We start from the raw sequence: 54,590 nt of genomic DNA, 5'->3' as shown, positions 1-54,590 counted from the left end.
CACTGTTGGTCGATCTGAGCTGCCACGCCTTGGAGCACGCGGATCAGTCACTCGGCCACGTCATCACCTTCATCGACATTGGCGAACGCGTGCAGGCGCGGGCCGAGCGGGACCGGACCACGCAGCAGATGCGCGACACCTTCGAACTGGCGCCGGTCGGCATGGCACGCATGGCGCTGGATGGTCGATTCCTGGAGGTCAACAGCGCGCTCGCTGAGATGTTGGGCGTCACACGCGAGCACCTCCTCGGGATGCACTGGTCGAAGGCGACCCGGTCCGAAGACGTTGCGGTCGAAGCGGCGAGCCTACAGCGCCTGCTGCGCGGCGAGGTGCCTCGCTACTCGGTCGAGAAGCGGATGCTGAGAGGCGACGGCACCGCCATCTGGGTGCTCCAGGCGGTCGCGCTGGCGCGCGACGCGGCCAACCGACCGGACTACCTGATCGCAGTGGCCAAGGACATCAGTGCCCGCATGCAGGCCGAGGCTGCGATCAGGGCAGCCGACGTGGCGCTCAGGGCCAATGCGGCTAAGACGCACTTTCTGTCCCGCATGAGCCACGAGGTTCGGACCCCGTTGAATGCCGTGATGGGCTTTGCCCAGTTGCTGCGAATGGACGAGCGCAATCCTCTGCCAGCGGAAGCTGCTCAACGCGTCCAGCGGATCGAACAGGCCGGGGCCCATCTGCTTGCGCTGATCGGTGACGTGCTCGACCTGTCGCGCATCGAAGCTGGCCAGTTGCCGGTATCGCCGGAGGTTGTCGACCTGGCGGAGGTCGCTGGCGAGTGCTGCACCATGCTGCGTGCGCAGTCGGACGCCAAGGGCGTTGAACTTCAGCTGTCGCCCCGACATGCTACGGATGGCACCCAGGCGCTCGTTCGAGCCGACCGTGTACGCCTGCGCCAGGTTCTGCTGAATCTGCTGTCAAACGCGGTGAAGTACAACCGCCCGGGCGGAACAGCCAAGGTCGAGTGGGATCGGCTGGCGACGCATTGGGAGGTTCGCGTCATCGACAACGGCATGGGCATGACCGACGCTCAACAGGTGCACTTGTTCGAGCCGTTCAATCGACTGGGTGCCGAGCGCTCTGGCGTCGAAGGCACCGGCATCGGTCTCGTTCTGGCTCGCCATCTGGCCCAGTTGATGGGCGGTGATCTCCATCTGACCAGCCGCAGCGGCCAGGGGACCACAGCCATCCTGACGCTCGAGGCCGCCAGGACGCCGGCCATCGACAAGGACAACGAAGGCCAGGCGACGCTGCCGGCCTCGCTGGCGCCCTTGCGCGTTCTGTATGCGGAAGACAACGAGGTCAATGTCGAGGTCGTCCGCGGCGCGTTGCATGCACGCCCGGCGTTCGAACTGCGAATCGCCACGTCGGGGGCGCAGGCGCTCGCGTCGGCGCGATCGAACCCGCCGGATCTCATGCTCGTCGACATGCATTTGGGCGACTCGACGGGGCTCGAACTGGTCAGCGTGCTGCTCGCCGACCCGCGCACCAAGGGCATCCGGTTCGTGGCGCTGTCCGCCGACGCGCTGCCAGCCCAGATCGATGCTGCCTTGCGACTGGGATTCGAAGCGTACCTGACGAAGCCGGTCGACATACCGAAACTGCTGCGCCTCCTCGACGAGGCAGCGGCACGGTGACGGGTCGAGGCCTGTCTCGCGGACACTTCGATCCATGGACATTGCTTCGCTTGTGCAGGACCACGTCTACCTGGCCATCGTGGCCGGCAGCCTGCTCGAGGGCGAGACAACGGTTGTGCTGGCAGGCTATGCGGCGCACCAGGGATATGCCCCATGGTGGGCAGTCACGCTCGTCGCGGCATCGATCAACTTCGTATGGGACCAGTCCTACTTCGTGCTCGGCCGATGGCGCGGCAACTGGCTGCTGTCGCGAATTCCTCGCCTGCGGCCCGGGGTCGAGCGTGTGATGCCGATGCTGCAACGCCATCGGCGTTGGTTGATCTTCGGTGTGCGCTTCCTGTATGGCCTGCGCACCGCGGGGCCGCTGGCGCTCGGGATGGCAGGCGTGTCATGGCGAGAGTTCGCCCTCTTCAATGCGCTCGGCGCCACGGCCTGGGCGGTCACCTTTGCATCCTTGGGCCATCTCTTCGGCCGGTCCGTCGCCGCGATCGTGGAGGAAGCAAGTCGCCATGAACCTCAGGCCGCCGCACTGATCATTGTCCTCGGCGCCGTGTGGTTCGCCGTGCGGCGCACCTGCAGCGGACGCGCATCGCGGCCATGAGTCCAGTACGCGAGCGCATCCCACGCGCCGTCTGGGTGCTGGGCGGGGTCAGCCTGTTCATGGACATGTCTTCGGAACTCGTCCACGCCATTCTGCCCGTGTACCTCACCACCGTGCTCGGCCTATCGGTGCTTGCGGTGGGCATCATCGAAGGCATTGCCGAGGCCACGGCGTCGATGCTGAAGGTGGTGTCGGGCGTGATCTCCGATCGGTTTCAGCGGCGCAAGTCGCTTGCCTTGTTGGGGTACGGGCTGGCGGCGATCACCAAGCCCGTGTTCCCGTTGGCCGACACGGCCTTCGGCGTTGTCGCAGCGCGCTTTGTCGACCGTGTGGGCAAAGGCATCCGAGGCGCCCCGCGCGATGCGATCGTTGCAGACGTCACACCGCCAGCGTTGCGTGATGCGGCGTTCGGGCTGCGTCAGTCGCTCGACACCGTGGGCGCCTTCGCCGGTCCGTTGTTGGCGATGTTGTTCCTTTGGCTTTGGGCCGACAATATGCGGGCAGTGCTGTGGATCGCCGTGATTCCCGCGGTGCTGGCCGTGCTGCTGCTCGCGGTGGGCATCGACGAGCCGGATCGGCACAGCGCGAACGGTACCGGCGCAGTTCCACGTCTTCGCTTCCTTGCGGCGCTTCCGCCGGCGTTCTGGCTCCTGATGCTGGTGACTTCCCTGTTCTCGCTGGCCCGGCTGTCCGAGGCCTTCCTGGTCCTGCGAGCCCAGGAAGTGCACCTGGGCCTGATGTGGATTCCGCTCGTGATGATCGTGATGAGCGCGACCTATTCGCTGTCGTCCTACCCTGCCGGCGTCTGGGCTTCACGCATCGGCAGACAAGCCTTGCTCATCGCGTCGCTCGTGGCGCTGGTCGCTGCCGAGGCGGCGCTGGCCTGGCTCGGGGACGGTGCGGGCCTGTGGATCGGTGTCGCACTCTGGGGACTGCACATGGGCCTCTCTCAGGGAGGCCTGTCGGCCTGGGTGGCCGACCTCGCCCCGGCGGACTTTCGCGCGACCGCGTTCGGCGTCTTCCACTTCGTCACCGGCATGTCTCAACTGGCAGGTGGGGCGTTGACCGGATGGCTGTGGGCACGACACGGCAGTTCGGCCGCGTTTGCGGCGGGGGCTGCATGGGCGCTGATCGCACTGATCGCGCTGATGAGCGCGCGGCATCGGGCACGCAGACCCGAACTGGTGTAAAGACACCTAAGACAACGAAGGGTTGGGGATCCTTCGGATGGACCACGCGCAGCTGGCTCTGCGCTTACCGGCAACCGGGATGTACGACCGCATTGACGTTGGCAACATGGCCCCCGCCTGTGATCCATGCCCAGCCGGTCCACTTCTTCCGCGAAGCCTGGGTCCTCGCCCACCTGCGTCATGGTGACACTGATCGCCGACGGTGATCGCAGCGAGCGCATGACGGAAATGGAACGGGCGGCCGAGCCGCCCGAGAAGATGGATCCGCAGCGCAGCGCCGCAGGATCGTCACTCGTCCTTGTCTTCGTGTTCGCCGCGATCCGCCTGGTCCTGCTTGCTCGACAGCACCTTGCCATCGGCAGCGTCGACCTTGACGTCGAAGACCTTGTTGTCGGCGCTCACCACCTCGACCTGATACACAACCGCGCCGCGCTCGCCTTCGAGCTCCGCCTTGGTGGCCTTGCCGCCCAACTGGGCCTCGGCCGCCCCGATGGCCTGCGTCAAGGTGATCTTCACCTTGGCCAGGTCGGTGACGGCATCGTTCTCGCCGCCGCCGGACTTCGCGTACGCCAGGCCTCCAGCCGTGGCAATGCCCGCAGCCATGATCAGCGCGGGGATGGCAATCTTTCGGTTCATGATGATGTTCCTTGCTACCAGTCTGTCGAGGCGGAATTGCCTGTCGACGGGATCAACTATCGAGGCCCACACTTAGAGGGCACTTAGCGGCGGCAACTGAGTCGCTGCCCCATCACTTGCCGGCTTCGGCGCGCCTGTTGAGGCCTGCCGGTCGCATCCGCCTTAAGTCTCGATTAAGTCGGTGCTGCGGAGACTTGGCCGCATGCGATGTGATCGGGTTTCGAGCTGGCGCAGTCCTGTCGGGAACGCAGCGCGCCTGCTCGCCACAGTGCTGCTCTTGCCTGGCGCCGCCTGGGCGGAGTCGACTGAGCAGGCCCTGCCCAAGTTGGCAGAACTGGAGGCGGCCGGAGCTCGTATCGGCCAGATCCGTGTGGTCACGGACGACATCTTTGATCTCGCCGATCCCAAGGAAGACAAACTCCTTTTCCGGTGGGCCAACGCGCTGCACATCAGGACGCGACCCGCGGTCATCGAACATGCTCTCGTGTTCAAGTCTGGCGAAACCTTGTCGGTCGCCCGCATCGACGAGACTGAACGGTTGCTGCGGCGCAATCGCTATCTCTACGACGTCCAGATACGCCCCCTGGCCTGGCACGACGGCGTGGTTGATCTCGAGGTCCGCACGCGGGACACGTGGTCGCTGGATCCCGGCTTCAGCGCCGGGCGTTCCGGCGGGGCGAACAGCAGCGGCATCAAGCTCAAGGAATACAACCTCCTTGGAACCGGAACGTCGCTCAGCTACGGCCGCTCGAACACGGTCGATCGCTCGAGCAACACCTTCCAGTTCTCTGCCGACCGAATCCTCGGGACGTGGACCTCGCTGGATCTCAGCACCTCGCGCAACAGCGACGGGCGGCGCGATGCCGTCTCGCTGGTGCGTCCGTTCTACGCCCTGGACAGCAACTGGGCGGCGGGCATCACTGCATCGCGGGATGATCGCATCGACCCCATCTACGACGCTGGCAACGTCGCCAGCGAATTTCGCCATCGCCAACGCCAGGCCGAGGCGTTTGCCGGCTGGTCGACCGGGCGGGTCGATGGCTGGGTTCAGCGCTATTCGGTCGGGACGAGCCTGATCGACGATCGATACAGCCTTGAACCGGGACGCGTGCCGCCGACTGCACTGCCGCCTGACGAAAGACTGGTGGGCCCGTTCGTGCGTTACGAGTTGATCGAAGACCGGTTCGAGAAGTTGCAGAACCGCAATCTCATGGCGCGCCCAGAGTTCTTTGCGCTCGGGCTCGCAGCCTCCGTGCAACTGGGCTGGGCAGGCAAGGACTGGGGATCAACCCGCGACACTCTTCTCTACATTGCGTCGATCAGTCGGGGATTCGAGCCCGCGCCCGAGCACGTTCTGACTGCCTCCGCCTCCATCACGGGACAATACTCGGACGGACAGGCGAAGCGCCAGCGCCTGGGCGTCCAGTCCCAGTACTACATTCCTCAAGGCCGCCGGTGGCTGTTCTACGCGTCGGCCTCAGCGGACACGTTGACGAAGCCGAACCCTGCGGAGACCTTGCTGCTGGGCGGGGACAACGGACTGCGGGGCTATCCACTTCGATATCAGAACGGCCAGCGGCGCGCGCTCTTCACGGTCGAGGAGCGCTTCTTCACGGATGCGTATGTCTGGCGTCTCTTTCGCGTCGGCGGTGCGGCCTTCTTCGACGTCGGTCGGGCCTGGGGCGGAAACGCGACCAACACCGTCAACCCCGGCTGGCTGAGCAACGTGGGCGCCGGGCTTCGCATCGTGAGCGTTCGCGCAGCGTTCAGCAATGTGCTCCACGTGGATGTGGCGTTCCCGCTCAACGCCACGCCCGACATCAAGAAGGTGCAGTTCCTCGTCAAGACGAAGGCCAGCTTTTGACATGAAACTTGGCGAGGCAACAAGCGCCTGGGCACGGCGGATCAAGCGCGACGCCTTGACCCTCTGGTTCGCGCGCTCGCATCCCGCGACGCCGTGGTACGCGAAGGCACTGGGCGCGTTCGTCGTGGCCTACGCCCTGAGTCCGATCGACCTCATCCCCGACTTCATCCCTGTGCTTGGATATGTCGACGACGTCATCTTGCTGCCGGGTCTGATTTGGCTCGCGGTGCGCCTGTTGCCTCAGGAGGTGCTGACCGCATCGCGCTTGAAGTCCGAGCAGTGGCTGGCCGAGCACGGTTCCAAGCCCCGCAGCCTGGCAGGTGCCGCGACGATCATCGTCATCTGGCTGGTGGCCGGTATCGCGCTGACGATCTGGATGTCGGGCGCGCTGGCCCACTGACGAGCCCGCGCTCTCGAGTGCGGGCTCATATTGGCCCGAGCTGTCGGGATCAATCGCGGGCCGCAACTTGCTGCGCCTCTGGGCACTTGTCCGCAGCGGCCCCGATCTCGTGCTGTCGCACAAGCACGGTCTCCGGTCCGAAAGCATGAACGCGTCGCCGCACTGCCGCGTCAACGTCCTCACGATGCTTCAGGTACGTCGCAAGGCACTGCGCCCTCGGCTCGCTCGATCCATATGCAATGTGCAGGATCGTTCGGCTGACATATGCCTGCACGAAGACGCCATCGACGTTCACCTGGAAATGCACTCCGTCGGTGTCTTGTGCGTAATACGGCTCGTAGCGTTCCATACCACTTCCTTGGCCGATCCTTCGGCCTCTCATCGAGAAGGATGGTCGCCAGGCGCGACTTAAACGGGACTTACTGGCCGAGCTCCCCGTAGCCCCCGGGGGGCCAGGCTAAGCACGGCTTAAGTCGCCGACACCGAGAGTGCCGCACCCGCGGCAATGGTGCCGCCGGGCTTGCCGGAAGCAAAGCGACATGCAGAACGGTTCGGATGGTGACTTAGTCCAGACATGGCCGGTCAGCCATGCCCTTATTGGCACTTCTACGATCGACACTCGCACCGCAAGCCGAGTGGCGGCGGTGCCCAACCTGGCGATGGCTGCCGGCGTTGGACTCTTTGTTCTCGTGTGGCTCCTGCATCTGAATTCCACGAGCCTCGTGCCGCCGGTCGACGACCTGGAGCAGCTCACCTGGGTGCGATCGCTCGAGTGGGGCTACTACAAGCACCCTCCGCTTCCGACCTGGCTGCTGTGGCTTCCGGTTCGGGCCTTCGGGTGGAGTGCCTGGACCGTGTACGTCGTGGGCGCGTCGGCCACCGTCGCGTCCTTGCTGTTGATGTGGCGGCTGGTGGCCCGCTTGCGCGGCGAGCGCCATGCTCTGGTCGCATTGCTGGCAGCAGCCTGCATCACCTACTACAACGGGCGACTCAACTATTTCAATCACAACATCGTGCTGATGCTGCTGAACGCCTGCAGCGCTGCGGTGACCTGGCAGTGCTTTCGAAGCGGAAGACTCAGATGGTGGATCGCGCTCGGGGTCTGCCTGGGACTCGGCGCGCTGGCCAAGTACCAGATCGTCGTCACCTATGTCTGCGTGATCGCGTTCGCGGTCCATTCACGCTTCTGGGGGGATGGCGCGCAGCGTCGCGGGCTGCTGCTGGCCACCTTGATCGGCCTGGTCATCTTCAGCCCGCACGTTCAGTGGTTGCGCGCCCACGATTTCGGACCGGTCTCCTACGCGATGAGCACCTCGTTGGGCGTCGGCCATCCCCTGCCGGCGAGAACGGCAGAGTCTGTTCACTGGCTTGCCGACCAGATGCTGAACCGGGCTCTGCCGGCGCTGCTGCTCCTGCTGTGGGTCGCCTGGCCGCTGCGAGGGCGGTCCGCAGTCCAACCTGAACCCACGGCTGGCGCCGAACGGCTCCCCAGTGCGAGGGCGCTGCTGCTGATCTTCGGGTTCGTTCCGCTGGGCTTCATGACCCTGCTGGGACTGACGTCGGGCGCTGATCTGCAGTTGCACTGGGGCACCCCCTTTCTTCTTTTCGTGATTCCCGCCCTGATGGAACTCGCGCGCGGCCTGTCATGGGCAAGGGCGACGTTGCGGAGACTGCTGGCGGGGTTCGTGGTCGTCAACGTATTGCTGTTGACGGTCAGCTACGTCACTTCGCCGCTCGGCCCGCGGTCGCTGAGGGACACACATTGGCGCACCTTCGACCCGAAGCCCGTGGCGCGCGCACTCGAGGCGATTCGCGGCACGCTGGGCGGCCCCATCCGGATCCTGTCCGGCCCTCCCGCCGTCGCGGCGGCCGTCGCTCTCGAATTGCCGGAGCATCCGCTTGTTCTGATCGATGGCCGGCGCGACGAAAGCCCGTGGGTCTCGAAGGCCATGGAGCGGGCCGGCGGCGTGGTCGAAATCGGCGCGACGGGTGAGTTGCCCGGAGGACACCCTCTTGGTTCGGCACTGCCCGGATGGAGCTATCGAGCACTGCCTTCGAGTCGTTCGCCGAAGAAGCCTTCCGCCCCATCGGATTGACCATGCAACGGGCTTCGCAAGGGCCACGCAGGTTCGAAGAACGCCTACAGGATCTTGTCGTTAAGTTCGAATTAAGTGGTGCTCTTTGAGACTGCCGCGAAGATCTCGATTCCCCTGGAAGCCCGATGAGCACGCCGTCGACAAGTCACCACACGCTCGCCTACCGCTTTGCGCCACACGCCGCCGGACGAACCGCTCCGGTGTCCGCTCTGCAACAGCCCGACAGCGAACGCGCACGCCAGTGCGCCAGGCCCACGCTGTCGTGTGTGGTCCCCTGCCACAACGAAGCGCGAAACCTGGACGCACTCTTGCGCCGCCTCCTGGATACTGTCAGCGCGTTGGTCGCCAGCTGGGAAGTGATCCTGGTCGACGATGGCAGCAGCGATGACACTTCGCAGGTCCTTGCGCGCTGGCTGACGTGCGATGGCGTTCGCACCATCGAGCTGTCACGCAACTTCGGCAAGGAAGCGGCGCTGACCGCCGGATTGCAGGCAGCACGCGGCGATGTGGTCGTCATGCTCGATGCCGATCTCCAGCACGAGCCCGAGCTGATCCCCGAACTGCTGCAGAAGTGGCGCGAGGGCGCGGACACGGTCTATGCCGTGCGGCGCGACCGGGCCGACGAGGGATCGCTCAAGCGGCTCGGGGCCCGCGGCTTCTATGCCCTCGTCAACGCGGCAGACCGATTCGAAGTGCCACCCGATGCGGGCGACTTCCGGCTGATGGACCGACGGGTCGTCGATGCGCTCCTCGCACTGCCCGAGCGCAACCGCTTCATGAAGGGGCTCTACGCCTGGGTGGGCTTCAGTACCGCTTCGGTGCCCTACACACCGGCGCCCCGGGCCCATGGCCACTCGCAGTTCAGCCCGTTACGCTTGGTGCGGCTGGCCCTGGACGGCCTGACGGGCTTCACGACCTGGCCGCTGCGCGCAGTCAGCATCGTGGGATTCGTGCTCGCCGGCCTGGCCTTCGCATACGGCGCCTATCTCACGGCCACCTACTTCCTGTATGGCCACGACGTCAGCGGCTGGACCACCATCGTCGTCGGGCTGATGCTGTTCTCGGGCATTCAGCTCGTTTCTCTGGGCATCGTCGGCGAGTACATCGGCCGCGTGTTCGAGGAGGTCAAGGCCCGACCGCTGTTCGTCGTCAAGCGCGAGCGTGGTCATGGCCTCGAGGAATCTCGCAAGTGAACCCGTCACTCAAGAGCTTCGCCGGCAGCCGGGCTGGCGCTGCCCTGTTGTCATTTGCCTGGCTGGCATTGCTGGCGTGGCCACGCCCCTTGATGCTGCCCGACGAAGGCCGCTACGTCGGCGTGGCCTGGGAAATGATGCGCAGTGGCGACTGGCTCGTGCCCACGCTCAACGGCCTGCCCTACTTCCACAAGCCGCCACTGTTCTACTGGATCACGGCCGCGTCGATGACCGCGTTCGGGCCGGGCGACTGGGCTGCCCGCGCGGCGCCACTGCTGGGTGCCTGGGCCGGGGCGATGGCCATCTTCTTCTTCGTGCGGCGCTGGTGGGGGGAACGCGCGGCGGGGCTGGCCCTCGTGGTGCTGCTGGCGCAGCCGCTCTTCTACATCGGCGGGCAGTTCGCCAACCTCGACATGCTGGTGGCGGGCTGCATCACCGTCACGATCACCCTGCTCGCGCACGCCGCCCTGCTGTCGCAGGAGGGCTCGGCCTACCGCGCGCCCCTTGTGGGCGCCTACGCGGCCGCCGCGCTCGGCGTGCTGGCCAAGGGGCTCATCGGGTTCGTGCTGCCCGCGCTCGTTGTCGCAGCCTGGCTTCTGCTGCGCCGCCGCTGGCAGACGCTTCTCGGCCTGGTGTCGATCCCCGGGACGATCCTGTTCCTTCTCATCGCGGCGCCCTGGTTCATCGCCATGCAGGCGCATTTCGCCGGCTTCCTCGACTACTTCTTCGTCGTCCAGCACTTCAAGCGCTTTGCTGCTGGCGGATTCAACAATGTCCAGCCCCTGTGGTTCTACCCGGCGGTGCTGCTGTTGTTCACCTTGCCTTGGCTGCCCTGGCTGCGGCCCCACTTCGAGCGCGGGCGCGTGGGTGATCCGGTGCGCGGTGATGTACGCACTCTGATGTGGCTGTGGCTCGCCCTGATCGTTGCCTTCTTCTCGCTTCCAGCCTCCAAGCTGCTGGGCTACGTGCTGCCCGCGGTCCCGCCACTGGCCGTGCTGCTGGCCGACGGTCTGGAAGCCTGGCAAGCGCGCTCGCCGCGTTCCGGGCGGCGCTGGGCCTTCAGCGCAGGCGTCACCGTCGCCCTGAGCCTCGCCGCCATCGGCGTGCTGGCCGCACGGACTCCCCATTCGACGAAGGACATCGCTGCGGCGCTGCGCACGCTGCGCCAGGCCGGCGAGCCGGTGTACATGCTGGACAACTACTACTTCGACCTGCCGCTGTACGCCCGTCTGCCGGAACCGGTCGCCACGGTGCTCGACTGGTCGGATCCAGAGATTCACCGCCGCGACACCTGGCGCAAGGAACTGGCCGACGCAGGCGACTTCGCACCGGCACGCGCTCAAAGGACGCTGCTGCGACCCGCGCTTCTCGGTCCGTCGATCTGCGCTCGGCCGCTGAGCTGGGTGGTCGGCCCGCCGGACGCCGCAACGCGATATCCGCTGCTGGCCCATGCTGAGGTCGCCGTGCAGGGCGCGAACGCCACCCTCTGGCGCGTCGACCGCGAACAAGCACGGGTCAAGGCTTCACTGAACTGCCCCGAAACACCCAATGCCGGCTCAACAGCCACGTCATGACCGCGACGAGCACCAGCACGATCCCCAGCAGCATCTGGTACCCCAGGCCACTCCAGCCCAGGCTCACGGCATACACCGCCTCGTTCACACCGAACCCGGCGGCCGAGACGAGTACGAAGCGCATGGCTGATCGCGCCGCGGGTGCGCCGTGCCCACGAAAGGTCAGGCGGTGATGGCCACCGAACGACACGCTCAGGGCCAGCAGCCAGCCCGCGACATTGGCCACCAGCGGATGCCACCCGGCTGCCTCGACCAGGCCGACGACCACCAGCCAGTGCACCGCGGCGGCGATGCAGCCTACGGCAACGAACCAAAGCGGACGGGCGGCGCGAGTCGGCACGGTCATCGCTCAGAGTCAACGCCACTCGCCACGACCCATGGCGTGATCATCTGCCTTTGCGCCGATGACTTCGGGCTGAACGAGGGCGTCAACTCCGCGGTTCAGCAACTTGTCGCCATGGAGCGCGTGCACGCGACCGGCGCCCTCGTAGGCGCGCCGGCCTGGGGCTCCGGCGTCGGCGTCCTGCGTCGCATGCACTCGGAGGGCCTGGACGTGGGCCTGCACCTGGACTTCACTCAACACCCCTTGATCACGAGTCGCAACAAGTTGCGGTCGCTGATCGTGCAGAGCTACATCGGGCGTTGCGACCGCGCAGCCGTCCGTGCGGAAATGCGCGCACAACTCGACGCGTTCGAGCAAGGTGTCGGGCATGCACCGACCTTCGTGGACGGGCATCAGCACGTACACCAGTTGCCGGTCATCCGCGACGAACTGCTGGAAGAACTCGATGCGCGATACGGTGCCTACCCTCCGTGGATCCGCCGCACCCGCACACGCCCGCGGGGGAGCGCAACGGCCGGGATCCGGGGATGGCTCAAGGCGACGACGATCGCCGCGCTCGGGGCCTCGGCCTTGGCGGAGTCGGCGCGCCGGCATGGCTTGCCTCAGAACCGGGCGCTGCTGGGTGTCTACGACTTCTCGGGTGGAGCGATGCGCTACATGCGACTGCTGCGCGGGTGGCTGAGCGCTGCGTGCGAGGGCGACCTGCTGATGTGCCATCCGGGTCGCGCCATCGCGCAGGGTGACTTGCTCGCCGCGGCACGCGAAGCTGAGTATCAGGCGCTGGCAAGCCGCCAGTTCGGGCAGTTGATCCGAGAACTGGGCGTGGTGCTTTGGCCAATGAGCCACATCCTCGCCGACGCCGATTGAGACCGGCGACTTCAAGCCTTCGATTCCGGGAAGATGACTTCGACCATCAGCCCCGAGGCGGCTTCGTGCGCATCACTCAGCTTGACCTCGGCCCTGTGCCTGTCGGCAATCGCCTTGACGATGGCCAGCCCCAGACCGCTGCCGCCGCCATCCCGGGCCTGCTCGGGTGCGAGTTCTCCGCGGTAGAAGCGGTCGAAGACACGCGAGCGCTCCGCCGGCAGGATGCCGGGGCCCGTGTCGCGGACACGCAGCACGGGCCTTCGATCGCCCTGCATGGCAGTCGACACGTCGATGACTCCGCCTGCCGGTGTGTAGCGCAGGGCGTTGTCAACCAGATTGCCGATCAGCGCGGACAGCTGGGCGGCACTACCCCTGACCTGCACCGGCACATCGGCCTGGGCACCGAGGTCCAGGCCGAGGTGCTCGGCGTGCGCACTTTGTGCCGCCACCATGTCACGCACCAGCGCCGACAGGTCGACGTCCTCGACGCGCTGCAGCTCGGCGTCGGGCTCTGCGCGGGCCACCTGCAGCAACTGCTCGACGAGGCGCTGCGACCGCTCGATGCCCTGCGACAGGTCCGCCATCGCCTCGCGTCGTTCGGGCTCGTTCCTGGAGCGCTCCAGCAGCTGCAGTTGCAGTCGCAGCGCCGTCAGTGGCGTGCGCAACTCATGTGCCGCGTCCGCCAGGAAGCGCCGCTGCGCCCCGAGGGCCTGGCCCAAGCGCCCCAGAAGATCGTTGATTGAACGCACCAACGGCGAGAGTTCCAGGGGCGTGTCTTCCATGCGGATGGGATCGAGCGAATGCACGCTGCGCTCGGCGACGTCCCGCGCCGCGACGTCCAGGGGGTGCAAGCCGCGTCGAAGCCCGAAAATTAGCAGCCCGCCGACCACCAGCGTCAAGCCGATCAGCGGCGGGAACACCTTGGCCGCCGACTCACCAGCCATCTCCTGGCGTGCGGACTGCCTTTGCGCGGCTTGCGCGACCCCGTCGTCGCGCACCACCGTGTAGACGATCCACTCTTCTGCGCCGACCCGGATCCTGCGCAGTCCTTCTTCCGTGATGAAGGGAACGCCGACTCGCGGGTCGGACGCGAACACCCGCGCGCCCGCCGGTGTCCAGGTCAACGTGACGACCTCGCTGTCGTCGGGGACGTCCTTTCGCTCGGGCAACGCCACGGGCGACGCCTCGTGCGGTCCATGCCCGGCATGGTGGTACGCGGCCACGGCCTGGGCGATGTTCTTCAGGTCTGCGTCAAAGACCTCGTTCATCTCGTCGAGCGTGACCAGATACGTGGCGAACGCCACGAGCAGAGATCCCAGCGCCAGGGCGCCGAAGATCCATCCCAACAAGGTGCGCTCGATCGACCGCATCAGTCCTCGCTAACCCGGTATCCGACACCGCGTACGTTGCGGATCGCACCAGAACCCAGCTTCTTGCGCAAGTGGTGCAAGTGAACCTCGATCGCGTTGCTGCCGACTTCCTCGCCCCAGCCGTAGACCGACTCCTCGAGCTGCTGTCGGGACAGCACGGCGCCAGGGCGCTGCATCAGCGCTTCGAGCACGGCGAACTCCTTGGCCGACAGTTCCACCGCCTCGCCGTCCCGGAGAACGACCTTGCGCACCGGATCCAGCGCCAGTGCACCGCACTTGAGGATCGGCGATCCGCTTCCCGCGTGCCGGCGCAGCAACGCCCTCACGCGGGCGACGAGTTCGTCCAGGTCGAAGGGCTTGAGCACGTAGTCGTCGGCACCCGCCTCCAGCCCAGCGATCCGGTCGCGCACCGTGTCGCGGGCCGATGCGATCAGCACCGGCATCGAATTGCCGAGGCCTCGCAGCGACGTCAGGATCGCCATGCCGTCCTTCTTGGGCAGTCCCAGGTCGAGGATCGCCAGGTCGTACACCCCGTTGGCCAGCGCCAGTTCCGCGCTGCGGCCATCCGTCACCCAGTCCACCGTGAAGCCCGCCTGGGCCAGACCGCGGTGCACGGCCTTGCCGATCATGGTGTCGTCTTCGATGAGGAGGATGCGCATCGCGAAGGCGGGAAGATTCAGGTCCGTCGGTTCAGGTGCAGGCGGGTGCGCAGGGTCGTCATCCAGCGGTCGTGTATGGCCATCAGAGGTAGCACGAGCGGCATTGTTGCCGGACGCAGGGCACGAGCGATGACCACGCCGATCCCGGCGACCGGCAGCGCGGCCAGGATGTCGTAGGGGAAGTGCACGCCGAGGAACACGCGGCTCCAGCCGACAGCCAGACCGCCGGCGAGCAGCGGAAAGCCCCAGACGGCGAAGCGTTCGGTGAACAGCGCCGAGAGCGCCAGGCTCCAGAACACCGTCACGTGGTCGCTCGGCAGGCCGGGATCATCGGCATGCGGGAGCAACTGCGTGCCCAGGTGCAGCGCGAACGGCCTCGGCTGCGGCCAGGCGTGCACGACGACCTGGGCCACTCCCAGTGCCAGCAGCGTGGACAGCAACATGCCGACGATATCGAGCCGCGCGACGCGGTCGCCTCGCAGCCACGCCCATGCCAACCCTGCCGGCAGGAGATAGATCAGCCACTGTGCCAAGGCGATGGCGAGATGCAACTGCCAGGCCTCCGGGTGAGGCGCGGCGTTGATCAACTCGAAAAGGTGAACGTTGCTCATGAAATGCTAGGCGCGTCCGGCCCTACCTTGCCGGCGAGCGGGACATGGTCCGGCTGGCTCACTTAATCGCAACTTAAGCCCCACGGAACGCGACGGGAAGGTGCGCCCTATGCCTGCGCTAAGTCTGGCCATGGACAGTACGGCCATCTTCAAGACGCCTCGCAGGATTCAACCGCATGAACACCGCCATCACCGTGCCACGGTCACTGCTGAACAAGGTTCCTGAGGTGACGCTGTCGTTCTGGATCATCAAGATCATGTCCACCACGGTGGGCGAGACCGGCGCCGACTTCCTGGCCGTCAACGCGGGCTGGGGCCAGACGGCCACGCGCAGCGTCATGGCCGCCTTGCTCACCTCGGCCCTGTTCGTCCAGTTACGCACGCGGCGCTACACGCCGTGGATCTACTGGCTGACCGTGGTGCTGGTCAGCATCGTCGGCACGCAGATCACGGACTTGCTCACCGACGCCTGGGGTGTGAGCCTGTACCTCAGCACGGCTGCCTTTGCCACTGCGCTGGCTGTCATCTTCGGCGTGTGGCATCGGCTGGAGCACACGCTGTCGATCACCGACATCGTCACCCGCCGGCGTGAAGCCTTCTACTGGGTTGCCATCCTGTGCACGTTTGCGCTGGGAACGGCCGCCGGCGACCTGGCCACCGAAGCCCTCGGCCTGGGCTTCGCATGGGGCGCCGTGGCCTTCGGCGCACTTATCGCGCTCACCTATGGTGCCTGGCGACTTGGCGGCCCCGCGGTCCTGACCTTCTGGCTGGCCTACATCCTGACCCGGCCCTTCGGCGCAGCGCTGGGCGATCTGCTGACCCAGGCCAGGGCCTACGGCGGCTTGGGAATGGGCGCCCTGTGGACCAGCGCCCTGTTCCTCTCGGTGATTGTGATGCTGGTCGCGGTCGCCCAGATCGGCATGAACAGTCGCCAGGCCACTCCCGAAACCAACTGACGAAACCACCCCTTCGCAAGCAGTCGAGTTCCACCATGATCAAGACTCATCCTCGCCTTCACCTCCCCGTGACAGCGCTCGCCGTGGCGCTGCTGACGCTCGCGGCTGGCTGCTCCAGGAGCGACAGCGCGAACAATCCGCCCGCGGCATCTGCGAAGAGCTCGGCGTCGGTCGCGCAGCCCGCAACACCGGCCGCCTCCAAGCTTGGTGATCTGACAACGTTCCGCGCCATCGCCGCCGACGTCTCCGTCATCGTCGACAAGGGCGACCTGGTTGCCGCCAAGACTCGCATCAAGGATCTCGAAGTGGCCTGGGATGCCGCCGAGGCCGGCCTCAAGCCACGAGCCGCGGCCGACTGGCACGTCCTCGACAAGGCCATCGACCAAGCCCTCGAGGCCTTGCGCGCCGACAAGCCGACACAGTCCGATTGCAGGGCGGCGCTGGCGGGCCTGATCAGGACCTTCGACAACCTGGCCGGCAAGGCCTGAACCGGAGCACCCCGCGATGAAGGCATTGGAGAAGATTGAACCGCAGCAGGGCCTGGCCAAGGTTCCCGAGGTGACGCTCGGCTTCTGGTTGATCAAGATTGCGGCCACGACGCTGGGCGAAACCGGTGGCGATGCGGTGTCGATGTCCATGCACCTGGGCTACCTGGTGGGCACGGCCATCTTTGCCGCAGTGTTCGTGGCTGCTGTCGTGGCACAGATCCGCGCCCAGCGATTTCATCCGACCCTGTACTGGACCACGATCATCGCCACCACCACGGTAGGCACGACGCTGGCCGACTTCGCGGACCGCTCCCTCGGCATCGGCTACGCGGGAGGCTCCGCGCTGCTGTTGACGCTGCTGCTCGGCTCGCTGTGGGTGTGGAAGCGCAGCCTGGGCACAGTCTCGGTGAGTTCCGTCAGCACACCCGGCGCAGAGGCCTTCTACTGGCTGACGATCATGTTCTCGCAGACCCTCGGGACGGCACTGGGCGACTGGACGGCCGACACGGCCGGCCTGGGCTACACCGGCGCAGCGGTGGTGTTCGGGCTGATGCTGGTGGTGGTGGCGCTCGCCTACTACAGGACTCGCGTGTCGCACACAGTGCTCTTCTGGGCCGCATTCATCCTGACCCGTCCGTTGGGCGCCGTCGTCGGCGACTTTCTCGACAAGCCGCTCAGCGCCGGCGGTCTGGCGCTCAGCCGGTACACGGCATCGGCCGTGCTGATGGGATTCATCCTGACGGGTCTGCTCGTGTTCCGGCAACGCGCGGCGCGTACAGTCCATTGAGACACCCAGCCTGACGACTGACCACTGACGACTGACGAATGCGAGTGCTGCTGGTCGAGGACGACACGATGATCGGCGAAGCGGTCCAGGCCGCGTTGAAGGACGCCGCCTACGCCGTGGACTGGGTGCGCGACGGACAGGCTGCGCCGGCCGCACTGCGCACGCAGGCGTACGACTTCGTGCTTCTCGATCTGGGCCTGCCCGGGCGCGACGGTCTGAATGTGCTGAGGGACATTCGCGCCGGCGGCAATCCTGTGCCCGTGCTCATCATCACCGCGCGCGATGGCCTCGACGACCGACTGCGCGGCTTGGACGGCGGTGCCGACGACTATGTGCTCAAGCCCTTCGAGATGGCCGAACTGCTGGCACGCATGCGCGTGGCACTGCGCCGCCGCGCGGGCAGCGCCGAGTCCATGCTGAGCAACGGCGAGGTGCGGCTGGACCTGTCGACCCGACAAGCCAGCATCGCCGGTCAGCCGGATGTGCAACTGTCGGCCCGCGAGTTCGCCCTGCTGCAGGCCCTCCTGGTGCGGCCAGGCGCGATCCTGTCGCGAGGCGAACTCGAGGACAGGATCTACGGCTGGGGCGAGGAAGTCGAGAGCAACGCGGTCGAGTTCATCATCCATTCGCTACGCCGCAAGCTGGGCAGCCAGGTGATCCGCAACGTTCGGGGACTGGGATGGCGGGTTTCCAAGAGCGAGTGAGGACCTCGCTCCAAGTCAGGCTGTCGCTGACCTTGTCGGTAGCGATCCTGGTGGTGGCCGTCGTCGCCGGGGCGTTCTCGTTCATGACCGCCTTCGACGAAGCCAACGAATTGCAGGACGACGTGCTGCGGCAGGTCGCCGCGCTGGTGGACCGGCAGGGCCTGCCCGCGTCAGGCGAGAGGCTCGACAGCCGTCCTGCGGATGGCGATGAGGAGTCGCGCGTCCTCGTGCAGCGACTAGGCACCGTGGCGCTTGACCGCCGGCCCGTCGATGCCGGTGGCCCACTCTTGTTGCCCGACTCGCTTGCCGACGGACTGCAGACGCAGACCGTCGATGGCGAGAAGTTCCGTGTGCTGGTGCGCACACGCCCGACGGGGGAGCGATTCGTCGTGGCTCAGGAGTCCGGCTTTCGGGACCAGATCGCGCGCGACGGGGCCCTGCGGACTGTGCTGCCCTTCCTGGTGCTCGTGCCCATCCTGCTGGTGATCACCGCCGACCTCGTGAGAAAGGTCTTCCGCCCGGTGACGGCCCTGGCCGCGGAGATCGATCGTCGGCAGCGGGCGGATCCTCACCCGGTCGACCTGACGCCCCTGCCGATTGAGGTCCGTCCCTTCGCGGTGGCGATCAACGGCCTGCTCGAACGGGTCAGGGACTCGATGGCGGCACAGCAGCGTTTCGTGGCCGACGCCGCGCACGAGTTGCGCTCACCGATGACCGCTCTGTCACTGCAAGCCGAGCGCTTGGCGCAGGCAGATCTGGAGGAGGTTGCTGCGTCACGACTGGCTGACCTGCGCCGAGGCATTGACCGATCGCGTGGCCTGCTGGAACAGATGCTGGCGCTGGCCAAGGCCCAGTCCGAGCCCCAGGCCACGCCTGCGACGGCCAGCTTGGTGCGAGTGGTGACGGACGTGCTGCAGGACCTGATGCCTTTGGTCGATGCCAAGGCCATCGACATCGGTGTGTCGGCGGTGGACGACGTGATCGTTCCGGTCAGCGAACTGGAGGCAACGCTGATCGTCCGCAACCTGGTCGATAACGCCATCCGCTACACACCCCCTGGAGGGCGCGTCGACATCGCGATCGAACAGCGCGAGGGCGAGGGCGAGGGCGAGGTCGTGTTCGTCGTTCGCGACAGCGGCGCCGGTCTCTCTCCCGACGAGATCCAGCGGGTCTTCGATCCCTTTTATCGCGTTCCCGGGTCCGGCCAGCCGGGATCCGGGCTTGGACTCACCATTGTCAAGGCAGTGGCGGACCGCCACGGATTTCGCCTGTCGGCTTCGAGTGGCGCGAGCGAGAACTTTCCTGGGCTGTCGGTGGAAGTCCACCTTGCAACGAGCGCCGCTGGCCGATATCCACAGAATCCATTTCCCGGAGAAAACTCATGAATTCACTGACAAAGCATCGCTACGACACCATCAGCATGAGCCTGCATTGGCTTGCGGCGATCGCAGTTGTGGCGGCATTCGCGTTGGGGCCTGGAGACTTTGGCCGCCTGGCCGACAGCGGCGTCGATCCTGGAACGCGGCTCGACATCGTGGCGCACGAGTCGATCGGCCTGTTCGTGTTCCTGCTCACGGCCGTCCGCCTGGTCTGGGTCGCCGTGCGGCCTGCGCCGCCGTCTGCGACGGGACCCGATTGGTCGAACGTGGCGGCGGTTGCGGTGCGGATCGTACTTTGGATCCTGCTCCTGGCCACGCCGGTGACGGCGCTACTCACACTTGCTGGAGATGGCCGGCCCTTGACGCTGCTCGCGGGTCTGCGCTTGGACGCCATCCCCTTGGTTGGCCGATGGGCTCTGACCCAATGGACCGACTGGGGCGAGGTCCACACCTTTCTGGGCGACGCGATTCTCTGGATTGCTGGCCTGCACGCGGCGGCGGCGCTCGTGCACCACTTCATCTGGCGCGACAACGTGCTGAAGTCGATGCTGCCGCGGCGTCGCGCCTGACTGTGACCTCGGGCAGGCGCGCGGCACGCAGGTGTATGGCCATGCGGCAATCAATCGGTCAAACTGAATCGACAGGCCGTCGTTTGCACTCCTTGCAACTCATTCACGCGACGTCCGCCGACCTCGGAAACCGCATAACCATCCGGACCATCCGGTCCCGTGACGTTGCCGCGATGTCGCCACCGTGCGCTTCAACGATGGCCTTGGTGATCGACAGGCCCAGTCCGGCGCCTTCGGACGCCGGATGCGCCCGCGAGGGGTCGCCACGGAAGAAGCGATCGAACAGGCGTGGGAGCGCCGTCGGATCGATGTCATTGGACGTGTTCGCCACGCTGATGGACACGCCGGCTTCACTGGCCACGATCACCACGGTCACGGGGCTGCCTGGATCACCGTGCCGCACCGCGTTGGACAGCAAGTTGCTGACCGCACGGCGGAACATGAGGCGGTCACCATCGATCTCGCCATCGCCAGTGACGCTGAGCCGGATGCCCTTTTCCTCCGCCACCGCGTCGTAGAAGTCCAGCAGGGCCTGTATTTCCTGTGCCGCAGAGAACCGCTCGCGGTTCGGCAAGGGCATGCCGCGTTCGGCCTTGGCGAGGAACAGCATGTCGGCCACCATGCGGGCCATGCGCTCCAGTTCCTCGGCGTTGGAGGCCAGGATGTTGAAGTAGGTGGGGGCATCGCGCTTGGTGGACAGCGCGACTTGCGTCTGCGTGAGCAGGTTGCTGATCGGGGTGCGCAGTTCGTGCGCCAGGTCCGAAGAGAACTCCGCCAAGCGGCGGTAGTCATCGCGCAGGCGGTCCAACATGCCGTTGAGTTCGGCCGCCAGGTCGGCCATCTCGATGGGCACGGCGGCCACGGGCATCCGCTCGTTGAACTGGTGGCCCGACACGGCCGCCGCCCTGGCACGCATCGCCCGCAATGGCGCCAGCCCCTGGTGCGCGGCCAGCCAGCCCAGCAGGCCACTGACCGCCACGGCCAGCAAGGCGTACAGCAGCAGCGTGCGGCGCAGTTCGGCCAGGAAGTGCTCGTGGTGCTCGGTGTCGATGGCGGCCAGCACGTCGAGGGCACCGCTCTTGTCGTAAGCCGGAGTCACCTGGAAGCCGATCGCCCGGTACTCCCTGCCTTCCGATGCCCAGTGCCGAAGTCGAAGTCCGGCCTCGCCGGCTGTCGAGGGGATCGCTGGCTGAAGAAGACCGGGAGATTGGAAACCTCGCGACTGGTACAGCACGTCGCTCCGCGCGTCCTTCACCACCACGTACAAGTCGTGATGGTGGCTCAACGCTTCGTTCAAGCGCCACTTGGTGTCCTCGATCGAGTTTGCGCTCCGTACGATGTCCTCGATCAGGTGCTGCTTGTCCTGCAGCGTGCCGCGGTCCAGGTCGACGAAGTGCCGCGCCGTCGCCTGGATGAAGACCCAACCCAGGCCGAACACCACCGCTGCGGCCAGCACCGTGAAGAAGATCGTCAGGCGCTGTGTCAGCGACAGGGCGCGCAGCATCAGCGGCGCCCGGCCGCCCGAAGGCGCCGATGCGCCCCCGTGGGGGGCAGTGAACGCAGTGAGCGTGGGGGTGCCATATCAGGGCTCCTCGGGCGCTTCGAGCACGTAGCCCATGCCGCGCACCGTGTGGATCAGCTTCACCTCGTGACCTTCATCGATCTTCACGCGCAGGCGGCGCACGGCCACCTCGATGACGTTGCTGTCGCTGTCGAAGTTCATGTCCCAGACCTGCGAGGCGATGAGCGAGCGCGGCAGCACCTCGCCATGACGACGCATCAGCAACTCCAGCAAGCCAAAGTCCTTGGCGGTCAGGTCGATGCGCCGGCCGGAACGGTGTACGCGACGCCGCAGCAGGTCCAGTTCCAGGTCGGCTACGTGCAGCGTGGTGCTTTCGGCGCCACCGCGGCCACGCCGCAGGATGGTCCGCACGCGAGCCAGCAGTTCGGCGAACGAGAACGGCTTGACCAGGTAGTCGTCGGCGCCCAGCTCCAGGCCTTTGACGCGGTCCGTCACCTCGTCACGCGCGGTGAGGAAAAGCACCGGCATCTGCAGCCCCCGGCCACGCAGCGACTGCAGCACCTGCCAGCCGTCGAGGCCGGGAAGCATCACGTCCAGGATCACCAGGTCGTAGAAGCTCTGCAACGCCAGGTTCAATCCCTCGGCGCCGTCCTGTGTCCAGTCGACCACGAAGCCTGCTTCGCTCAAGCCTTGGCGAAGGTACTCACCGGTCTTGGGTTCGTCTTCGACGAGCAGAATCTTCACGGGCGCGAGCCTCTTGCAGGACAGTGGACAGTTTCACAGAGTTCGAGCGACCTGATAGCCAGATAACAAAAATGTAAACACCAGCTCAGCTTGATGTCGGGTCCCGGTTCTGAGAATGCCTCCAGAGTCATCTGTGAACTCTGAAGAGGCCTCATGCCAAACCCCACCCAAGAATCTCTGCGGCAGTTGGTGCTCTCCGGCATCCTGCTGTTGCTGACCGGAACGGCCATGGCTCAGCCCGCCGCCGATGCGGCGCAGCCGTCACTGCCGAGCAAGCTGCAGTACGTGTCGCCGCTGCGGGCCTACAAACCCTATGCCGACCAGCCGGTCGAGTCGTGGCGCGAGGCCAACGACCGCGTCGGCCGCATTGGTGGCTGGCGTGCCTACGCCAAGGAAGCCCAGACCGGCGAACCCGCGAAGGAAGCGCCCCAGGACCCCGTCAAAGCGCCGGCACCCGCTGCTGATCCCCGCGCTGGGCACCACAAGGGAGCCAAGCCATGAGGCGGTTGCTCGGAAGCGCCCGGGTTCGACTTGTGCTGACCGGTGTGGCCATGGCCGCGCTGACTGGCTGCGCGAGCGTCACGGCCGACCAGACCATGGTCCGCGTGAACGACGAAGCGACCGGCTTCACGGAAGGCCGCCTGGCTTTGGCGCGCAGCGACGACGAGCGCCAGAAGCGCGCTGCCACTGCCAGCCAGTTGTTGGCTGCGCCGGTGGGTCAGCGCGAGGCCGTGCAACTGGCCTTGGTCAACAGCCCTGCGCTGCAGGCCTTGCTGGCCCAGGGTTGGGCGGACTCGGCCGATGCCGCACAGAGCGGACGCATCACGAACCCGCTCTTCAGTTTCGAGCGCCTGGTGGCTGGGGACTCGCTGGACATCGGGCGGTCGCTCGCCTTCGGCCTGCTCGACGTGTTGTCGTTGCCAGCTCGGCAAGGCGTGGCCAGCCGCCGCATCGAACAGTCGCAGTTGCGTCTTACCGGTGACGTGGTTGACCAAGTGACCCAGGTCCGCCAATCCTGGGTGCGTGCGGTCGCTGCAGCGCAAAGGCTCAAGTACGCCCAGCAAGTCTTTGAAAGCGCCGAGGCGAGTGCCGAACTGGCGCGCCGCATGCAGTCGGCGGGCAACTACAACCGCCTGACGCGGGCGCGCGAGCAGTCCTTCTACGCCGACGCTGCCACGCGGTTGGCCACCGCCACGCATCAGGCCACGGCCACGCGCGAAGACCTGGTGCGCCTGCTTGGGCTGGATGAAGCACAGGCTCAGGCGCTGTCGCTGCCCGAGCGCCTGCCCGACCTGCCCAAGCAGGCCATGGAGCCGCGGGCCGTGGCTGCGACGGCGACCCGGGGCCGTCTTGACATTCGCCTCGCTCAGGCGGCGTTAGAGGCCTCCGCCAAGGCCCAGGGGCTGAACAAGGTGGCGAGCTTCACCGACATCGAACTCACCGCGCGCCGGAACACGGCGTTCGACAACGCGGCAGGTACCCGCAGCACTGCGCGCGGCTACGAGGTCGGTGTGCGGTTGCCGGTCTTCGACTGGGGCGGCATGCAGCGCGACGCCTGGAGCGCCCGCACGCTGGCGGCGGCCAACCAGCTGGAAGCCACGGTTCGCACGGCAGGCTCGAACCTGCGCGAGAGCTACTCGGCCTACCGCACGGCCTACGACATCGCGCGCCACCACCGCGACGAGGTGCTGCCTCTGCGCAAGGTGATCGCCGACGAGAACCAACTTCGCTACAACGGCATGCTGATCGGCGTCTTCGAGCTGATGGCCGATGCCCGCGACCAGGTCAGCACGGTGATGGCCGCCATCGACGCCGACCAGCAGTTCTGGCTCGCAGATGCCGCGCTGCAGGCGTCTGTGATCGGGCGCCCCACCAACACCAGCCTCACGGCGACCGCCAGCGCGTCCAGCGGTGGCGGCGCTGCCGGCCACTGAGCCCGGCCCCAGGTCGACCTCCAAGGATTGTTCATGTCGTCGAGAAGAGAGTTCTTCAAGTTCGCGGGCATCGCAGGCGGTGCCGTGGCCGCCAGCGCGGCGAGCCGCGTGGCCCTGGCCGCTTTGCCGGAGCCGGTGATACAGACCAAGCCGGACACCATGCCGCCGCTGGTCCCATCGACCGGCCAGCCCTACAACCCCGTGGTCACGCTCAACGGCTGGACGCTGCCCTGGCGCATGAACCAAGGGGTCAAGGAATTCCACCTGGTGGCCGAGCCGGTGGTGCGCGAGATGGCACCGGGCTTCAAGGCCCATCTGTGGGGCTACAACGGCCAGAGCCCGGGTCCGACCATCGAGGTGGTCGAGGGCGACCGCGTGCGCATCTTCGTCACCAACAAGCTGCCCGAGCACACCAGTGTCCACTGGCACGGCCAGCGACTGCCCAACGGCATGGACGGTGTGTCGGGCCTGACCCAGCCCGCGATCCAGCCGGGCAAGACCTTCGTCTACGAGTTCGTGGCGCGGCGGCCCGGCACTTTCATGTACCACCCGCACGCCGACGAGATGACGCAAATGGCGATGGGCATGATGGGCTTCTGGATCACGCATCCGAAGGCCCGGCACCCGTTGATCGATGAGGTGCAGCGCGACTTCTGCTTCCTGCTGAACGCCTACGACATCGATCCGGGCAGCTACACGCCCAAGACGATGACGATGCTGGACTTCAACCTGTGGTCGTGGAACAGCCGCGTCTTCCCCGGCATCGACTCGCTGAACGTGCGCTTGAACGACAGGGTGCGCATCCGCATTGGCAACCTGACGATGACCAACCACCCGATCCATCTGCATGGCCACGAGTTCGTCGTCACGGGCACGGATGGGGGGCCGACACCCAAGGCCGCGCGCTGGCCGGAGGTGACGACCGACATCGCCGTCGGGCAGATGCGGCAGGTCGACTTCCTCGCCGACGAAGAAGGCGACTGGGCCTTCCACTGCCACAAGAGCCATCACACGATGAACGCCATGGGACACAACGTGCCCACGCTCATCGGGGTCGATCACCGCGGCATCCCCAAGAAGATCAACAACCTGATCCCCGACTACATGGTGATGGGCGAGCGCGGCATGGCCGACATGACCGAGATGGAAATGCCCATACCCGACAACACCGCACCGATGATGACGGGCGAAGGCCCGTTCGGCTCGGTGGAAATGGGCGGCATGTTCAGCGTGCTCAAGGTCCGCCGCGACCAGAAGGCGGGCGACTACAAGGACCCCGGCTGGTTCAAGCACCCGGAGGGTACCGTGGCCCACGAATACACCGGGCCGCTCACGGAGCCTGCGCGCTTCAAGTCCGAGGGCGGGCAGTCCATGCCGCGCGCGGTCATGCCGGCGCAGCCCACCGAAGTCCAGGTACGCAAACCCACGTCCCACAGCGGTCACTGAGTGGCCGCCATCCTGCCAATCGAATCAACAAGGAATGCCTTCATGAATCATCAGGTCAAATCCATTCGCCGCCTCCTCGCCGTTGCCGCGGTGTGTCTGTCGACCGGCGCGTTTGCCGGTGGCAACCACGCGGGCGGCCACGACCATGGCGACGACGCCATCGGCAAGCCGGGCGTCGCTGCCAAGGTGACGCGCACCATCACCGTCGAGATGAGCGACGCGATGCGCTACACCCCCTCGGACATCCAGGTCAAGCAAGGCGAGACGGTGCGCTTGGTGGTCAAGAACCTTGGCCAGGTCAAACACGAACTCAGCCTGGGCACCGAGAAAGAACTGCTGGAACACCTGGAGGTGATGAAGAAGTTCCCCGACATGGAGCACGACGAGCCCAGCAAGCTGAGCCTCGCCCCCGGCAAGCAGGGCGAGATCATCTGGCAGTTCACCAAGGCGGGAACCGTGAACTTCGCCTGCCTGATGCCTGGCCACTACGAGGCCGGCATGAAGGGCGCCGTCAAGGTCAGCAAGAAGTGAACTTGCGGCTTCGAGCGCTCGTGTCCGTCCGCAAGGGCACGAGGGCAGCCCCGCTCTCTACTCACCATTGAGGAAGTCATCAACATGATCAAGCAAGTTCTGGCCATCTCTGCCCTCGCCTTCGCTGCCGCGCTGCCTGTGAGCAGCTTCGCTCAGGCCACCATGGACCACAGCAAGATGGACATGTCCAAGCCGGCCACCATGACGGACGGCGAGGTGAAGAAGGTCGATCAGGAGGCCGGCAAGGTCACCATCAAGCACGGCGACATCAAGCACCTGGACATGCCCGGGATGACCATGGTCTTCACCGCCAAGGACAAGGGCATGCTCGCGTCGCTGAAGGCCGGCGACAAGGTCAAGTTCATGGTGGTCAACGAAGGCGGCAAGATGATCGTGACCGACATCCAGCCCGCCAAGTAGGCAAGCCGGCGCTTCACCGCACGCGCCGCCGAGAGGCCTTACGAGTTTGAGGGACTGCCGATGAGACTGCACTTCTGGATCGGCGCCATGATCGGGCTCGCCGTCGCATTGCCCGCTGCGGCGCGGGCCGAGGTGATCGACATCACTTGGGACGCCGCTGGCCGCTTCGAGAGGCAGCTTGCGGTTGCGCCTGGGCAATTTGCCGAGATCTGCGGCAAGTTGAACCCGCCCGACGACCTGCAGTGGCAGTTCTCGGCCAATGTGCCGCTGAACTTCAACATCCACTACCACGAGGGCAAGGCGGTGAAGTTCCCGGCCAAGCAGGATGGTGTGGCCAAGGGCAGCGGCAAACTCGGCGTCGAGATTCAGCAGGACTACTGCTGGATGTGGACCAACAAGTCCACCAAGGAGTCGACCTTGCGAGTCACTCTACAGCGGCCATAGACGTAAGGCGCCCCGCTGCCCGCACCAGGTGAACTCGGCGTCGACCAATGCTCTGCACCTAGGACTTTGCGCCTCGTCGCCGCCGTCCCAGGCCGCCGCCAGGCGAACGCTGTGGGATCTCCGCAGCATGCGCGTCCACTGGCCGGCTGTCTGCAAGTTGCCGTTGTTCGCGTCCGCCAGCGCGGGCGTGACGATGACGATGTCCTTGCGCTGCACGAACCGAGGTTACCGCGCCGACTAGGTCAGTGGCTGTGCCGGTGGTGCGCGTCGGGAAAGTGCTCGTGTGCGTGGGTCAGGGGCTCGTGGCGATGCGGGTGCGAATGACTCCCGGCCACGGGTCCCTGCGCGTGCTCGTGTTGGTGGTGCATGTCGTGTTCATGCTCATGCTCGTGTTCCAACGCTTCGTGCCCATGCATGTGCCCATGCCGCTCGCTGAGGTGCAGCCAAACGCCCAGCGCCATCAGCACGCCGGCGACGAGCAGGGCTGGAGTCACGGTCTCTCCAAGCAACAAGACCGCCAGCACAGCGCCGAAGAACGGCGCCACCGAGAAGTACGCTCCAGTGCGCGCGGTACCCAGATGCCGCAGCGCGACGACGAACAGCGTCAGGCTGACGCCGTAGGAGACGAAGCCCAGCACGGCAGAACCGGCCAACATGCTGAATGACGGCAGCTTGGCGCCCGACGCCAGTGCGATGGCCAGGTTCATCGATCCAGCTGCCAAGCCCTTGACCATCGCCACCCAGGTGGCGTCGGCCAACGAGACCTTGCGCGTGAGGTTGTTGTCCAGGCCCCAGGCCAGGCAGGCGCCCAACACCGCGAGCGCAGGCCACAGTGCGCCGAATTGCGCTTCGCCCGGCCAGCTCAGCACGGCGGCGCCGGCCACAATGGCCAGCATCCCCAGGGCGATGCGCCGGTCGAAGTTCTCCTTGAAGGCGAACCAGGCCAGCAGTGCGGTGAACACGCCCTCGGCGTTAAGCAGAAGCGACGCGCCGGAGGCTGGCATGGCCGACAGGCCGGACATCAGCAGCACCGGCCCCACCACGCCACCCGCAAGCACCGCGCCCGCCAGCCACGGCCACTCGCCGGGTTCCAGATTCGCCGAGGGTGCCCTCCGCAGCAACCGCAGCAGCGCAAGCCCGAGACCGGAGCCCAGGTACAACAGGCCGGCAAGCGTCCACGGTCCGACACCGGCCATGAGTGCCTTGGCCAGCGGTGTACCGGCGCCGAAGAGTGCCGCGGCGAGCAGCGCGGCGCCCACGCCGGCCGGAAGCTTGCCGGCGGTTGGCTTCTGAACGGGATCGCGCGAAGTCACGGTCGCAGTATCACCCTCGCTCACCGGGCCGCCACGTCGGCCACGAGCCGTGCCTTGAGCGCTCGCTCTCGGATCGCGGCTTCTGACTCGGTGGCCCACTCGTAAGTGCTCTTCCAGGACCAGACCGTGCCGTCGATCCTGACGAAGCGCACATCACCGGCCTGACCCGTAATGGTCGTGCTCTGGCGTTTGCCCTCGAACTCGAAGGCTATCGTGTGGGCGCCCGGCTTGAACTTCATGCGCACCATCGTGTCGGGCAGGGTCTCGATCGCGGGGCCGTTGTCAGCCTGGACCTTCACGAAGTTGCGGCCGTCGCCCCAATTGCGGCGCACGACGTACACGGTCAGGGCGCTCGGGTCGGGCACGAAACGCTTCGCCTCGGCGTCCGCATTGAGGCTCGGCACCGGCGCGCTGGTGCACGCGATGACCCGTCCCTTGTTGGTCTTGTAGCAATGCGGGACTTCCGCCGCAGGATCGGGCGGAGGCGGTGTTGCGCAGCCGGCGAGCGCGGCGACGGCGGCGAGGACGGGGAACAGGTGAAGGCGCGAAGGGTTCATGATGAAGTCTCCGTGGTGGTCGTTGGGGGTGTTTCAGCGATCGGTCGTCCGGTCCGATCCGGGCCACAGGAGCCCGGCGTCGATCTGCAGCCGGTACCGCGCTCGCAGGGCTTCCGCCCGTGCGGCGTTGGCCGTGGTGGCCGCCTCCAGCGCCTGGCGCCTGACAAGCAGCAGCGCCTGTACATCGGCCTCGCCCGCGGTGTAGGCCTTCTGCGTCAGTCGCGCCGTCTCGCGCGCAGTGGCGGCCGCCTGCTCGGCCAGGCGCCAGCGCTCGACACTGCCGATGGCGTCCTGGACCTGGCCGGACACCAGCAGTTCGAGCTCGCGGCGCTGCCGGTCCAGGGCCGCGCGAGCGACCTCGACCTGCTTCAGTGCTTCGCGCGAGGCCTGCTCGCGGTAGTTGCCGCCCAAGGGAATGCTCAGGCTGATGCCGACGACCCGTTCGGTGCGCGAGGCTTCCGACGAGGTGAACACACCCACGGTCGGGTCCGGCGTGCGGTCAGCCCGAACGCGGTCGGCCGTCAGCTCGGCCTTGCGCAGACCCTGCTCCGCAGCTTTCAGCAAGGGGTGCGCGTCGAGCACACGCGCGCGCCACTGTGCCTCGTCGCCCTCCAGCGCCACCGGATCCGGCAGTGGCTGCGGCTGGGCCGGCAAGGTCGGGTAGCGGATCTTCAGTGCGGCCAGGGCCTTGGCCTCGGCCGTGGCGGCTGTGGCGACCTGTTGACGGGCCTGGGCAACGTCGCCCTGGGCCACATTGAGTTCCAGCCGCGAGGCATCGCCCGCCTTCTGGCGCAGCGTGACGTTGCGCTGGTTCTCTTCGGTCGCACGCACCTGCTCGTCCAGCGATTCCCGGGCCTGGCGCGCCGCGAGCCAGTCGATCCAGGTGTCGAGCAGGGTGCGCGCGGCCTCGACGCGCGCAGCGGCCAGCTGCGCGCGTGCCAGGTCCTCCGTGGTCTGGCCTAGGCGTCGATCGAGGCCCGCCTTACCGGCGATGCGGATCGGCCGTTCGATCTGCATCGACCATTCGTTGGAGTTCGTGCCGCCGTCGATGCGGCGGCGCTGCGCGGCGGCGCCCACGGTCCACTCGTGGGGGCCGGTCTCCAGCATGGCCGCGCTATGGCGGGAAGCCTCCAGAGCACGCAGGGCCTGCAAGACGGCAGGATCCTGTTCGATGGCCGCGCGCGCCAGTTCAGCGCTGGGCAACTCCGTCGGCGAGGCCGCGCCGGCGGCCGAGGCCAGCGACCAGGCCAGGCCCAGGCTGAGCGCCACCGCGCGGGCGATGAGAACGAGTCGTGGGGGGTTCATTTGATTTCTCCTGCCTGGGTCAGCGAGGTGACCCAGTAGCGCAGCCCCGTGCCGGCAAAGCCGGTGCGCAGTGCTGCGAGCAATTGATCCAGTTCGTCGTGCTTGACCAGGATCTGGACCTGCACCGAGCGGCTGCGCCCCATCACCTGCTCGGTGCTGCTGAGGCGGCCATGCGCGGTGCCGTGGCTGAAGGTGGCTGTGCTGGTGAAGACCTCGTTGCCCGCAACCTCGAGCAGCGTGTCCAGCAGCTTCTCTTCGATCTCGGGCGGGCTCACCAGAGTGAGGCAGTGACTAGGCATGGTTGAGCTCCTTGGCGTCGGCGGCTGCGGCGAACGACTGGCCGAACCTCAGATAAAGGATGGGCAGCAGGATCAGGGTCAACGCGGTGGCCGTGATGAGCCCGCCGATGACGACGATGGCCAGCGGGCGCTGTATCTCCGACCCGGGGCCGGTGGCGAACAGCAGCGGGATCAGGCCGAAGGCCGTGATCGAGGCCGTCATCAGCACCGGCCGCAGGCGTCGCTTGGCGCCCTGCACCACGCTCTCGCGCAGGGACAGGCCCTCGGCGTGCAACTGGTTGAAGTAGCTCACCAGCACCACGCCGTTGAGCACCGCGATGCCCAGCAGCGCGATGAAGCCGACCGAGGCCGGCACCGACAGGTACTCGCCCGTCACCCACAGCGCGACGATGCCGCCGACCAGCGCGAACGGGATGTTGCTGAGCACCAGCAACGCCTGGCGCACCGAGCCGAAGGTGGTGAAGAGGATGACGAAGATGAAGGCCAGCGACAGCGGCACCACCAGCGTCAGCCGCGCGGCGGCGCGCTGCTGGTTCTCGAACTGCCCGCCCCAGGCGACGCGGTAGCCGGTGGGCAGCTTGACCGCCTGCGCCACCTTGGCCTTGGCCTCCTCGACGAAGCCGACCAGGTCGCGGCCGGTGACGTTGGCGATCACCACGCTGTAGCGGCTGCCCATCTCGCGGTCGATCTTCACCGGGCCGCTGGCGCGCTCCATGCGGGCCAGCGTGCGCAGCGGCACGCTCTGGCCATCGGGCGCCGTGATGCGCAGCGCCTCGAATTCGGCCGGCGAGATGCGCACGGCGTCCGGCCCGCGGATCACGATCGGCACGCGCTTGCTGCCGTCGATCACGCTGCCGGCGCGCTGGCCTTCGATCTGCACGCGCAGCGCGTCCTGCACGTCCTCCACCGACAGGCCGTGGCGACCCGCAGCGAGGCGGTCGACGATGACACGCAGGTACTGCACGCCGTCGTTCTCCACCGTGTAGACGTCCTGGTTGCCCGGCACCTCCTTGATCTGCTTCTCGATCTGTGCGGCCAGCTCGTTGAGCGTGCCCAGGTCGGGGCCGAAGACCTTGATCGCGACGTCGCCGCGCACGCCGATGATCATCTCGGAGACGCGCATGTCGATCGGCTGGGTGAAGCTGTAGGCCACGCCGGGCAGCCCGTCGAGCACCTTGCGGATCTTGTCCTGCAGAGCCTCCTTGCTCTCGAACTGCCAGTCCGCGCGCGGCTTGAGCACGAGAAAGGTGTCTGTCTGGTTCAGGCCCATCGGGTCGAGGCCGATCTCGTCCGAGCCGGCGCGGGCCACGACGCCGGTGATCTCCGGGATCTGGCTCATCAGCGCCTGGTGGATGCGCAGGTCCAGCGCCGCGGTCTGATCAAGGCTCACCGACGGCAGCTTCTCGATGCCGACGATGATGTCGCCCTCGTCCATCGTGGGCATGAAGGTCTTGCCCACCAGCAGGTAGACGCCCGCCGCACCCGCCAGCATGGCGCCGGCGATCAAGAAGACCAACTTCTGGCGCTTCAACGCGAAGGCCAGCGTGGGTTCGTACAGGTGGCCCAGCAATCGCGGCAGCCACGGGTCTTCATGCGCCACCTTCTTCAGCAGGTAGGACGCCAGCACCGGGATCACCGTCAGCGACAGCAGCAGCGAGCTGGCCAGCGCGAACACGATTGTCAGCGCCACCGGCACGAAGAACTTGCCCTCCAGGCCCTGCAGCGTCAGCAGCGGCAGAAAGACCACCACGATGATCAGGATGCCGGCCGCCACGGGAACAGAGACTTCGCGCACGGCGCGGAACACGACGTGCAGGCGCGGCAGCTTCTCGGCGCTCTTGTCGTGCCCCAGATGCTGGACCACGTTCTCGACCACCACCACGGCGGCGTCGACCAGCATGCCCAGCGCGATCGCCAGGCCGCCCAGGCTCATCAGGTTGGCCGACATGCCGGTCGTGCGCATCAGGATGAAAGTGGCCAGGGCCGACAGCGGCAGCACCATCGCCACGGTCACCGCCGCGCGCAGGTTGCCGAGGAAGGCGCCGAGCAGCACCAGCACCAGCACGGTGGCCTCGAGCAAGGCCTTGGACACGGTGCCGACCGCCTTCTCGACCAGGCTGGCGCGGTTGTAGAAGACCTTCAGCTCGATGCCCTTGGGCAAGGTGGGCTTCAGTTCCTCCAGCTTCTGCGTGACTCCTTCGACCACCTTCTGCGCGTTGGCGCCGGCCAGGCCGAGCACCAGGCCCTCCACAGCCTCGCCCTTGCCGTCCTTGGTGACCACGCCGTAGCGGGTGACGCTGCCGTCGCGCACCGTGGCGATCTCGCCGAGCCGCACGGTCTCGCCCTTGTCGGCCTTCACCACCACGGCGCGCAGATCGTCGGCGTCGCGCAGACTGCCTTCGGCGCGCACCAGCAGCACCTCGTCTCCCTCGCCCAGCCGGCCGGAACCGTCGTTGCGGTTGTTGGCTTCGATCGCGGCCTTGACCTGAGCAGTCGAAATGCCGACGGCGGCGAGCTTGACCGGGTCGGGCAGCACCTCGAAGCTTCGCACCTTGCCGCCCAGCGCGTTGACGTCGGCCACGCCTGCGACCGAGCGCAGTGCGGGCCGGATGACCCAGTCGAGCAGGTTGCGCCGGTCCTCGAGGGAGTAGCCCTCGCCCTCGACCGTGAACATGAACATCTCGCCCAGCGGCGTCGTGATGGGCGCCATGCCGCCGCTGATGCCCGCCGGCAGTTCGCCGGTGATACCCGAGAGACGCTCCGAGACCTGCTGGCGCGCCCAGTAGATGTCGGTGCCGTCCTCGAAGTCGATCGTGACGTCCACGATGCCGTACTTGGATACCGAGCGCAGCATGCGCTGCTTCGGGATGCCCAACATCTCGACCTCAATCGGCAGCGCGATGCGGCTTTCGATCTCCTCGGGCGTCATGCCCGGGGCTTTCATGATGACCTTGACCTGGGTGCTGGAAACGTCGGGAAAGGCGTCGATCGGCAGGTTCTTGAACGAGAGCCAGCCAGCCCCCATGAGCAGCAGCCCCGCCAGCAGCACGAACAGCCGCTGGGCGAGCGCGAATTGAACGAGTCGGGCCAGCATCTCAGTTGCTCCCGCCCTTGCCGAGCCAGGCCGCCTTGAGCGCTATCACCGAAGTGACTGCGATCTCCTGGCCGACCCTGAGCCCACCGGCCACCAGAAGCGACTGCCCCGCACCGGCCTGCACGGTGACCGGCGTGGCCACGAAGCCCTGTGGCGTGCGCACAAAGACGTAGGCCTTGTCGTCCTGGCGCGCCACGGCGGGCACCGGCACGGCCCAGCCCTCGGCGGCCGCGAAGGGCACGCGCACCTGCAGGGCTTCGCCGATGCGCAGCCCCGCTGCACCTCGGGTCACCTCGGCGCGCAGCGTCACGGTCTGGCTGTCGGAAACGATCGGCCCGAAGCCCACGGCGCGTGCCTCAAGTTCCCGTTCGACACCGGTCAGTGCGGCGCCTTTGAGCGCCACCTGCGACTGGCGATCCACTGGAATCTGCAGGTCCAGCCACAGCTTGCGCGTGTCGGCCACGCGCAGCAGCGCATCCGCCGCCTGGACACGCTGGCCCGGCTTCACGTCGATCTTCGTGACGACCCCGGCGCCGCGGGCGCGCAGGAGCAGCGCGTCCTGCATAGCGCCGCCGTCGGCCACGCCGCGAATCAGCGCCGGATCGGCCCCCGCCAGGCGCAGCGCAGCCTCGGCATGGCTCTGTCGGGCGCGATCTTCCGCCGCTGCGGCCTCGGCTTCCTGCACGCGGCGCTCGGGCACGATGCCGTCGGCCAGCAGGCCGCGCTCACGCGCCAGCGTCTTCTGCGACAACCGGGCCTTGGACGCAGCCTCCGTCAGACGCAATTGCAGCTCGCCGAGCTCGGGGCTGACCAAGCGCACCAGCGGCTGCCCGGGCTTGACGGACTCGTTCTCGGTGACCAGCAGGCGGTCGATGCTGCCGGCCAGCGTGGCGCTGAGCACCGATTCCTGGGCCGGCGGCAACACCACACGCGCCGGGTAGGCCAGTCCGGTGATCGGCGAGGGCTTGTCCAACCGCTGCAACTGGATGCCGAGGGCCTGCATCTGCGCGGGCGAGACCTTGAACTCGTCGGCGGCGCGCAGGGGCAGCGCTGCAGTCAGAGTGGCAAGAAGAATGGCGGCGCGCGCGAGCGCCGGCCGCGAGGGGCGATGAGGCATGAGAACTCCACGAAGGTTCGGCGCGCCTCATGGCGCGCCGCTGAAAGCGGTACGAGGGGGGCTTTCAGGCGCGCACGGGGGGCGCGCGACCGTCGGGAGGTCGGCTCAGCGGGACCGGCCGGGCTGGACGGTCCAGCGCCAAGGCCAGACGCCACGTCCTTTCAGGCACAGGGGCCAGTTGTGCGAACCATGCGGCCACCGTCCAGCAGATTGCAGGCGCGGCGGCGTCGGGGCCGGCGTCTGTTGCTTGCACGGAGGCACCAGGAACGCTGCGTGGCCCACCCGACGCATGATGCGCCGTTGGCCCATCGCCGTCATCGTCCTCGTCGAGGTCGAGCCCCGCATGGTGATCGGCCTGCGAGTGTCCTGACGACGTGCCCACGGCATCAACACCGGCATCGTGATGATGTCGATGCAGCGGTGCGCTGACCTGGTCGAACATCAGGAGCAGAACCAGCAACCAGCGCAGCCACCACGCCGCGTTGCGGCGTGGAAGCGTCGGGGCTGCTGGGGTGCTCATGGGGCCGGCTTAGGGTCAGAGGTACTTGGTGATGTTCTTGAACTCGCGCATGCGCGCGCGCGCCTCGGCAGGCTGGCCGAGCATGGCTTCGTCCAGGCAATGATCCAGGTGCTCGTGCACCAGGACACGCTTGGCGGCCTGAATGGCCCGCTCGACCGCCTGCAATTGCTGGGCGACGTCCGCGCACGGCCGTTCCAGTTCGATCATGCCGATCACGTTGTGAAGATGTCCATTCGCGCGTCGAAGGCGCTTGACGATGGCCGCGTAGCTTGGATGGGCGTGCACGTCTTGCATCTGCCTATCCTACCCCGGAGGATAGGAATCGGCGGACACCATTTCGTGACACCCGCCCGCTGGCTCACTTCAGCGTGAAGCGCGCGGTCGAAGCCTTGCCGGCGACCGTGACCACGGCCACGGCCTTGGTGCCCGGGCCGACCTTGAAGCTGCCGGTGGCTTCGAGCTTGTCGCCGGCCGGCTTCAGTTCGACCTCCTGCTTCTCGCTGCCGGTCAGCAGGGTGACCTTCGCGCTGGCCTTCGACACGTCGGCAGGCTTGCCGTGGTCACGCAGATGGAGTTGGATCGTCGTGGCCTTGGCGACCAGTTCGTAGTCCGTGTCCTTGACCTCGACCACGACGCCGCCGTGCATGGGCTTGTGCTCGTGGGCGTGGTCGTGCTTCTCGCCGGCCGCGTGGGCTGCTCCGGCGAGGACAAGGGCGACGGTGGCAATGAGGGCTTGCAACTTCATGGGGGTTCCTTTCGGTTGGGGCTGGGAGGGAATCGGGCTCAGAGCGCCTCGGCGTCCTTGTCGTCCATCAGCCGTTCGGCATCCTTGCGGCCGAAGAGCCAGAACATCGCGGGCGTGAGGAAGGTGTCGAGCAGGGTCGAGCTGATGAGCCCGGAGAAGATCACCACGGCCACCGGGTGCAGCACCTCGGTGCCCGGGCGCTCGGCTTCGAAGAGCAGTGGCGCCAGCGCGAAGGCCGTCACCAATGCCGTCATCAGCACCGGAGACAGACGCTCGAGCGAGCCGCGCACGATCATCCTCGTGTCGAAGCTCTCGCCTTCGAATCGCATCAGGTTGATGTAGTGGCTGACCTTCAGGATGCCGTTGCGCACCGAAATGCCGGCCAGCGTGATGAAACCCACCAGCGCCGCCACCGACAAGGGCTGGCCCGACAGCCACAGGCCGATCACCGCGCCGACCAGGGCCAACGGGATGTTCACCATGATCAACGCCGACAGCGTGGTGGACTTGTAGCGGCTGTACAGCACCACGAACATCAGCACCAGCGAGACGATCGACAGCAGGCCGACCAGGCGCGAGGCTTCCTCCTGGGCCTGGAACTGACCGCCCAGCGTGATGAAGTAGCCCTCCGGCAGCTTGGTCTCGGAGACGACCTTGCGGATGTCGGCCACGATCTCCGACAGCGCACGGCCGGAGGCGTTGGCCGACAGCACGATGCGTCGCTTGCCGTCGTCGCGGCTGATCTGGTTCGGACCGTCGCCATCCTCGATGGAAGCCACCTTCGACAACGGGATGCGGCCCGTCGGCGTCTCGATGAGGATCTGGCTCAGGCCCTCGATCGAGCGTGCCGACTCGGGCAACTTGACCACCAGCGCGAAGCGGCGTCCGCCCTCGACGATCTGCGTGATCTTCTCGCCCTCGACCAGGCTCTGCAGCGTGGCCAGCACCTGGGGCGCCGGCACCCCGTACTGCGCGGCGGCAGCGTAGTCCACGCGCACCTTGATCTGCGGCGCCAGCACCTGCTTCTCGATCTGCAGGTCGGCGATTCCGGGGATCGTTGCCAGGCGCTGACGCAGCGCATCGGCCTGGCCGCGCAGCGCATCGAGGTCCTCGCCGTAGATCTTCACCGCGATCTGTGACCGCACGCCAGAGAGCATGTGGTCGATGCGGTGCGAGATCGGCTGGCCGATCTCGATGGCTGCCGGCAGGTTGATCAGTCTCGCGCGGATGTCCGCCTTGACCTCATCCATGGAGCGCTTGAGTTCAGCCGTGGGCACGATGCCGACGTCCAGTTCGCTCACATGCACGCCCTCGGCATGTTCGTCCAGTTCGGCGCGCCCACTTCGTCGCCCGACGTGCGTCACTTCGGGCACCTGGCTGACCAGCGTTTCGGCCTGACGTGCCACCGCGGAGCTCTCCGAGAGCGTGACCCCCGGGTTGAGGCGTAGGCCGATCAGCAGCGTGCCTTCGTTGAACGGCGGCAGGAAGGTGGTCGGGAAAAAGGGCACGGCAGCCGCTGCCGCCACGACGGCCAGGCCGGCTGCAGCGAGCGCCGCCTTCGGCCTGGCCAGGACGGCCTGCAGGCTGCTGCTGTAGCGGGCCTTCAGCCATGCGAGAACCCTGGTGTCACCATGGTCCAGATTCTTCATGCGCGGTAGCAGATAGAAACTCAGGACCGGGGTGATCGTCACGGACACCACCAGCGAGGCCAGCGTCGAGACGATGAAGGCGATCCCCAGCGGAACGAACAGCTTGCCTTCCAACCCCGGCAATGCGAACAAGGGGATGAAGACCAGCACGATGATCACCGTCGCATACAAAATCGCGGAGCGAACCTCCATCGTGGCGTGGGCGACGACCTCCAGCGGATGAAGGCGTGAGTGCGGGTGCTTGGCGCGGTCTTCCTTCAACCGCCGCAGCACGTTCTCGACACCGACCACCGCGTCGTCGACGAGCCCGCCGATGGCGATGGCCAGACCGCCCAGCGTCATCGTGTTGATGGACAGCCCGAAGTAGCGGAAGACCAGCGCGGTGATGAAGATCGACACAGGAATCGCAGTGAGTGCGATCACCGTCGGTCGCAGCGTCCCGAGGAAGAAGAACAGGATCGCCGCGACAAAGACCGACGCGCCGATCAGCTTGCCCTGCAGTGTCGTGATCGAGGCCTCGATGAAACTCGCCTGGCGGAACGTGACGCGTGGCGCTTCCATTCCGGCGGGCAGGGAGGTCTTCAAGCCCGTGAGGGCGTCCTCGATCGACTTCGTCAGCGCGATGGTGTCCGCCGTCGGCTGCTTCTGGATGCCCAGGATCACGGCCGGCTTGCCTTCGAAGCCGGCATCGCCGCGCTTGATCGCTGCCGCGAACGTGACCTCCGCAATCTGGCGCAGCAGGATGGGCTGACCCCGGTTGGCACCGATCGCCAGATTCTTCAGGTCGTCCAGACGCGACGTCCGCCCGAGGTTGCGGATCAGATACTCGCGGCCGTTGAGTTCCAGGAAGCCCCCGGAGGTGTTCGCCGAAAATCCCTTGAGCGCTCCTTCCAGCTGGTCGTGCGTGATGCCGAGTTCGGCCATGCGCGCCGTGTTCGGCTGCACCTGAAACTGCCGCACCTCGCCGCCGATCGGGATCACCTGCGCGACGCCGGGCACCGAGAGCAGCCGGGGCCGCAGCACCCAGTCGGCGTACTCGCGGACGGCCATCGGGCTGATCTTCTGCGGATCGACCGGAATGGCGATCTGCATGATCTCGCCCATGATCGAGCTGATCGGTCCCATACGCGGCACGACGCCTTCGGCCAGACCTTCCTCCATCGATGCCAGCCGCTCTGCGACGAGCTGCCTCGCACGAAAGATGTCGGTGCTCCAGTCGAAGGTGACGTAAAGGAAGGACAAGCCGGCCGACGAGGTCGAGCGCACCGACTCCACGCCGGGCAGGCCGTTCATCGTCGTCTCCAGCGGGAAGGTGATCAGTTGCTCCACCTCCTCGGCGGCCATGCCGCCGGCTTCGGTCATGATGGTGACCGTCGGCTTGTTGAGGTCGGGGAACACGTCCACCGGCGTTCGGGACAGGGTGAACGCGCCGTAGGCCATCAACACGACGCTGGCGATGATCACCAGCAGCCGGTTGGCCAGGCTGCTGTCGAGGAGCCACTTGAACATGGTGGCTCCCGTCAGCGGACCTGATTGATCAGGGTCGCGCCTTGCGTGGCGACCCGATCACCGGCTTTCAGGCCCGAGGTGACGGCGACGTTCACGCCGTCCAGTGGTTCGACCGTCACTGTGCGCGGTTCGAAGCGCTCAGGCGCGGTCTTCACCCAGACGATGGTCTGGTTGGCCGGGTTCTTCATCAGCGTGGCCACCGGTACCGAGATGCCCTTGACCAGTTCCCTGCCCTGCACGACCACACGCACTGGCTGGCCCACGGCCAGTGCCGCGAGGGCCTTGCCCTGAGCGCGGAATGTCAGCGGCAGCGCCTGTTCGCGCAGGCTGCGGGCAGCGCCGACAAAAGCGAGCGGCACACGCTCGTTGCCGACCGCCAGGGTCGCACGCCCGATGCCGGCCGCAAGTGCCGGGTCGAAGGCCACGGCCTCGATGTGCAGGCGCTGCGGATCGACCACCTCGAAGACCAGCTCACGCGCATCGACCACCTGGCCAGCGACGACATGGGACGACGCGATCACGCCCGAAACCGGCGCGACCAGGGCCTCGCGCGTGGCCAGCCCCGTTCCAACGGCAGCAATGCGCTCGGCCAGGCTTTGTGCGTCGCTCTCGGCCGCCTCGATGTCCTTGCGCGGCACGGTGTCGGCGAGTTCCTTCAATCGCGCGACGCGCTTGTCGGCCAGGGACTTCGCGGCGCGCAGTTCGGCGAGTTGCGCGGCCTGGTTCGAGCGCTCGATCGGCGCGGCCGAGGGCACGACGTAGGCCAGCACCTCGCCCTTGCGCACCGTCTGGCCCGCGGTGGGCAACCCGCGCGGCCCCGGCTCGACGCGGCCGGCGTTCAGGGGTTGCACCTTGCCGCCGGCGTTCGGGTCCATCACGACCTTGCCGTTCAGTTCGAACGAGCGTGGCAGATCCTCTGCTTCGGTGGGCAGCGTGCGCACACCGAGTTGGCGCTGCGCCGGCTTGGGCAGGAAGACGCTACCGTCTGGCAAGCGTTGCGGCCCGTTCGCGCTGGGCGCAGCGGTTGGGCCGCCGTGGTCGTGGCCTTCGCCGGCCCATGCCGGCGTCGCGCCAGCCAGAAGCAGCATCAGGGCTGCAAGCGACGTAGCGGCAAGTGCCGAAAACCTGAGGATGCGATTCGGCTTCATGCGGCGGCTCCGACGCGGGTTTGACGGCTGGCCGCGACGCGGCGGCCGACGACGATCAGGACGACCAAGGCCGTGACAGCGCCTGCGGCCCAGCCGGCGTACTCCCGCCAGCTGTGCACATGTGCCGACTCGTCGGCATGTGCCCGCTCGTGGAGATCAAGCTCGCCAGCCAACAGATCGGTATCCGCGCCCGCAGTCACGGTGGCGGTGATGGGCAAGACGCCGGGCTTCGGCTCTGCTGCGAGCACGACCTCGTAGGCGTCCTCGTGCTTCTCGGCCTTCAGCTTGGTGCCGGAGATCTCGATCTCGATCTGGGCGTCCGGGACGGGCGTGTTGTCGGCGGCGCGATCGAGGTACAGGGTGATCTGCTTGCCGTTGAGCACGCCAACGAGCTCGAAGGTCTCGGAGACGGCCGCAAAGCGCGGCAGAGCGGGGCCGGCGGCCGCGGGAGCGGCTTCGCCATGGTCGTGGCCCTCGCCGGCGCGGGCCAGGGGGGGCAAGAAGGCAGCTGCGGCGACGCTGAGCGCGGCGATGAAGGATGTCAGTCTCATGGGGGATTCGCTCAAAAAGGGGGTGGGTGATCGGTTGGTCCGTCACTGCGGCAGCAGCCCCAGCGCCTGGCGCCAGGCCGAGATGGCAGCGGCCAGATCGATACGGCTGCGCGCGGCTTGCCGCTCGGCCTCGGTAGCCTCGGCTTCGATGCGCAGCCGCGTCGGCAGATCGGTCTCGCCGAGCTGGAACGACTTCTCGAAGAAGCCACGCGTTTCACGGGCCAGGGTGGCCCTGCGCTCGGCAGCAACGAGCTGGGCCCGTGCTGCGTCGACCCGTGCAACGGCAGCATCGCGCTCCGACTGAAGGCGCGCGCGGTCAAGAGCGAGCTGGGCCTGGGCTTCGGCGGCATCGGCACGCGCGCTGGCCACACGGCTGTCATGTCGCGGGCCGCCACCGAACGGAATGCGAACGGCCAGCGTCACCGTCTGGCCATATCGCTCGCCCGATGCGCCGCGGTCGCGCGTCGTGGCCAGGGTCACTTCGGGGTTCGCACGCGACTGCGTGGCAGCCAGCGCGGCGGCGCGCTCGGCGGCGCTGGCGCGGTCCTGCAGCTCCGCGATCGCCGGATGGGTGCCCGCCTCGGTCGCGGCGGGCTCTGGTTCGGCAGTGGCAAACACCACGGGCGTCATCCCGATCGCGCCCCCCGACAATGCCTTGACCTGCTGCAGCGCCGCCGTGGCGGCAGCCTCGGCCTGCGCCAGTCCAGCCTCCGCAGCTGCCACGGCACCATCCGCCTGGTGCTGGTCGGCGCGAGCGAGCTCACCGGACTTGGCGCGGCGCGAGACGTCAGCGGCGAGCTTGCGTGCGTTGTCGAGCTGGCCGCGCGCGATCTCGACATCGACGCCGGCACGCTGCCAGGTCCACCAGGCTTCGCGGACCGCCGCGGCCAGGCGAACGCGGGCGGCCTGGGCGCGGCTTTCGACGGCGCTTGCCTCGGCCTCCGCGAGCGCGCCGCTGCTGCGGCGTTCGCCCGGAAGCCACAACGGCACGGCGAGACCGACCTCGAGTTCCCGGGCACCATCGTTGCGGGTGAGGCGGTCGGTCTTGTGACTTGCCTCGAACGCAGGCGGCTCCGGGGTCCAGGCTTCGGCCGCACGACGCTGCGCCTGCGCGGCTTCTCGGCGGGACTGCAGCGCCAGCGCCTCGGGTTGACGTGCCCAGGCCGCCTCGAAGAGTTCCTTGAGGCCGAGCGTTCCGGGTCCGCCGGGCGCGGGGGCCGCGGGCGCCTGTGCCGCTGCGCCAGCAACGGCCCCGGCCAGGACGGCGGCAAGCAGGGCCTGCCGCACGCCGATCGTTGTTCGTGTTCTCGGATGCATCCGATGCTCCAGTGTGAAATAGGGGGAACACGGGAGACCGGCGAGCCGCGACCAATGCAGTCGCACCGACCCGAACGGGTTGCCGAGATCGAGCTACGGCAACGCGCTCAGGCGCGGACGAGGTTCAGGAGGAGTACGAACCCGCCCCGCCGATCAGGCGAGGCGCGCCCACTGAGGGCGTTCAGGTTGGGCTGCCGCGTGGGCAGCGCACGGGGCATCGCCGGCGGGAGTCGGCGCGGCGGTGGCGCGGTCGTGCGTCGCGGTGGCGAGCGTCACCAGCATGGCTGTGCACTGCCCGTGGCAATGGCCACAGTCCACGTCAGCCGTCGAAGTTGCGCCTTCGTCAGCCCCTGGCTGATCGGAAAGGTCCACCGTTGCAGGCGCATGGCCATGATCGGTGTGATCGTGGTGCCCGACATGGTCCGCCGCCGCACCCGTTTCATGGGCACAGTAATCCGCCACTGCCGCCCAGGACATCTGGGTGGGCAGCAGTACCAGCAGCAGGATGGCAAGCCAACGACGCATAAAGTCAGAGTGTAGCGGCTACAGGGTTGACCCTAAGCATGCGAGGCCAAGCGGCGGCGTGAAGGACATCACCACTGTCCGGCGCGGACACGCGCCACGTTGTCGTTCAAACGGCACGGCACGCCGACGCTGCGCAGCAAGGCCATCAGCAGCGTGCCCTTGGTGTTGCACTGCCCATGGCCGTCGGCCAGCACGCGGGATGCCGGCAGATCGTCCGCCTCGTTGCAGCCGAATGCGATCTCGTCGCGGACGAAGTCGTAGACCGCGCCGATCCGCTCGCGCATCGGCAGCACGCGCCACCCCCGTTCGGCGACAAGCCGCTCGATGTCGGGATGTTGGGTGTCGAGCAGCGGCGTGCTGCGAAGCAGCGAAGAAGGTGTGTCGGACATGACTCGATCAGGGTGGCTCCAGGCGGCGGCAGCCGCATTTCAGACCCTGAAGCCACTACCGGGTCAAGTCCGCCGCGCCGGCCGATCTCGGCCGGCGCTTGAGCGCGCGTCGGACCGCGGTCAGCGGCGGTTGGACGGATCGCGCCCGACGTAGGCGACGGCGGATTTCGCGCCGAAGCCCGGCGGCGCGATCTTGGCGAGCTCGACGCCACGCCGGTCCAGGCCATTGAAGGTCCATGCGAACTGCTGTCCGGCGTCGCCGCGGAAGGCGACCGTCTCGCCGTAACCGATGTTCGGGCGCGGGGCCTGCGCCAGGTCGACGACACGAGCCGCGCTCGACAGGGCAGCCGGCTGGCCGTAGATGGATTGGCCGTTCATGAAGGTCTCGCCAGCCGCGAAGCCAACGGCAGGCGCGGCCGCCACGACCAGCACGGCAGACAGGCGGAGAAGGGATGACGAAGGTGATTGCATGAGTTCCTCGTGGTGATGTGATCGGCTATCGCTCAGCCGCATGCCCAGATGGCATAACCACGGACTCTAGAAATCGCCTGGCAACAGTTTCGGAACCGGCAGATGACAGTTCGGTCATCTGGCCCGAAGCCTGCGCCGGCTCAGTGGGCACCGTGAACGTGGCGCCGCTTCGCCGGGGACGCTGGCGCGGCGGCGGCGCGGTCGAGGCCGTTGAGGATGCCGCACTCCGCCAAGGCATGAGGCGACGCGCACCGCGCGCGCAGCGACTTCAGATCCTTCTCCAGCGCTCGCAGTTCGCGAATGCGGTGCGCCACGTGGCCGATGTGCTCGTCCAGCAGGGCGTTGACCTCGCCGCAATCCTGCGCGGGCGACTCCCGCAGTGCGATGAGGGCCCTGATCTCGTCGAGCGCCATGTCCAGGTTGCGACACTGCCGGATGAAGGCAAGCCGCTCGGCGTGCGCCGGCAGGTAGACGCGGTAGTTGTTGTCCGCCCGGGCCGGCGGCGGCAGCAGTCCCTCGCGCTCGTAGAAGCGGATCGTCTCGACGGGTGTTCCGGTGGCCTCGGCCAGGACTCCGATCTTCATGGCTGCAATCTTTCGACTTCCCTGATCGGGACAGGGACTTGACTCTACACCGGCTACAGGGTTTTCAATGACGGCAAGGTCAAAGAGGATTCTTGCGATGAGCCATTCCCATGCCGAAGGCGGCAACACACACCAGCACGGTCAAGACGATGCGCACGACCACGCCCACGACGCCCGGCGCATTCACCCTCCGGCGCAGGTGAATGAACCCGCGTGCGCCGACGACGGTTGCGGCACATGCGCCATGCCTGCGACGCTACTGCACAGCAGCGCTCCATCAGCGCGGGGGCGCAGTTTCCGGATCGCGACGATGGACTGCGCGGCCGAGGAGGCCGAGATCCGGCGTGCCCTTGACGGCATGCCCGGCATTCGCGGTCTGCGATTCCAACTGGGCCAGCGGGTGCTCACGATCGATGCCGACGAGCAGTCGATCGCGCCAGCGCTGGCAGCCGTGCGCAAGTCCGGTTTCGACCCGCAGCCGATCGCCGGGAGCGAACCGGAGGCCGGCCATGCGGCGGGCGACGGTCATGATCACGAGGTCGTGCGGGGCCAGGTTCCCAAGCTGGTCGGGGCGCTGATCCTGGCCATCGGCGCCGAGATCATCGGCTACTTTGCGCCTGAGACCACGGTCTGGCGGGGGGCGGGCCTTGCCGTGGCGGCCATCGCGATCTGGCTCGCCGGCTTCGACGTCTACAAGAAGGGGCTGACGGCGCTGCGGCACGGGCGGCTGAACATCAACGCGCTGATGACCGTGGCCGTGACGGGCGCCTTCGCGATCGGCCAGTGGCCGGAAGCCGCGATGGTGATGGCGCTGTACGCCATCGCCGAGGCGATCGAGGCCAAGGCCGTGGACCGCGCGCGCAACGCCATCAAGGGCCTGCTGGCGATGGCGCCGGAGGAGGCTTCGGTTCGCCAAGCCGATGGCAGTTGGGGGACGCTGCCCGTGAGCCAGGTCGCGGTTGGCGCTCTGCTGCGGGTGAAGCCGGGGGAACGCGTTCCTATGGATGGTGTCGTCCGCTCGGGCCAGACCAGCATCAATCAGGCACCGGTCACCGGCGAGAGCATTCCCGTCGACAAGACGAGCGGGGATCCGGTCTTTGCCGGCACGATCAACGAGTCGGGGACATTCGAGTTCGAGGTCACCGCCCTGGCCTCGAATTCGACCTTGGCGCGCATCATCCACGCTGTGGAGGAGGCTCAGGCGACCCGGGCGCCGACGCAGGGCTTTGTCGACAGGTTTGCGGCGATCTACACGCCAGCGGTATTCGTGATCGCCGTGGCAGTGGCACTGCTCGGCCCCTGGCTGCTCGGCTGGACGTGGCTGCAGGGCGTGTACAAGGCCCTCGTGCTGCTGGTCATCGCCTGCCCCTGCGCGCTGGTGATCTCCACGCCGGTGACGATCGTCAGCGGCTTGGCAGCCGCAGCGCGCCGCGGCATCCTCATCAAGGGCGGCATCTACCTCGAAGAGGCGCGCAAGCTCAAGGCGATCGCGCTCGACAAGACCGGCACCATCACCGAGGGAAAGCCGCGGCTGGTGGACTGGTCCGTCCTCGATCCGGCAACCAATGCCGCGAACGCCGAGCACATGGCCTTCGTGCTGGCCAGCCACTCGGACCACCCGGTGTCTCGCGCCATCGCCGCGGGGCTCAAGTCCAACAGCGTACAGGCAGAGAATTTCAAGGCGCTGGCCGGCCGCGGGGTGCAAGCGGACATCGCCGGCACCACCTATGTGCTAGGCAACCACCGGCTGATCGAGGAGCGCGGCCAGTGTTCGCCGGCCCTCGAGGCGAGCTTGCGCACCCATGAGGAAGCGGGCCGCACCGTCAGCCTGCTGGCCTCCGACGCCGGCCCGATCGCCTTGTTTGCCGTTGCCGACACGATCAAGGCCTCGTCCCGCGAAGCCGTCTCAGCGCTGAAGGCCATGGGCATCACACCGGTGATGCTGACGGGGGACAACCAGGCCACGGCCACGGCCATCGCGCACGAAGCCGGCATTGACGAAGCGCGCGGGAACCTGTTGCCCGAGGACAAGCTCGAAGCGATCAAGGCACTCCAAGCAGAGCACGGTCCGACCGCGATGACCGGCGACGGCATCAACGATGCACCGGCGCTGGCGCAGGCCGACATCGGCGTGGCGATGGGGGCAGCCGGCACCGACACCGCCATGGAAGCGGCTGACGTCGTGGTGATGAACGACGACCTGCGCCGCATTGCCGAGACGGTTCAACTGTCACGCTCGACGCATGTGGTGCTGTGGCAGAACATCGCGCTGGCTCTGGGCATCAAGGCCGTGTTCCTGGTGCTCGCGGTCTTCGGCAGCGCGACGATGTGGATGGCGATCTTCGCCGACATGGGGGCCAGTCTCCTGGTGGTGGGTAACGGGCTTCGGCTGCTGAAGAAGGGAGGCGAGGCGGCATGACATCAGGCTCATTCCGGGGCGCTGCTTTCGAGAGGCCCGACTCTGAAGCCTGGCAGCGGCTTGTCGCAGGCAATGCTGCTGCGACGCAGCCAGTTCATGCGCGTTGCGCTCGTCGCCGTCGGTTCTCTCTCGAGCCGGCTACCCCGTTGCCATACAGGACGAACGAATGTCAGTGCCCCGTCCCGATGCCCATCCCACCCGATATCGAGCATCTGCTCGGCAACTAGGAGTCAGAAAGTGGATTGTCCCGTGTGCAAGACCGAGCGCCTGTCGATGATGGAGCGTCAGGGCATCGAAATTGATTTCTGTCCCAAGTGCCGCGGCGTCTGGCTGGACCGCGGTGAACTCGACAAGATCGTCGAACGCTCGGCCATGGAATCGAGTGCGGCGGCTCCCCTTCCGATGCCCGCCGCACCACAGTTCCCTTCAGCGACACCCGAGCACGGCCACGGAGGTCACCATTCGCGACATGACGACCGCTACGCCAGTGGTCACAAGCGCAGGTCGTTCCTGCGAGATCTCTTCGATTGATAGCGGGCTCCGCAAAAGCATGCCATTGACCGAGACCTGCGAACGATGACGCACGCAGCTGCCGGTCTCGCCGCACCACGCGCCGCGAGGGCTGCCCGGCACCGGCTCTGGTGGTGCCTCATGGGTGCCGCTGCCTTGTTGCTCTCGCTGGACCAGTTCGTCAAATGGACAATCGCCACGAGTCTGCCTCGTGGCGAAGTCATGGCCATCACCGCCTGGTTCAATCTGGTCCATGTCCTCAACCCCGGCGCCTCGTTCTCGTTCCTCGCCGAGGCCGGCGGCTGGCAGCGTCACGCGTTGACCGCGGTCGGTGTCGTCGTCAGCGCGGCGCTCGCCGTGCTGCTGTGGCGCGGCATTCGCGGCCGACTCGTATCGGCAGCCTATGTCGGGCTGATCGGCGGCGCACTCGGCAACGTCGCGGACCGGCTGCGCATCGGCGCCGTCGTCGACTACCTCGACCTGCATTGGCGCGGCATGCACTGGCCCGCCTTCAATCTGGCGGATATCTTCATCGTCGGCAGCGCGGCGCTGCTCATCGCGGCCTCGCTCGGGTCGAGGGACGATTCGCGCGAGGTCGGCCGAAGAGGCACAACATGAGTCTACAAGCGCCTCCCACGGACCTCCGGGCGAGAACGACAAGGACGAGCTTTCCCTCTCCGAATCGTGTGTTGTCCTGTTGCCTCGCTGCGCTGCTGGCTGCGGGTACCGCGTCGGCGGTCCACGCGCAGGTGACCGTCGATGGCGCCTGGGCACGCGCCACTGTGCCGAACCAGTCGGCCACCGGCGCCTTCATGCGGCTGACCGCCCAGAAGGAAGTCGTGCTGACGGGCGCCAGTTCGCCGGTCGCCGGCATCGTCGAAGTTCACGAGATGTGGATGGACCAGGGCATCATGCGGATGCGGCCAGCCGATCGTGTGCCCTTGAAGGCCGGCCAGACGATCGAGCTGAAGTCGGGCGGCCTGCACGTCATGATGATGGACCTGAAAAAGCAGATCAAGGCGGGCGAGCGCGTGCCCCTGGTGCTCTCGTTCACGGCGGCCGACGGGAGCGTGTCGAAGGTCGAGGTGAACGCGACGGCTGGATTCACGCCGCCGACACGATGAGCGAAGAACAGCCGATTGCCCCGCATGGCGACGGCCGGAACGCCGCGTTCTGGACGCCCCTGTTCCTGGCCTGGTTGCTGGCGCTGCTGGCCACGTCCGGCGCGCTGTTTCTGGGCGAGGTGATGGGCAAGACGCCGTGCGTGCTGTGCTGGTACCAGCGCATCGCGATGTTTCCGCTGGTGTTGGTGCTCGGCCTGGGCCTGTTCACATCGGATGTGCGCAGCGTTCGCTACGCACTGCCGCTGGCCGGCGTGGGATGGGGCATCGCCGCGTACCACCTGCTGGTCTTCTGGGGCGTGGTGTCGGAAGGGCTGGTGCCGTGCGGCAAGGGGTCGTCCTGCGCGGACGCCGACGTTCAGGTGGCTGGCGTCGTGCCGATTCCCTTGCTGTCGCTCACGGCGTTCTCGGGCATCCTGGTGGCGTTGTGGATGGCAAGAGCGAGGGCAACAACATGAACAGGCAATGGATCGTTCTCGGCACCGCCGCGGCGGTCGTTCTGGCCTTTGTGGCCGGCGTCGCGGTCTTCACGAACCGCGCGAACCAGGAAGTGAAGCAGGCGGCGCAGACGAACATCGAAGCATTGGTCAGACCGCACTCGCCCGTTTTCGGCAATCCGGCGGCGAAGGTGACGATCGTCGAGTTCTTCGATCCGTCCTGCGAGACGTGCCGAGCTTTCTACCCGATCGTCAAGAGCATGGTCAACGCGAGCTTCGGCCAGGTCAGGCTGGTCGTGCGCTACGCCCCGCTGCACCCGGGATCAGACACGGCGGTCAAGATCCTCGAAGCGGCCCGCTTGCAGGGCAAGTACTGGGAAGCGTTCGAGCGTACCCTTGCTGCCCAGCCTCAATGGGCCTCTCATGACCGCCCGCAGCCCGACATGATCTGGTCACTCATCAGCGACGTCGGTCTCGACATGACGAAGGCCAGGGCGGATGCCGACGGGCCGACCATCGACCAGCTGCTGCGGCAGGACATCGCGGACATGCAGGCACTGAAGGTGGACAAGACGCCCGGGTTCTTCGTCAACGGCTCGCCGCTGCGCGAGTTCGGTGAGGCGCAGTTGAAGGCACTTGTCGAGCAGGAACTCAAGAAATCAGCGACGCGCTGATTGAGCTTGAGTTCCGTGCTGATCCGCAGTGCCGGGTGCACCGGGACGCGACAGCGCTGCTGAGATCGCTGAACCCGGGCGCGCCTTCAGGTACGCGGCGAGCGGCGCGCAGCATCGCCGGAACCGTGATGACTGATCCATCACATGGCACGGGGTCTCTCACGCGTCCTTGCCGAGTGGCTGGCGTTCCGCTGTTCGACGCCGACGCCGGGACGCGGTTGAGCGGACCGAGGCCGACCGCGCTGTCGCTTTCGCCGGTCGCAATCGAAGCGTCCAGGGATGTGCCTGCCGTTCATGCCCATCGGCCCGTGCCGGCTCGGCGAATCTTCCGCAGCCAGACAGTGCTAGTGAACAACCGCTTCCGCGTTTCGCATCGCCTGCGCGCCGGGACCGGCACCTGTTGCGACCATGCCGGCCGGGTTCTGACAGAACTGTCATCTTGCCGTTCAAGGCGCGTCAGTCGTCGCCATCCACACTGGATGCCGTCACAACGAACTCCAAGCAAACCATGAAGACCTCTCTGAGTGCCGCGCTCGCGATGCTGTCGCTGATGTTGGCGGGTACGGCGTCTGCGGCCACTGTTTGCACGGCCGACGTCGCCAAGATGAAGCGCCTGGAGGACCGGGCTTTGGCACCTGCAGCGACCACTGCGCCTGTGATGAGCGGCGTGACGCTCGCCGTCGCGAAGCGCTTGGACAATGCCGGGATGGTCGTACCGTCGTCAGCGCCGGCCACCGGGCTCAGCCTGGCGGATGCCAAGAAGCTGGACCGCATGACCGCGCCCGGCCGCGCTCGGGATATCGCAGGCAGTTGCCTCTGACCGTCAGGCCGGTTCGGTGGGCGTCGTCGGCATGACGAGCCCGATGGACGTGATTCCGTCGCTAGAGGTGGCCGCCACCCGCCCACCGTGCATTCGCGCGATGGCGGCCACGATGGCCAGGCCCAGCCCGTGGTTGCGGGCCGCTCCGCTGCGAGAGGCATCGACCCGGTAGAACCGATCGAACAGACGCGGCAGGTGTTCGGGCGCGATCGTCGCGCCTTGATTCACCACGCTCAGCGAGGCCTCGTCACGGGTCGCCTCGATCCTCACGATCACCTCGCTGCCGCGTTGCGCGTGTCGTGTGGCATTGCCAATGAGATTGGACAGGGCCCGCTGAAGCAAGCGGGCGTCGACGGCGCCACCCGCGTCGCCGTCGACGCGCCAGCGTAGTCCAGCCTCTTCCATGTGTGCCTCGTGCAGCTCGGCCACCGCGCTGGCGACGTCGGCAAGGCTCTGCACTGTCTCGCGCCGCGCTTTCGCGCCGCGGTCAGCCTGGGACAGGAAGAGCATGTCCTGAACGATCAGCGACATGCGCTGGAGTTCCTCGAGGTGCTCGCCCAGCACGTCGCGCAGTTCATCGGCTTCGCGGGCCTTGCGCAGGGCGACCTCCGTACCGCCAATCAGCGTCGCCAGCGGCGTGAACAACTCATGCGCGACGTCGGCATTGAAGGCCTCCAGTTGCTCGTAGGCCCGGTGCAATCGGTCCAGCAGATCGTTGACATGCTGAACCAGTGCGGCCAGTTCCTCCGGCTGGGCCGATCCATCGAGCCGGCGATCCAGTGTGTCGGCCGCCAATGCCTGGACCTGAAAGGCGAGGTTGCGGACCGGGCGCAGTCCAAGCTGCACGAGCGTGAAACCGCCCACTGCAATGATGAAAGACCCGGCCAGCGCGGCCGCGGCGAGCGTGCGGGCAAGTCGGGACAGGACACGGTCGTCCTCGGTGGTGTCCAGCGTCAGGGTCGCCTGCACCGGCCCGGATGCCGTTGCCGCCTCAAACCGCGTGACCAGGGTCTGGCGCGGTGGCGGCGCGGTGGGTCCGGCATACAGGACCTGGTTCGTGGCATCGGTGAGCACCAGTGTCAGGTCCTGCCGGCCGACCATCGCATCGTCGAGCTTGTGCGTCAGCGCCGCATTTCCCACCACGCCGGCCTCGGCGATCAGATGGCGCACCTGGAGTTGCTTCTGGCGCAGCGTGTCCGCCTGCCGGTCCTCGAAGCTCAGGGCCGTCGCCATGTAGACACCCAGGCACGTCAGCGTGAGCCCCGCCAGGGCCAGAAGTGCGAGCCAGCGAGCCAGGCGGCGGTCGAGCGATCCAGCGTGCAGCCGACTCATGAGCTGCGGTCCTCGAGCACGTAGCCCATCCCGCGCACGGTGTGCAGCAGCGGGTGCTCGAAGGGCAAGTCCAGCTTCCCGCGCAGGCGCCGGATGGCGACGTCGATCACATTGGTGCCGTGGTCGAAATTGACGTCCCAGACCTGCTCGGCGATCTCGGTACGGGAGAGCACTTCGCCCTTGCGGCGCATCAGCAGCGTCAGCAGCTGAAACTCCTTCGCGGACAGTTCCAGACGCTGGCCGGCGCGCACGGCACGTCGCCGCGCCAGGTCCACCTGCAGGTCACCCAGCGACAGCAGCAGGGCGTCGGGCGCCGGCGCGGCGCCGGCGGCGCGGCGCAGCAGTACCTCGATGCGGGCCACCAGTTCGGAGAAGGCGAACGGCTTGACGAGATAGTCGTCAGCGCCGGCTTTCAGGCCGCGCACCCGGTCTTCCACGCGGTGGCGGGCGGTCAGCATGATCACCGGCGTCTGCCTGCTCTGGCGTAGCGCCGCCAGCAGGCCGAGCCCGTCGATGCCGGGCAGCATGGCGTCGAGCACGATGAGGTCGTGGCTGCCCTCGGTCGCCATGTGCAGCCCGTCGATTCCGTTGCCGGCCACCTCGACGACATAGCCCTCCTCCACCAGACCCTTGCGCAGGTAGTCGGCCAGCTTGGCCTCGTCCTCCACGATCAGGAGCTTCATGGCCGTGCCTCCGCCTGTTGGCGCACGCGGCCTGTCCAAACTGTCATCTGTTCGTTTCCTTCGTGTGGGGCACCGATTCCTACAGTGGCGGCATGCCTTCGGGCATGCCATCGCAGGTCTCCTGCTCTTCCCCCTGAAAGGATCTCCACATGAATGTCTTCCGTCTCGCTCTGGTCCCTGCCGTCGCCTTCGCGTTCACGCTGCCGCTGGCGGCGCAGGCCAATTCGGTCTGGCACACCACAGGCGGCGAAGCCGGTGTGACCTACCACCCCGAGCACTTCAAGAGCGCCAAGACCCGTGCCCAGGTGATGGCCGAGGTCGACGCAGCGCGCAAGGACGGCACGCTGGCGCTGTTGCAGCGTGGGGCGCCGTTGCCGGTCAAGAGTTCCGAGCCGCCGAAGACGCGGCAGCAGGTCATCGACGAGATGCGCGCCGAGTCGCCCGATGCCCGCCGCGCGCGCCTCGAACTGCAGACGGGCGGCTGATCTCGGCACACTTTTCACGGGCGACGCGGCGGCTTCTTCTTCGCGGTCTTGCCGCGCCGCCTGCGCTTCGTGCCCTTGGTCATGTTCTTCTGCAAGCGCTGGCTCAGTTCGGCGGAGTAGCTCAACGGTGCTGGTGGCTGCTTGCGCGGATGTCCACGTCGCCACCAGCGGAAGATCCCATACCCCACCAGCGCGGCGAGCAGCACGCCGATCCAGATCCAGGTCATCGCCAGCGAGAGCTCGGGATCGGCCAGTCGGGGTCTCATGCTGGAATTCGCTTGCCCGCGCTGTTCGGGCACCCGCTATCGCTCGCGTCACGAGGTCGCAAGCGTCTTCAACCAACGTCCGCAACCAGTCGGAGGTTGCGCGTGCGTTCGCGGGCGTCGTCGATCGTTCCAGGCTCGAGGCGGTACTTGCTGCCCCAGGCCCAGACTTGGCCGATCACTTCCACGACCAGCACTTCGCCAGCCTTGCCCGCGATTTCGAGGCCTGCCGTTCCTTCGGGCCATGTGGCGGTCAGCACATGCTGTCCGGGTGTCAGCCGCAGGCGCGCAAAGGTCTCGGGCACGGTTTGCGCTGCGGCCGCCCCTGGGGTCGACACCGAGATCACGTGCTCCGTATCACCCCAGCGCTTGCGCACGAGATAGACCGTGAGGCGATCGGCCGATCCACCGAAATCGCGAGCCAGTGACTCGACTTGCGCGGAGGGAACGGGGCCCGTCGTGCAGGTCAGTTTGGGGCGGTAGCTCCTGCCGATGCGGTAGCAGTACGTCCCATCGGCGTTGGCCGGGTGCAAGGGTTTGGTCATGCAACCGGTGGTCAGCAGCGCCGTGCCACCCAGGGCTGCGGCGAGCAACTTGCGTCGATCGAAGCTCATTCACTTCTCCTTCAGTTGGCGGAAATGACGTGTGGTCGCCGCGTCGACGAGCGGACACACCAGTGGTTGGGGCTGCAGTCGCCGTGGCTCCGGGTGCAGCCTGGCTCCATGGCGCACGCCGGTCCGGCTGCCCGCGCTGCAGGTCTAGGCATGAGCATCCTCACGCGATGCGGCTTCGTCGTCGCTGCCCCCGGGACCAACGGCCACGTCGGCTTGTGCGCACGGCTGCGTCTCGAGCTGGACCGTCGTGTGGGTGATGTGATGGTCCGCCGCGAGGACTGCGCGTGCCCGCTCGAGAAGGTCTGCCGGCACCGCTACCTCGGGGGCATGCACCAGGTGAACCGTGAGACTGGGCCGGCCGCTGGTGACGGCCCACACGTGAAGATCGTGCACGCCCAGAACGCCCGGCAGGCCCAGCAGGGACTGCCTGACCGCCGCCATGTCGATGCCTTCGGGAACCCCTTCCAGCAGGATGTTCAGGGTGTCCTTCAAGAGCACCCAGGTCCGCGGCAGAACCCACAGCCCGATGGCCACCGCGATCACCGAATCGACCCAGTTCCACCCAGTGACGCGAATCACGATCGCACCAGCAATCACGCCGATCGATCCCAGCATGTCGCTCCACACCTCGAGATAGGCACCCTTGACGTTCAGGCTGGCGTCCTTGCCCGAACGCAACATCCACATGCTCGCGAGATTCACCACCAGCCCGAGCGCCGCCACCACCAGCACCCCGGTCGTCTGCACCTCCTCGGGCTGGCGCCAGCGCTGCCACGCTTCGAACAGGATGTAGCCGGCGACGCCGAACAACAGCAGCGCATTGAAGGCCGCCGCCAGGATTTCGAAGCGGTGGTAACCGTAGGTGCGGCGCTGATCCGCCGGCCGGCGGGCGATCCTGATGGCCGCCAATGCAATCGCGAGCGCGGCCACATCGGTGAACATGTGCGCAGCATCGGACAGCAGCGCAAGGCTGTTCAGAACGACGCCCCCCACGACCTCGGCGATGAGGAAGGCCGAGGTCAACACCAATGCCCAGCGCAGGGAGCGCTCCTTGGTCGTTGCCGGCAAGGCGTGGTCGTGCCCCGCGCTCATCGCCCGACTCTCCCTCGCCACCGAACCGGGCAGGCCTGCTGCCGCGTCATCGGATCGGCTCGGCCGAGGCTATGTCCAT

At 67.1% G+C, this 54,590-nt stretch carries 58 protein-coding genes (1 of these 58 running past the window's edge); 29 read left to right on the top strand and 29 right to left on the bottom strand.

Annotated elements, in window-relative coordinates:
* The 3 genes in view from D9C15_RS28410 to D9C15_RS28400 are tightly spaced (at most 34 nt apart) and all read left to right on the top strand, a layout consistent with a single transcriptional unit that may run on beyond the window.
* Positions 1-1,640 carry the 3' portion of a PAS domain-containing hybrid sensor histidine kinase/response regulator gene (locus D9C15_RS28410; RefSeq protein ID WP_128002521.1) on the top strand. Its footprint begins 868 nt before the window's first position, so only the last 1,640 of its 2,508 coding nucleotides appear in the window; its start codon lies off the left edge, out of view; it ends in the stop codon at positions 1,638-1,640.
* A gap of 34 nt (positions 1,641-1,674) precedes the next feature.
* Complete coding sequence (locus D9C15_RS28405) at positions 1,675-2,241, top strand: DedA family protein (protein WP_128002519.1); 567 nt, start codon at positions 1,675-1,677, stop codon at positions 2,239-2,241.
* A complete protein-coding gene (locus D9C15_RS28400; protein WP_128002518.1) occupies positions 2,238-3,431 on the top strand; it encodes an MFS transporter in 1,194 nt (397 codons plus the stop codon). The genes D9C15_RS28405 and D9C15_RS28400 overlap by 4 nt, the downstream gene beginning before the upstream one ends.
* A gap of 288 nt (positions 3,432-3,719) precedes the next feature.
* Here D9C15_RS28400 and D9C15_RS28395 read toward each other — a convergent pair whose 3' ends face one another.
* On the bottom strand, positions 3,720-4,067 hold the full coding sequence (locus D9C15_RS28395) for a PepSY domain-containing protein (protein ID WP_128002516.1): 348 nt from the start codon (positions 4,065-4,067) through the stop codon (positions 3,720-3,722).
* A gap of 202 nt (positions 4,068-4,269) precedes the next feature.
* Between D9C15_RS28395 and D9C15_RS28390 the strand changes: the two genes are divergently transcribed.
* Together D9C15_RS28390 and D9C15_RS28385 are read left to right on the top strand one after the other, a co-directional pair.
* The gene (locus D9C15_RS28390) at positions 4,270-5,931 is read left to right on the top strand and encodes a BamA/TamA family outer membrane protein (protein ID WP_128002514.1); all 1,662 of its coding nucleotides are present in this window, start codon (positions 4,270-4,272) and stop codon (positions 5,929-5,931) included.
* A gap of 1 nt (position 5,932) precedes the next feature.
* Positions 5,933-6,331 carry a YkvA family protein gene (locus tag D9C15_RS28385; RefSeq protein WP_128002512.1) on the top strand — a complete coding sequence of 133 codons (399 nt, stop codon included), beginning with the start codon at positions 5,933-5,935 and terminating at the stop codon, positions 6,329-6,331.
* Between the two features lie 49 nt (positions 6,332-6,380).
* Here D9C15_RS28385 and D9C15_RS28380 read toward each other — a convergent pair whose 3' ends face one another.
* Positions 6,381-6,680, bottom strand: coding sequence for a DUF1488 family protein (locus D9C15_RS28380; RefSeq protein ID WP_164886890.1), 300 nt, complete (start codon positions 6,678-6,680; stop codon positions 6,381-6,383).
* Positions 6,681-6,870: 190 nt separating this feature from the next.
* Here D9C15_RS28380 and D9C15_RS28375 point away from each other — a divergent pair, with 190 nt between their 5' ends.
* The 3 genes from D9C15_RS28375 (at position 6,871) to D9C15_RS28365 (ending at position 11,194) form a co-directional block, all read left to right on the top strand.
* The gene (locus D9C15_RS28375) at positions 6,871-8,427 is read left to right on the top strand and encodes an ArnT family glycosyltransferase (RefSeq protein ID WP_240668631.1); all 1,557 of its coding nucleotides are present in this window, start codon (positions 6,871-6,873) and stop codon (positions 8,425-8,427) included.
* 125 nt (positions 8,428-8,552) lie between these two features.
* Positions 8,553-9,620, top strand: coding sequence for a glycosyltransferase family 2 protein (locus D9C15_RS28370; RefSeq protein WP_128002507.1), 1,068 nt, complete (start codon positions 8,553-8,555; stop codon positions 9,618-9,620).
* The gene (locus tag D9C15_RS28365) at positions 9,617-11,194 is read left to right on the top strand and encodes an ArnT family glycosyltransferase (RefSeq protein WP_240668630.1); all 1,578 of its coding nucleotides are present in this window, start codon (positions 9,617-9,619) and stop codon (positions 11,192-11,194) included. The genes D9C15_RS28370 and D9C15_RS28365 overlap by 4 nt, the downstream gene beginning before the upstream one ends.
* Here the strand turns inward: D9C15_RS28365 and D9C15_RS28360 are convergent.
* Positions 11,136-11,540, bottom strand: coding sequence for a GtrA family protein (locus D9C15_RS28360; protein WP_128002505.1), 405 nt, complete (start codon positions 11,538-11,540; stop codon positions 11,136-11,138). The genes D9C15_RS28365 and D9C15_RS28360 overlap by 59 nt on opposite strands.
* Positions 11,541-11,576: 36 nt before the next feature.
* Between D9C15_RS28360 and D9C15_RS28355 the strand changes: the two genes are divergently transcribed.
* On the top strand, positions 11,577-12,404 hold the full coding sequence (locus tag D9C15_RS28355; RefSeq protein ID WP_240668629.1) for a ChbG/HpnK family deacetylase: 828 nt from the start codon (positions 11,577-11,579) through the stop codon (positions 12,402-12,404).
* An 11-nt stretch (positions 12,405-12,415) separates the two neighbouring features.
* Here D9C15_RS28355 and D9C15_RS28350 read toward each other — a convergent pair whose 3' ends face one another.
* From D9C15_RS28350 to D9C15_RS28340, 3 genes are read right to left on the bottom strand one after another with little or no spacing between them, the layout of a single operon-like run.
* Positions 12,416-13,774, bottom strand: coding sequence for an ATP-binding protein (locus tag D9C15_RS28350; RefSeq protein ID WP_128002501.1), 1,359 nt, complete (start codon positions 13,772-13,774; stop codon positions 12,416-12,418).
* Entirely contained in the window at positions 13,774-14,433 is a 660-nt protein-coding gene (locus D9C15_RS28345; RefSeq protein WP_128002499.1) for a response regulator, read from the bottom strand. The genes D9C15_RS28350 and D9C15_RS28345 overlap by 1 nt, the downstream gene beginning before the upstream one ends.
* A 17-nt stretch (positions 14,434-14,450) precedes the next feature.
* Positions 14,451-15,044, bottom strand: a complete 594-nt coding sequence (locus D9C15_RS28340; protein ID WP_128002497.1) for an undecaprenyl-diphosphatase — start codon at positions 15,042-15,044, stop codon at positions 14,451-14,453.
* Positions 15,045-15,220: 176 nt separating this feature from the next.
* Between D9C15_RS28340 and D9C15_RS28335 the strand changes: the two genes are divergently transcribed.
* From D9C15_RS28335 to D9C15_RS28310, 6 genes are read left to right on the top strand one after another with little or no spacing between them, the layout of a single operon-like run.
* A complete protein-coding gene (locus tag D9C15_RS28335; protein ID WP_128002494.1) occupies positions 15,221-16,000 on the top strand; it encodes a COG4705 family protein in 780 nt (259 codons plus the stop codon).
* Between the two features lie 35 nt (positions 16,001-16,035).
* The gene (locus D9C15_RS28330) at positions 16,036-16,488 is read left to right on the top strand and encodes a hypothetical protein (RefSeq protein ID WP_128002492.1); all 453 of its coding nucleotides are present in this window, start codon (positions 16,036-16,038) and stop codon (positions 16,486-16,488) included.
* Between the two features lie 16 nt (positions 16,489-16,504).
* The gene (locus D9C15_RS28325; RefSeq protein ID WP_128002490.1) at positions 16,505-17,275 is read left to right on the top strand and encodes a COG4705 family protein; all 771 of its coding nucleotides are present in this window, start codon (positions 16,505-16,507) and stop codon (positions 17,273-17,275) included.
* 38 nt (positions 17,276-17,313) lie between these two features.
* A complete protein-coding gene (locus D9C15_RS28320) occupies positions 17,314-17,979 on the top strand; it encodes a response regulator (protein WP_128002488.1) in 666 nt (221 codons plus the stop codon).
* Positions 17,976-19,364 carry an ATP-binding protein gene (locus D9C15_RS28315; protein ID WP_240668628.1) on the top strand — a complete coding sequence of 463 codons (1,389 nt, stop codon included), beginning with the start codon at positions 17,976-17,978 and terminating at the stop codon, positions 19,362-19,364. Before D9C15_RS28320 ends, D9C15_RS28315 begins: the two co-directional genes overlap by 4 nt.
* On the top strand, positions 19,361-19,927 hold the full coding sequence (locus D9C15_RS28310; protein WP_128002484.1) for a cytochrome b: 567 nt from the start codon (positions 19,361-19,363) through the stop codon (positions 19,925-19,927). Before D9C15_RS28315 ends, D9C15_RS28310 begins: the two co-directional genes overlap by 4 nt.
* Positions 19,928-20,030: 103 nt before the next feature.
* Here the strand turns inward: D9C15_RS28310 and D9C15_RS28305 are convergent, their stop codons facing one another.
* Together D9C15_RS28305 and D9C15_RS28300 are read right to left on the bottom strand one after the other, a co-directional pair.
* A complete protein-coding gene (locus D9C15_RS28305) occupies positions 20,031-21,431 on the bottom strand; it encodes a heavy metal sensor histidine kinase (RefSeq protein WP_128002482.1) in 1,401 nt (466 codons plus the stop codon).
* 78 nt (positions 21,432-21,509) lie between these two features.
* Positions 21,510-22,193: a heavy metal response regulator transcription factor gene (locus tag D9C15_RS28300; RefSeq protein WP_128002480.1), complete on the bottom strand. Its 684-nt coding sequence runs from the start codon at positions 22,191-22,193 to the stop codon at positions 21,510-21,512.
* Between the two features lie 153 nt (positions 22,194-22,346).
* Here D9C15_RS28300 and D9C15_RS28295 point away from each other — a divergent pair, with 153 nt between their 5' ends.
* The 6 genes from D9C15_RS28295 (at position 22,347) to D9C15_RS28270 (ending at position 26,968) form a co-directional block, all read left to right on the top strand.
* Positions 22,347-22,694 carry a hypothetical protein gene (locus tag D9C15_RS28295; protein ID WP_128002478.1) on the top strand — a complete coding sequence of 116 codons (348 nt, stop codon included), beginning with the start codon at positions 22,347-22,349 and terminating at the stop codon, positions 22,692-22,694.
* On the top strand, positions 22,691-24,127 hold the full coding sequence (locus tag D9C15_RS28290) for a TolC family protein (RefSeq protein WP_128002476.1): 1,437 nt from the start codon (positions 22,691-22,693) through the stop codon (positions 24,125-24,127). The genes D9C15_RS28295 and D9C15_RS28290 overlap by 4 nt, the downstream gene beginning before the upstream one ends.
* 33 nt (positions 24,128-24,160) lie before the next feature.
* The gene (locus D9C15_RS28285) at positions 24,161-25,573 is read left to right on the top strand and encodes a multicopper oxidase family protein (RefSeq protein WP_128002475.1); all 1,413 of its coding nucleotides are present in this window, start codon (positions 24,161-24,163) and stop codon (positions 25,571-25,573) included.
* A gap of 42 nt (positions 25,574-25,615) precedes the next feature.
* The gene (locus D9C15_RS28280) at positions 25,616-26,104 is read left to right on the top strand and encodes a cupredoxin domain-containing protein (protein WP_128002473.1); all 489 of its coding nucleotides are present in this window, start codon (positions 25,616-25,618) and stop codon (positions 26,102-26,104) included.
* A 78-nt stretch (positions 26,105-26,182) separates the two neighbouring features.
* Positions 26,183-26,524 (top strand): copper-binding protein, encoded by a 342-nt coding sequence (locus tag D9C15_RS28275; RefSeq protein ID WP_128002471.1) that lies wholly within the window; start codon positions 26,183-26,185, stop codon positions 26,522-26,524.
* Positions 26,525-26,584: 60 nt separating this feature from the next.
* Positions 26,585-26,968 carry a hypothetical protein gene (locus tag D9C15_RS28270; protein WP_128002469.1) on the top strand — a complete coding sequence of 128 codons (384 nt, stop codon included), beginning with the start codon at positions 26,585-26,587 and terminating at the stop codon, positions 26,966-26,968.
* 242 nt (positions 26,969-27,210) lie between these two features.
* Here the strand turns inward: D9C15_RS28270 and D9C15_RS28265 are convergent, their stop codons facing one another.
* From D9C15_RS28265 to cadR, 16 genes are all read right to left on the bottom strand, one after another.
* Positions 27,211-28,281: a DMT family transporter gene (locus tag D9C15_RS28265; RefSeq protein WP_128002467.1), complete on the bottom strand. Its 1,071-nt coding sequence runs from the start codon at positions 28,279-28,281 to the stop codon at positions 27,211-27,213.
* A gap of 20 nt (positions 28,282-28,301) precedes the next feature.
* On the bottom strand, positions 28,302-28,838 hold the full coding sequence (locus tag D9C15_RS28260) for a hypothetical protein (RefSeq protein ID WP_128002465.1): 537 nt from the start codon (positions 28,836-28,838) through the stop codon (positions 28,302-28,304).
* Between the two features lie 33 nt (positions 28,839-28,871).
* The gene (locus D9C15_RS28255) at positions 28,872-30,143 is read right to left on the bottom strand and encodes a TolC family protein (protein ID WP_128002463.1); all 1,272 of its coding nucleotides are present in this window, start codon (positions 30,141-30,143) and stop codon (positions 28,872-28,874) included.
* Complete coding sequence (locus tag D9C15_RS28250) at positions 30,140-30,442, bottom strand: DUF3240 family protein (protein ID WP_128002461.1); 303 nt, start codon at positions 30,440-30,442, stop codon at positions 30,140-30,142. The genes D9C15_RS28255 and D9C15_RS28250 overlap by 4 nt, the downstream gene beginning before the upstream one ends.
* On the bottom strand, positions 30,435-33,536 hold the full coding sequence (locus D9C15_RS28245; RefSeq protein WP_128002459.1) for an efflux RND transporter permease subunit: 3,102 nt from the start codon (positions 33,534-33,536) through the stop codon (positions 30,435-30,437). The genes D9C15_RS28250 and D9C15_RS28245 overlap by 8 nt, the downstream gene beginning before the upstream one ends.
* Before the next feature lies 1 nt (position 33,537).
* Positions 33,538-34,653: an efflux RND transporter periplasmic adaptor subunit gene (locus D9C15_RS28240; RefSeq protein WP_128002457.1), complete on the bottom strand. Its 1,116-nt coding sequence runs from the start codon at positions 34,651-34,653 to the stop codon at positions 33,538-33,540.
* A gap of 64 nt (positions 34,654-34,717) precedes the next feature.
* Positions 34,718-35,173: a hypothetical protein gene (locus D9C15_RS28235; RefSeq protein ID WP_128002455.1), complete on the bottom strand. Its 456-nt coding sequence runs from the start codon at positions 35,171-35,173 to the stop codon at positions 34,718-34,720.
* 15 nt (positions 35,174-35,188) lie between these two features.
* Entirely contained in the window at positions 35,189-35,467 is a 279-nt protein-coding gene (locus D9C15_RS28230) for a metal-sensing transcriptional repressor (protein ID WP_164886888.1), read from the bottom strand.
* Between the two features lie 64 nt (positions 35,468-35,531).
* Positions 35,532-35,918 (bottom strand): hypothetical protein, encoded by a 387-nt coding sequence (locus D9C15_RS28225; RefSeq protein ID WP_128002453.1) that lies wholly within the window; start codon positions 35,916-35,918, stop codon positions 35,532-35,534.
* Between the two features lie 38 nt (positions 35,919-35,956).
* Complete coding sequence (locus tag D9C15_RS28220; RefSeq protein WP_128002451.1) at positions 35,957-39,076, bottom strand: efflux RND transporter permease subunit; 3,120 nt, start codon at positions 39,074-39,076, stop codon at positions 35,957-35,959.
* Between the two features lie 11 nt (positions 39,077-39,087).
* Positions 39,088-40,164: an efflux RND transporter periplasmic adaptor subunit gene (locus D9C15_RS28215; RefSeq protein ID WP_375138827.1), complete on the bottom strand. Its 1,077-nt coding sequence runs from the start codon at positions 40,162-40,164 to the stop codon at positions 39,088-39,090.
* A 56-nt stretch (positions 40,165-40,220) separates the two neighbouring features.
* Positions 40,221-40,775: a hypothetical protein gene (locus D9C15_RS28210; RefSeq protein ID WP_128002448.1), complete on the bottom strand. Its 555-nt coding sequence runs from the start codon at positions 40,773-40,775 to the stop codon at positions 40,221-40,223.
* A gap of 42 nt (positions 40,776-40,817) precedes the next feature.
* Positions 40,818-42,092, bottom strand: coding sequence for a TolC family protein (locus D9C15_RS28205; protein ID WP_128002446.1), 1,275 nt, complete (start codon positions 42,090-42,092; stop codon positions 40,818-40,820).
* Positions 42,093-42,685: 593 nt separating this feature from the next.
* Positions 42,686-43,006, bottom strand: a complete 321-nt coding sequence (locus D9C15_RS28195) for a transglutaminase-like domain-containing protein (protein WP_128002442.1) — start codon at positions 43,004-43,006, stop codon at positions 42,686-42,688.
* Between the two features lie 120 nt (positions 43,007-43,126).
* Positions 43,127-43,384: a CzcE family metal-binding protein gene (locus tag D9C15_RS28190; protein WP_164886887.1), complete on the bottom strand. Its 258-nt coding sequence runs from the start codon at positions 43,382-43,384 to the stop codon at positions 43,127-43,129.
* A 233-nt stretch (positions 43,385-43,617) separates the two neighbouring features.
* Positions 43,618-44,061 carry a Cd(II)/Pb(II)-responsive transcriptional regulator gene (cadR, locus tag D9C15_RS28185; protein ID WP_128002438.1) on the bottom strand — a complete coding sequence of 148 codons (444 nt, stop codon included), beginning with the start codon at positions 44,059-44,061 and terminating at the stop codon, positions 43,618-43,620.
* 97 nt (positions 44,062-44,158) lie between these two features.
* Between cadR and D9C15_RS28180 the strand changes: the two genes are divergently transcribed.
* The 7 genes from D9C15_RS28180 to D9C15_RS28150 all read left to right on the top strand — a co-directional run bounded on the left by D9C15_RS28180 (position 44,159) and on the right by D9C15_RS28150 (position 50,042).
* Complete coding sequence (locus tag D9C15_RS28180; RefSeq protein WP_375138826.1) at positions 44,159-46,480, top strand: heavy metal translocating P-type ATPase; 2,322 nt, start codon at positions 44,159-44,161, stop codon at positions 46,478-46,480.
* Positions 46,481-46,729: 249 nt separating this feature from the next.
* Complete coding sequence (locus D9C15_RS28175) at positions 46,730-47,011, top strand: TFIIB-type zinc ribbon-containing protein (RefSeq protein WP_375138825.1); 282 nt, start codon at positions 46,730-46,732, stop codon at positions 47,009-47,011.
* Between the two features lie 120 nt (positions 47,012-47,131).
* Entirely contained in the window at positions 47,132-47,608 is a 477-nt protein-coding gene (gene lspA, locus D9C15_RS28170; RefSeq protein ID WP_205854931.1) for a signal peptidase II, read from the top strand.
* Positions 47,609-47,739: 131 nt separating this feature from the next.
* The gene (locus D9C15_RS28165) at positions 47,740-48,114 is read left to right on the top strand and encodes a copper chaperone PCu(A)C (protein ID WP_240668626.1); all 375 of its coding nucleotides are present in this window, start codon (positions 47,740-47,742) and stop codon (positions 48,112-48,114) included.
* Entirely contained in the window at positions 48,111-48,569 is a 459-nt protein-coding gene (locus tag D9C15_RS28160; RefSeq protein WP_128002431.1) for a disulfide bond formation protein B, read from the top strand. Before D9C15_RS28165 ends, D9C15_RS28160 begins: the two co-directional genes overlap by 4 nt.
* On the top strand, positions 48,566-49,222 hold the full coding sequence (locus D9C15_RS28155; protein ID WP_128002429.1) for a DsbA family protein: 657 nt from the start codon (positions 48,566-48,568) through the stop codon (positions 49,220-49,222). The genes D9C15_RS28160 and D9C15_RS28155 overlap by 4 nt, the downstream gene beginning before the upstream one ends.
* Positions 49,223-49,730: 508 nt before the next feature.
* A complete protein-coding gene (locus tag D9C15_RS28150) occupies positions 49,731-50,042 on the top strand; it encodes a hypothetical protein (protein WP_128002427.1) in 312 nt (103 codons plus the stop codon).
* Positions 50,043-50,045: 3 nt separating this feature from the next.
* On the opposite strand, the gene D9C15_RS28145 is transcribed toward D9C15_RS28150, so the two are convergent.
* On the bottom strand, positions 50,046-51,374 hold the full coding sequence (locus D9C15_RS28145) for a heavy metal sensor histidine kinase (protein ID WP_128002425.1): 1,329 nt from the start codon (positions 51,372-51,374) through the stop codon (positions 50,046-50,048).
* Positions 51,371-52,057: a heavy metal response regulator transcription factor gene (locus D9C15_RS28140; RefSeq protein ID WP_128002423.1), complete on the bottom strand. Its 687-nt coding sequence runs from the start codon at positions 52,055-52,057 to the stop codon at positions 51,371-51,373. Before D9C15_RS28140 ends, D9C15_RS28145 begins: the two co-directional genes overlap by 4 nt.
* A 149-nt stretch (positions 52,058-52,206) precedes the next feature.
* On the opposite strand from D9C15_RS28140, the gene D9C15_RS28135 reads away from it, so the two are divergent.
* Positions 52,207-52,542: a DUF4148 domain-containing protein gene (locus D9C15_RS28135; protein WP_128002421.1), complete on the top strand. Its 336-nt coding sequence runs from the start codon at positions 52,207-52,209 to the stop codon at positions 52,540-52,542.
* Positions 52,543-52,556: 14 nt separating this feature from the next.
* On the opposite strand, the gene D9C15_RS28130 is transcribed toward D9C15_RS28135, so the two are convergent.
* From D9C15_RS28130 to D9C15_RS28120, 3 genes are all read right to left on the bottom strand, one after another.
* Positions 52,557-52,808 carry a hypothetical protein gene (locus D9C15_RS28130; RefSeq protein WP_128002419.1) on the bottom strand — a complete coding sequence of 84 codons (252 nt, stop codon included), beginning with the start codon at positions 52,806-52,808 and terminating at the stop codon, positions 52,557-52,559.
* 68 nt (positions 52,809-52,876) lie between these two features.
* Positions 52,877-53,419, bottom strand: a complete 543-nt coding sequence (locus D9C15_RS28125; RefSeq protein ID WP_128002417.1) for a hypothetical protein — start codon at positions 53,417-53,419, stop codon at positions 52,877-52,879.
* Between the two features lie 144 nt (positions 53,420-53,563).
* Complete coding sequence (locus tag D9C15_RS28120; protein ID WP_128002415.1) at positions 53,564-54,511, bottom strand: cation diffusion facilitator family transporter; 948 nt, start codon at positions 54,509-54,511, stop codon at positions 53,564-53,566.
* Between the last annotated feature and the right edge of the window lie 79 nt (positions 54,512-54,590).

This window comes from Piscinibacter defluvii, assembly GCF_004011805.1.
Classification (GTDB): domain Bacteria; phylum Pseudomonadota; class Gammaproteobacteria; order Burkholderiales; family Burkholderiaceae_C; genus Piscinibacter; species Piscinibacter defluvii.
This window is presented reverse-complemented; position numbering and strand designations above follow the sequence as displayed.

What these genes read in the sequence shown, in the direction of transcription:
- D9C15_RS28160 (WP_128002431.1), top strand. Translation starts at nt 48,111, where the DNA reads ATGAGCGAAGAACAGCCGATTGCCCCGCATGGCGACGGCCGGAACGCC.
- D9C15_RS28380 (WP_164886890.1), bottom strand. Translation starts at nt 6,680, where the DNA reads ATGGAACGCTACGAGCCGTATTACGCACAAGACACCGACGGAGTGCAT.
- D9C15_RS28135 (WP_128002421.1), top strand. Translation starts at nt 52,207, where the DNA reads ATGAATGTCTTCCGTCTCGCTCTGGTCCCTGCCGTCGCCTTCGCGTTC.
- D9C15_RS28180 (WP_375138826.1), top strand. Translation starts at nt 44,159, where the DNA reads ATGAGCCATTCCCATGCCGAAGGCGGCAACACACACCAGCACGGTCAA.
- D9C15_RS28280 (WP_128002473.1), top strand. Translation starts at nt 25,616, where the DNA reads ATGAATCATCAGGTCAAATCCATTCGCCGCCTCCTCGCCGTTGCCGCG.
- D9C15_RS28390 (WP_128002514.1), top strand. Translation starts at nt 4,270, where the DNA reads ATGCGATGTGATCGGGTTTCGAGCTGGCGCAGTCCTGTCGGGAACGCA.
- D9C15_RS28215 (WP_375138827.1), bottom strand. Translation starts at nt 40,164, where the DNA reads ATGCTGCTTCTGGCTGGCGCGACGCCGGCATGGGCCGGCGAAGGCCAC.
- D9C15_RS28220 (WP_128002451.1), bottom strand. Translation starts at nt 39,076, where the DNA reads ATGTTCAAGTGGCTCCTCGACAGCAGCCTGGCCAACCGGCTGCTGGTG.
- lspA (WP_205854931.1), top strand. Translation starts at nt 47,132, where the DNA reads ATGGGTGCCGCTGCCTTGTTGCTCTCGCTGGACCAGTTCGTCAAATGG.
- D9C15_RS28235 (WP_128002455.1), bottom strand. Translation starts at nt 35,173, where the DNA reads ATGAGCACCCCAGCAGCCCCGACGCTTCCACGCCGCAACGCGGCGTGG.
- D9C15_RS28205 (WP_128002446.1), bottom strand. Translation starts at nt 42,092, where the DNA reads ATGCATCCGAGAACACGAACAACGATCGGCGTGCGGCAGGCCCTGCTT.
- D9C15_RS28405 (WP_128002519.1), top strand. Translation starts at nt 1,675, where the DNA reads ATGGACATTGCTTCGCTTGTGCAGGACCACGTCTACCTGGCCATCGTG.
- D9C15_RS28400 (WP_128002518.1), top strand. Translation starts at nt 2,238, where the DNA reads ATGAGTCCAGTACGCGAGCGCATCCCACGCGCCGTCTGGGTGCTGGGC.
- D9C15_RS28150 (WP_128002427.1), top strand. Translation starts at nt 49,731, where the DNA reads ATGAAGACCTCTCTGAGTGCCGCGCTCGCGATGCTGTCGCTGATGTTG.
- D9C15_RS28210 (WP_128002448.1), bottom strand. Translation starts at nt 40,775, where the DNA reads ATGAGACTGACATCCTTCATCGCCGCGCTCAGCGTCGCCGCAGCTGCC.
- D9C15_RS28295 (WP_128002478.1), top strand. Translation starts at nt 22,347, where the DNA reads ATGCCAAACCCCACCCAAGAATCTCTGCGGCAGTTGGTGCTCTCCGGC.
- D9C15_RS28360 (WP_128002505.1), bottom strand. Translation starts at nt 11,540, where the DNA reads ATGACCGTGCCGACTCGCGCCGCCCGTCCGCTTTGGTTCGTTGCCGTA.
- D9C15_RS28340 (WP_128002497.1), bottom strand. Translation starts at nt 15,044, where the DNA reads ATGAGCAACGTTCACCTTTTCGAGTTGATCAACGCCGCGCCTCACCCG.
- D9C15_RS28255 (WP_128002463.1), bottom strand. Translation starts at nt 30,143, where the DNA reads ATGAACCCCCCACGACTCGTTCTCATCGCCCGCGCGGTGGCGCTCAGC.
- D9C15_RS28325 (WP_128002490.1), top strand. Translation starts at nt 16,505, where the DNA reads ATGAAGGCATTGGAGAAGATTGAACCGCAGCAGGGCCTGGCCAAGGTT.
- D9C15_RS28375 (WP_240668631.1), top strand. Translation starts at nt 6,871, where the DNA reads ATGCAGAACGGTTCGGATGGTGACTTAGTCCAGACATGGCCGGTCAGC.
- D9C15_RS28330 (WP_128002492.1), top strand. Translation starts at nt 16,036, where the DNA reads ATGATCAAGACTCATCCTCGCCTTCACCTCCCCGTGACAGCGCTCGCC.
- D9C15_RS28385 (WP_128002512.1), top strand. Translation starts at nt 5,933, where the DNA reads ATGAAACTTGGCGAGGCAACAAGCGCCTGGGCACGGCGGATCAAGCGC.
- D9C15_RS28195 (WP_128002442.1), bottom strand. Translation starts at nt 43,006, where the DNA reads ATGTCCGACACACCTTCTTCGCTGCTTCGCAGCACGCCGCTGCTCGAC.
- D9C15_RS28155 (WP_128002429.1), top strand. Translation starts at nt 48,566, where the DNA reads ATGAACAGGCAATGGATCGTTCTCGGCACCGCCGCGGCGGTCGTTCTG.
- D9C15_RS28140 (WP_128002423.1), bottom strand. Translation starts at nt 52,057, where the DNA reads ATGAAGCTCCTGATCGTGGAGGACGAGGCCAAGCTGGCCGACTACCTG.
- D9C15_RS28270 (WP_128002469.1), top strand. Translation starts at nt 26,585, where the DNA reads ATGAGACTGCACTTCTGGATCGGCGCCATGATCGGGCTCGCCGTCGCA.
- D9C15_RS28190 (WP_164886887.1), bottom strand. Translation starts at nt 43,384, where the DNA reads ATGAACGGCCAATCCATCTACGGCCAGCCGGCTGCCCTGTCGAGCGCG.
- D9C15_RS28225 (WP_128002453.1), bottom strand. Translation starts at nt 35,918, where the DNA reads ATGAAGTTGCAAGCCCTCATTGCCACCGTCGCCCTTGTCCTCGCCGGA.
- cadR (WP_128002438.1), bottom strand. Translation starts at nt 44,061, where the DNA reads ATGAAGATCGGAGTCCTGGCCGAGGCCACCGGAACACCCGTCGAGACG.
- D9C15_RS28125 (WP_128002417.1), bottom strand. Translation starts at nt 53,419, where the DNA reads ATGAGCTTCGATCGACGCAAGTTGCTCGCCGCAGCCCTGGGTGGCACG.
- D9C15_RS28350 (WP_128002501.1), bottom strand. Translation starts at nt 13,774, where the DNA reads ATGCGGTCGATCGAGCGCACCTTGTTGGGATGGATCTTCGGCGCCCTG.
- D9C15_RS28240 (WP_128002457.1), bottom strand. Translation starts at nt 34,653, where the DNA reads ATGCCTCATCGCCCCTCGCGGCCGGCGCTCGCGCGCGCCGCCATTCTT.
- D9C15_RS28370 (WP_128002507.1), top strand. Translation starts at nt 8,553, where the DNA reads ATGAGCACGCCGTCGACAAGTCACCACACGCTCGCCTACCGCTTTGCG.
- D9C15_RS28305 (WP_128002482.1), bottom strand. Translation starts at nt 21,431, where the DNA reads ATGCTGCGCGCCCTGTCGCTGACACAGCGCCTGACGATCTTCTTCACG.
- D9C15_RS28335 (WP_128002494.1), top strand. Translation starts at nt 15,221, where the DNA reads ATGAACACCGCCATCACCGTGCCACGGTCACTGCTGAACAAGGTTCCT.
- D9C15_RS28130 (WP_128002419.1), bottom strand. Translation starts at nt 52,808, where the DNA reads ATGAGACCCCGACTGGCCGATCCCGAGCTCTCGCTGGCGATGACCTGG.
- D9C15_RS28310 (WP_128002484.1), top strand. Translation starts at nt 19,361, where the DNA reads ATGAATTCACTGACAAAGCATCGCTACGACACCATCAGCATGAGCCTG.
- D9C15_RS28145 (WP_128002425.1), bottom strand. Translation starts at nt 51,374, where the DNA reads ATGAGTCGGCTGCACGCTGGATCGCTCGACCGCCGCCTGGCTCGCTGG.
- D9C15_RS28120 (WP_128002415.1), bottom strand. Translation starts at nt 54,511, where the DNA reads ATGAGCGCGGGGCACGACCACGCCTTGCCGGCAACGACCAAGGAGCGC.
- D9C15_RS28245 (WP_128002459.1), bottom strand. Translation starts at nt 33,536, where the DNA reads ATGCTGGCCCGACTCGTTCAATTCGCGCTCGCCCAGCGGCTGTTCGTG.
- D9C15_RS28320 (WP_128002488.1), top strand. Translation starts at nt 17,314, where the DNA reads ATGCGAGTGCTGCTGGTCGAGGACGACACGATGATCGGCGAAGCGGTC.
- D9C15_RS28285 (WP_128002475.1), top strand. Translation starts at nt 24,161, where the DNA reads ATGTCGTCGAGAAGAGAGTTCTTCAAGTTCGCGGGCATCGCAGGCGGT.
- D9C15_RS28345 (WP_128002499.1), bottom strand. Translation starts at nt 14,433, where the DNA reads ATGCGCATCCTCCTCATCGAAGACGACACCATGATCGGCAAGGCCGTG.
- D9C15_RS28260 (WP_128002465.1), bottom strand. Translation starts at nt 28,838, where the DNA reads ATGAACCCTTCGCGCCTTCACCTGTTCCCCGTCCTCGCCGCCGTCGCC.
- D9C15_RS28250 (WP_128002461.1), bottom strand. Translation starts at nt 30,442, where the DNA reads ATGCCTAGTCACTGCCTCACTCTGGTGAGCCCGCCCGAGATCGAAGAG.
- D9C15_RS28395 (WP_128002516.1), bottom strand. Translation starts at nt 4,067, where the DNA reads ATGAACCGAAAGATTGCCATCCCCGCGCTGATCATGGCTGCGGGCATT.
- D9C15_RS28290 (WP_128002476.1), top strand. Translation starts at nt 22,691, where the DNA reads ATGAGGCGGTTGCTCGGAAGCGCCCGGGTTCGACTTGTGCTGACCGGT.
- D9C15_RS28230 (WP_164886888.1), bottom strand. Translation starts at nt 35,467, where the DNA reads ATGCAAGACGTGCACGCCCATCCAAGCTACGCGGCCATCGTCAAGCGC.